The 57,671-nt window shown below is 68.2% G+C and carries 50 protein-coding genes and 2 tRNA genes (1 of these 52 only partly in view); 20 read left to right on the top strand and 32 right to left on the bottom strand.

Features of this window, described 5'->3' with window-relative positions; translation table 11 throughout:
* Nucleotides 1-58: the start of a hypothetical protein gene (locus U9978_RS07570; RefSeq protein ID WP_322760338.1), read on the bottom strand. Its footprint begins 968 nt before the window's first position; only the first 58 of its 1,026 coding nucleotides appear in the window; it begins with the start codon at nucleotides 56-58; its stop codon lies beyond the left edge, outside the window.
* A gap of 640 nt (nucleotides 59-698) precedes the next feature.
* On the opposite strand from U9978_RS07570, the gene U9978_RS07565 reads away from it, so the two are divergent.
* Complete coding sequence (locus U9978_RS07565; RefSeq protein WP_322760337.1) at nucleotides 699-1,181, top strand: phage holin family protein; 483 nt, start codon at nucleotides 699-701, stop codon at nucleotides 1,179-1,181.
* Nucleotides 1,182-1,339: 158 nt separating this feature from the next.
* Nucleotides 1,340-2,359, top strand: coding sequence for an alpha/beta hydrolase (locus tag U9978_RS07560; RefSeq protein ID WP_322760336.1), 1,020 nt, complete (start codon nucleotides 1,340-1,342; stop codon nucleotides 2,357-2,359).
* Here the strand turns inward: U9978_RS07560 and U9978_RS07555 are convergent.
* Genes U9978_RS07555 through nth form a run of 4 tightly spaced genes read right to left on the bottom strand, consistent with a single transcriptional unit; the run spans nucleotide 2,337 to nucleotide 5,623 of the window.
* Complete coding sequence (locus U9978_RS07555; RefSeq protein ID WP_322760335.1) at nucleotides 2,337-3,512, bottom strand: MarP family serine protease; 1,176 nt, start codon at nucleotides 3,510-3,512, stop codon at nucleotides 2,337-2,339. The two genes, U9978_RS07560 and U9978_RS07555, sit on opposite strands and share 23 nt — an antisense overlap.
* A 19-nt stretch (nucleotides 3,513-3,531) precedes the next feature.
* Entirely contained in the window at nucleotides 3,532-4,038 is a 507-nt protein-coding gene (locus U9978_RS07550; RefSeq protein ID WP_322760334.1) for a cupredoxin domain-containing protein, read from the bottom strand.
* A 53-nt stretch (nucleotides 4,039-4,091) separates the two neighbouring features.
* Entirely contained in the window at nucleotides 4,092-4,925 is an 834-nt protein-coding gene (locus U9978_RS07545; protein WP_322760333.1) for a CoA pyrophosphatase, read from the bottom strand.
* Nucleotides 4,922-5,623, bottom strand: coding sequence for an endonuclease III (gene nth / locus U9978_RS07540; RefSeq protein ID WP_322760370.1), 702 nt, complete (start codon nucleotides 5,621-5,623; stop codon nucleotides 4,922-4,924). Before nth ends, U9978_RS07545 begins: the two co-directional genes overlap by 4 nt.
* Before the next feature lie 154 nt (nucleotides 5,624-5,777).
* Here nth and U9978_RS07535 point away from each other — a divergent pair, with 154 nt between their 5' ends.
* Nucleotides 5,778-6,014, top strand: coding sequence for a hypothetical protein (locus U9978_RS07535; RefSeq protein ID WP_322760332.1), 237 nt, complete (start codon nucleotides 5,778-5,780; stop codon nucleotides 6,012-6,014).
* A gap of 220 nt (nucleotides 6,015-6,234) precedes the next feature.
* Nucleotides 6,235-6,924 (top strand): cyclic nucleotide-binding domain-containing protein, encoded by a 690-nt coding sequence (locus U9978_RS07530; protein WP_043607335.1) that lies wholly within the window; start codon nucleotides 6,235-6,237, stop codon nucleotides 6,922-6,924.
* Between the two features lie 427 nt (nucleotides 6,925-7,351).
* Here U9978_RS07530 and U9978_RS07525 read toward each other — a convergent pair whose 3' ends face one another.
* From U9978_RS07525 to U9978_RS07505, 5 genes are all read right to left on the bottom strand, one after another.
* A complete protein-coding gene (locus tag U9978_RS07525; protein ID WP_322760331.1) occupies nucleotides 7,352-11,173 on the bottom strand; it encodes a tetratricopeptide repeat protein in 3,822 nt (1,273 codons plus the stop codon).
* Between the two features lie 276 nt (nucleotides 11,174-11,449).
* Nucleotides 11,450-12,310: an MBL fold metallo-hydrolase gene (locus U9978_RS07520; RefSeq protein WP_416210883.1), complete on the bottom strand. Its 861-nt coding sequence runs from the start codon at nucleotides 12,308-12,310 to the stop codon at nucleotides 11,450-11,452.
* Between the two features lie 73 nt (nucleotides 12,311-12,383).
* A complete protein-coding gene (locus U9978_RS07515; protein WP_322760330.1) occupies nucleotides 12,384-13,307 on the bottom strand; it encodes an NUDIX hydrolase in 924 nt (307 codons plus the stop codon).
* A 3-nt stretch (nucleotides 13,308-13,310) separates the two neighbouring features.
* The gene (locus U9978_RS07510; protein ID WP_322760329.1) at nucleotides 13,311-13,817 is read right to left on the bottom strand and encodes a RidA family protein; all 507 of its coding nucleotides are present in this window, start codon (nucleotides 13,815-13,817) and stop codon (nucleotides 13,311-13,313) included.
* Complete coding sequence (locus U9978_RS07505; protein WP_322760328.1) at nucleotides 13,814-13,981, bottom strand: DUF4177 domain-containing protein; 168 nt, start codon at nucleotides 13,979-13,981, stop codon at nucleotides 13,814-13,816. Before U9978_RS07505 ends, U9978_RS07510 begins: the two co-directional genes overlap by 4 nt.
* A 53-nt stretch (nucleotides 13,982-14,034) precedes the next feature.
* Between U9978_RS07505 and U9978_RS07500 the strand changes: the two genes are divergently transcribed.
* Nucleotides 14,035-15,120 (top strand): ArsA-related P-loop ATPase, encoded by a 1,086-nt coding sequence (locus U9978_RS07500; protein WP_322760368.1) that lies wholly within the window; start codon nucleotides 14,035-14,037, stop codon nucleotides 15,118-15,120.
* Between the two features lie 14 nt (nucleotides 15,121-15,134).
* Nucleotides 15,135-16,367: an ArsA family ATPase gene (locus tag U9978_RS07495; protein ID WP_416210882.1), complete on the top strand. Its 1,233-nt coding sequence runs from the start codon at nucleotides 15,135-15,137 to the stop codon at nucleotides 16,365-16,367.
* 364 nt (nucleotides 16,368-16,731) lie between these two features.
* Here the strand turns inward: U9978_RS07495 and U9978_RS07490 are convergent, their stop codons facing one another.
* On the bottom strand, nucleotides 16,732-17,088 hold the full coding sequence (locus U9978_RS07490) for a WhiB family transcriptional regulator (protein ID WP_322760327.1): 357 nt from the start codon (nucleotides 17,086-17,088) through the stop codon (nucleotides 16,732-16,734).
* Between the two features lie 416 nt (nucleotides 17,089-17,504).
* On the opposite strand from U9978_RS07490, the gene U9978_RS07485 reads away from it, so the two are divergent.
* Nucleotides 17,505-19,955, top strand: coding sequence for a penicillin-binding protein (locus U9978_RS07485; protein ID WP_322760326.1), 2,451 nt, complete (start codon nucleotides 17,505-17,507; stop codon nucleotides 19,953-19,955).
* A gap of 17 nt (nucleotides 19,956-19,972) precedes the next feature.
* Here U9978_RS07485 and U9978_RS07480 read toward each other — a convergent pair whose 3' ends face one another.
* Entirely contained in the window at nucleotides 19,973-20,428 is a 456-nt protein-coding gene (locus U9978_RS07480; protein ID WP_322760325.1) for a GatB/YqeY domain-containing protein, read from the bottom strand.
* 128 nt (nucleotides 20,429-20,556) lie between these two features.
* Here U9978_RS07480 and U9978_RS07475 point away from each other — a divergent pair, with 128 nt between their 5' ends.
* Nucleotides 20,557-21,504, top strand: coding sequence for a metallophosphoesterase (locus tag U9978_RS07475; RefSeq protein WP_416210881.1), 948 nt, complete (start codon nucleotides 20,557-20,559; stop codon nucleotides 21,502-21,504).
* Nucleotides 21,505-21,711: 207 nt separating this feature from the next.
* Nucleotides 21,712-21,785, top strand: a tRNA-Pro gene (locus U9978_RS07470).
* Nucleotides 21,786-22,036: 251 nt separating this feature from the next.
* Here U9978_RS07470 and U9978_RS07465 read toward each other — a convergent pair.
* The 4 genes from U9978_RS07465 to U9978_RS07450 all read right to left on the bottom strand — a co-directional run bounded on the left by U9978_RS07465 (nucleotide 22,037) and on the right by U9978_RS07450 (nucleotide 26,809).
* Entirely contained in the window at nucleotides 22,037-22,993 is a 957-nt protein-coding gene (locus U9978_RS07465; RefSeq protein WP_322760323.1) for a TQO small subunit DoxD, read from the bottom strand.
* Nucleotides 22,994-23,108: 115 nt separating this feature from the next.
* Nucleotides 23,109-23,738: a potassium channel family protein gene (locus tag U9978_RS07460; RefSeq protein ID WP_322760322.1), complete on the bottom strand. Its 630-nt coding sequence runs from the start codon at nucleotides 23,736-23,738 to the stop codon at nucleotides 23,109-23,111.
* A complete protein-coding gene (locus U9978_RS07455) occupies nucleotides 23,735-24,496 on the bottom strand; it encodes an HD domain-containing protein (protein WP_322760321.1) in 762 nt (253 codons plus the stop codon). Before U9978_RS07455 ends, U9978_RS07460 begins: the two co-directional genes overlap by 4 nt.
* 138 nt (nucleotides 24,497-24,634) lie before the next feature.
* Entirely contained in the window at nucleotides 24,635-26,809 is a 2,175-nt protein-coding gene (locus tag U9978_RS07450; protein WP_322760320.1) for a serine/threonine-protein kinase, read from the bottom strand.
* A gap of 1,229 nt (nucleotides 26,810-28,038) precedes the next feature.
* On the opposite strand from U9978_RS07450, the gene U9978_RS07445 reads away from it, so the two are divergent.
* Nucleotides 28,039-29,595, top strand: coding sequence for a GGDEF domain-containing protein (locus U9978_RS07445; protein ID WP_322760319.1), 1,557 nt, complete (start codon nucleotides 28,039-28,041; stop codon nucleotides 29,593-29,595).
* Here the strand turns inward: U9978_RS07445 and U9978_RS07440 are convergent.
* From U9978_RS07440 to U9978_RS07405, 8 genes are all read right to left on the bottom strand, one after another.
* The gene (locus tag U9978_RS07440; RefSeq protein ID WP_322760318.1) at nucleotides 29,576-30,253 is read right to left on the bottom strand and encodes a DUF3618 domain-containing protein; all 678 of its coding nucleotides are present in this window, start codon (nucleotides 30,251-30,253) and stop codon (nucleotides 29,576-29,578) included. The two genes, U9978_RS07445 and U9978_RS07440, sit on opposite strands and share 20 nt — an antisense overlap.
* A gap of 270 nt (nucleotides 30,254-30,523) precedes the next feature.
* A complete protein-coding gene (locus U9978_RS07435) occupies nucleotides 30,524-30,793 on the bottom strand; it encodes a hypothetical protein (RefSeq protein ID WP_322760317.1) in 270 nt (89 codons plus the stop codon).
* A gap of 275 nt (nucleotides 30,794-31,068) precedes the next feature.
* Nucleotides 31,069-31,485, bottom strand: coding sequence for a TIGR00725 family protein (locus U9978_RS07430; protein WP_416210880.1), 417 nt, complete (start codon nucleotides 31,483-31,485; stop codon nucleotides 31,069-31,071).
* A 35-nt stretch (nucleotides 31,486-31,520) separates the two neighbouring features.
* Nucleotides 31,521-32,411: an A/G-specific adenine glycosylase gene (locus U9978_RS07425; RefSeq protein WP_322760315.1), complete on the bottom strand. Its 891-nt coding sequence runs from the start codon at nucleotides 32,409-32,411 to the stop codon at nucleotides 31,521-31,523.
* An 18-nt stretch (nucleotides 32,412-32,429) separates the two neighbouring features.
* Nucleotides 32,430-33,509 (bottom strand): DNA integrity scanning diadenylate cyclase DisA, encoded by a 1,080-nt coding sequence (gene disA, locus U9978_RS07420; protein WP_322760314.1) that lies wholly within the window; start codon nucleotides 33,507-33,509, stop codon nucleotides 32,430-32,432.
* A 108-nt stretch (nucleotides 33,510-33,617) separates the two neighbouring features.
* On the bottom strand, nucleotides 33,618-35,066 hold the full coding sequence (gene radA / locus U9978_RS07415) for a DNA repair protein RadA (protein WP_322760313.1): 1,449 nt from the start codon (nucleotides 35,064-35,066) through the stop codon (nucleotides 33,618-33,620).
* A gap of 104 nt (nucleotides 35,067-35,170) precedes the next feature.
* Nucleotides 35,171-35,791 carry a hypothetical protein gene (locus U9978_RS07410; RefSeq protein ID WP_322760312.1) on the bottom strand — a complete coding sequence of 207 codons (621 nt, stop codon included), beginning with the start codon at nucleotides 35,789-35,791 and terminating at the stop codon, nucleotides 35,171-35,173.
* A gap of 252 nt (nucleotides 35,792-36,043) precedes the next feature.
* Complete coding sequence (locus tag U9978_RS07405) at nucleotides 36,044-36,874, bottom strand: hypothetical protein (RefSeq protein WP_322760311.1); 831 nt, start codon at nucleotides 36,872-36,874, stop codon at nucleotides 36,044-36,046.
* A gap of 360 nt (nucleotides 36,875-37,234) precedes the next feature.
* On the opposite strand from U9978_RS07405, the gene U9978_RS07400 reads away from it, so the two are divergent.
* From U9978_RS07400 to cysS, 5 genes are all read left to right on the top strand, one after another.
* A complete protein-coding gene (locus U9978_RS07400) occupies nucleotides 37,235-37,717 on the top strand; it encodes a CarD family transcriptional regulator (protein ID WP_131749102.1) in 483 nt (160 codons plus the stop codon).
* A gap of 57 nt (nucleotides 37,718-37,774) precedes the next feature.
* Nucleotides 37,775-38,461 carry a 2-C-methyl-D-erythritol 4-phosphate cytidylyltransferase gene (gene ispD, locus U9978_RS07395; RefSeq protein WP_322760310.1) on the top strand — a complete coding sequence of 229 codons (687 nt, stop codon included), beginning with the start codon at nucleotides 37,775-37,777 and terminating at the stop codon, nucleotides 38,459-38,461.
* A gap of 132 nt (nucleotides 38,462-38,593) precedes the next feature.
* On the top strand, nucleotides 38,594-39,094 hold the full coding sequence (gene ispF, locus U9978_RS07390) for a 2-C-methyl-D-erythritol 2,4-cyclodiphosphate synthase (protein WP_416210879.1): 501 nt from the start codon (nucleotides 38,594-38,596) through the stop codon (nucleotides 39,092-39,094).
* 200 nt (nucleotides 39,095-39,294) lie between these two features.
* A complete protein-coding gene (locus U9978_RS07385) occupies nucleotides 39,295-39,690 on the top strand; it encodes a PPOX class F420-dependent oxidoreductase (protein ID WP_322760309.1) in 396 nt (131 codons plus the stop codon).
* A gap of 145 nt (nucleotides 39,691-39,835) precedes the next feature.
* Entirely contained in the window at nucleotides 39,836-41,377 is a 1,542-nt protein-coding gene (gene cysS, locus U9978_RS07380) for a cysteine--tRNA ligase (protein WP_322760308.1), read from the top strand.
* Between the two features lie 113 nt (nucleotides 41,378-41,490).
* Here cysS and U9978_RS07375 read toward each other — a convergent pair whose 3' ends face one another.
* Genes U9978_RS07375 through U9978_RS07345 form a run of 7 tightly spaced genes read right to left on the bottom strand, consistent with a single transcriptional unit; the run spans nucleotide 41,491 to nucleotide 51,835 of the window.
* A complete protein-coding gene (locus U9978_RS07375; protein ID WP_322760307.1) occupies nucleotides 41,491-43,035 on the bottom strand; it encodes an FHA domain-containing protein in 1,545 nt (514 codons plus the stop codon).
* Between the two features lie 4 nt (nucleotides 43,036-43,039).
* Nucleotides 43,040-44,320: a vWA domain-containing protein gene (locus tag U9978_RS07370; protein ID WP_322760306.1), complete on the bottom strand. Its 1,281-nt coding sequence runs from the start codon at nucleotides 44,318-44,320 to the stop codon at nucleotides 43,040-43,042.
* Nucleotides 44,317-45,705, bottom strand: a complete 1,389-nt coding sequence (locus U9978_RS07365) for a protein phosphatase 2C domain-containing protein (RefSeq protein WP_322760305.1) — start codon at nucleotides 45,703-45,705, stop codon at nucleotides 44,317-44,319. The genes U9978_RS07370 and U9978_RS07365 overlap by 4 nt, the downstream gene beginning before the upstream one ends.
* Before the next feature lie 13 nt (nucleotides 45,706-45,718).
* Complete coding sequence (locus U9978_RS07360; protein WP_322760304.1) at nucleotides 45,719-48,043, bottom strand: serine/threonine-protein kinase; 2,325 nt, start codon at nucleotides 48,041-48,043, stop codon at nucleotides 45,719-45,721.
* Nucleotides 48,040-49,323 (bottom strand): hypothetical protein, encoded by a 1,284-nt coding sequence (locus tag U9978_RS07355; protein WP_322760303.1) that lies wholly within the window; start codon nucleotides 49,321-49,323, stop codon nucleotides 48,040-48,042. The genes U9978_RS07360 and U9978_RS07355 overlap by 4 nt, the downstream gene beginning before the upstream one ends.
* Nucleotides 49,324-49,328: 5 nt before the next feature.
* A complete protein-coding gene (locus U9978_RS07350) occupies nucleotides 49,329-50,336 on the bottom strand; it encodes a glutamate ABC transporter substrate-binding protein (protein WP_322760302.1) in 1,008 nt (335 codons plus the stop codon).
* Nucleotides 50,333-51,835: a hypothetical protein gene (locus tag U9978_RS07345; protein WP_322760301.1), complete on the bottom strand. Its 1,503-nt coding sequence runs from the start codon at nucleotides 51,833-51,835 to the stop codon at nucleotides 50,333-50,335. The genes U9978_RS07350 and U9978_RS07345 overlap by 4 nt, the downstream gene beginning before the upstream one ends.
* A gap of 260 nt (nucleotides 51,836-52,095) precedes the next feature.
* Here U9978_RS07345 and rlmB point away from each other — a divergent pair, with 260 nt between their 5' ends.
* Nucleotides 52,096-53,418: a 23S rRNA (guanosine(2251)-2'-O)-methyltransferase RlmB gene (gene rlmB, locus U9978_RS07340; RefSeq protein ID WP_322760300.1), complete on the top strand. Its 1,323-nt coding sequence runs from the start codon at nucleotides 52,096-52,098 to the stop codon at nucleotides 53,416-53,418.
* Nucleotides 53,419-53,438: 20 nt separating this feature from the next.
* On the opposite strand, the gene U9978_RS07335 is transcribed toward rlmB, so the two are convergent.
* Nucleotides 53,439-53,960 (bottom strand): MarR family winged helix-turn-helix transcriptional regulator, encoded by a 522-nt coding sequence (locus U9978_RS07335; protein WP_322760299.1) that lies wholly within the window; start codon nucleotides 53,958-53,960, stop codon nucleotides 53,439-53,441.
* Between the two features lie 526 nt (nucleotides 53,961-54,486).
* Between U9978_RS07335 and U9978_RS07330 the strand changes: the two genes are divergently transcribed.
* From U9978_RS07330 to U9978_RS07315, 4 genes are all read left to right on the top strand, one after another.
* Nucleotides 54,487-55,245: a FadR/GntR family transcriptional regulator gene (locus tag U9978_RS07330; RefSeq protein ID WP_322760298.1), complete on the top strand. Its 759-nt coding sequence runs from the start codon at nucleotides 54,487-54,489 to the stop codon at nucleotides 55,243-55,245.
* 197 nt (nucleotides 55,246-55,442) lie between these two features.
* A tRNA-Thr gene (locus tag U9978_RS07325) sits at nucleotides 55,443-55,515 on the top strand.
* A gap of 272 nt (nucleotides 55,516-55,787) precedes the next feature.
* Nucleotides 55,788-56,099: a hypothetical protein gene (locus U9978_RS07320; protein WP_322760297.1), complete on the top strand. Its 312-nt coding sequence runs from the start codon at nucleotides 55,788-55,790 to the stop codon at nucleotides 56,097-56,099.
* 15 nt (nucleotides 56,100-56,114) lie between these two features.
* Entirely contained in the window at nucleotides 56,115-57,599 is a 1,485-nt protein-coding gene (locus tag U9978_RS07315) for a S8 family serine peptidase (protein WP_322760296.1), read from the top strand.
* The last annotated feature ends 72 nt before the right edge of the window (nucleotides 57,600-57,671 follow it).

Genomic DNA, 57,671 nt, shown 5'->3' with positions numbered 1-57,671 from the left:
CGCCTGCCCGCCCCATGGATGCCGCCCCATGGATGAGCAGCTGTGCAACGGCAGGCACGATGGGTCTCCGGTTACGCGGGAAGGCCCATGATTGCACGATCTGTGGTCGATCAGGTATGCATGGTAATTCTGGTCGCCTCGCGGGACACTCGGGGCAGGACATCTGCGCGGGACATCCGGTGAGCGTTGCGTAAGTGGACGAACGCGATCTCGCCATGGTCCACATGTCACACTGAGGGCGTCCGAAAGTCCGGAAGAAAATGCCCGGACCGGCCAGGTATGCGCATCACAGCGCGTCTGGGCGGCGGACCAGCTCTGGACGCGGGACACTTCGCACGAGGGGTCCGCGGCGGGTGATACGGGATTGTCGTACCCCACCTGATCAAAGGATGATATGATCATGGTTTTCGTGCCGCCGGCGGCCCGGAGACTGGATGAACGCGGGGGAGTTGTGGGCCGCCAAGGCGGTCCTCAAACGCGTGCACAACAACCATGGACGAGCGTTGCGGATGTGTTGACTGTCGCCGATCGGGCACCATCTGGTGACCTGGACGGTATCGGGCGCTGCCTTGTGCCGCGACCTGTACGACCGGCAGTCACCGCTGCGACGGACAACCCGTGCCCAGTGGGCCGAGGCACGCGGTCAGAAATCGTATCGCGCGCCCGAGGCTCCAGGGCCGCCAGAAGGAGGACCAACCGTGTCGACTCCAACGCAGAACCGACCAGCGGCCCGGGAAGCGACCCTCGGTGAGCTCGTCGCGCTCGCGGCGCGAGACCTGTCGCTACTCGTCCGGCAGGAGGTCGATCTCGCGAAGGCGGAGCTTTCGAAGCAGGCGACGTCTGCCGCGCTCGGCGTAGGCTTTCTGGTGGTTGCCGCCGGTCTCGGGTTCGGTGCTCTGATCGCAGTCACGATCGGGCTCGGCGAGCTGTTCACCTGGGCCGGAGTGGAGCGGTTCTGGGCGTACTTCCTAACCGCACTGCTTTATCTGGTCGTCGCCGGGGTGTTGGGCCTGTTCGGGGCAACGCGCTTGAAGAAGATTTCGCCGCCTGAGCGCACCTTGCAGACGGTCAAGGAGGACATCGCGTGGCTGAAGCACCCGACGGCACTCGCGGACACCGGGGCGAACCACTCCAACGGGCACATGTCGGGTAACTCGCGGAGCTCGGTGCCCATCCACTGAGTGCCCATCCACTGAGGGTCCATGGACCCTCCACCGATGGAACATCGAGGGTCGCAGAGATCTCATAAGGATCACACAGAAATCTCACAGCGATCAAAATTTCATGGTAATAACATGGAAAGCGTGCGGAAGGAACATATAAGTAATTCTGAGATGCGATGGAGGCCCTCGTTCCAGACGTCAGCGCCGTTCTTGTAGACGGTCCGTGGCAGCACCGTGACGTATCCGCGAACGGCACCCGCCTGCATGTGGCCGAAATCGGCGACGGCCCGCTGGTGCTGTTGCTGCACGGTTTCCCGCAGTTCTGGTGGGCCTGGCGCCATCAGCTGACCGGTATCGCCGCGGCCGGATACCGGGTGGTGGCTGCGGACCTGCGTGGCTACGGCGCCAGTGACAAACCGCCGCGTGGGTATGACGCATTCACCCTGTCCGGCGATGTCGCCGGTCTGGTCCGGGCGCTCGGCGAGCGGGATGCGGTGATTGTCGGGCACGACTGGGGCGGCGTGGCGGGGTGGACGACGGCCGCCCTTTTCCCGCGGCTCGTGCGCGGACTCGTGGTGCTCGCGATGCCCCACCCGCTGCGGGTCCGGCATGAGATGCTGGCCCGTCCACGCGGCCAGGGCCTCTCGGGCCGCCATCTGATCACTTTCCAGCTGCCGTGGCGTCCAGAGCGGCAGCTGGTCGCCGACGACGCGGCTTATGTGGGGCATCTGTTGCGGTTGTGGGGCGGTCCGGGCTATCCGGAGGCGGAGGTGGAGCGCCGTTATCGTGAAGCGATCCGCATCCCCGGGGTTGCGCACAGTTCCATGGAGTACCATCGGTGGGTTTTCCGGTCGCTGTTCCGGCCGGACGGGGCCCGTTTCGCGGCTGCGTTGCGCCGGGAGTCGGTGACCGCGCCGACGTTGCAGCTACACGGCCGCCTCGACCGGTACATGTTGGCGCCGACCGCGCAGGGTTCCGGGCGTTACGTCAGTGGTCCCTACACCTGGAAGCTGCTGGACGGGGTGGGGCACTTCTTGCCGGAGGAGGCGCCGGACACCATCACCGATGAGATCGTCACCTGGCTTGCATTTCAGGAGACTGGTATTCAAAAAATACCACAGCGTAACATTCTGGACCAATCAGTCAGTCGTAGCCCTACCAGTGGTAGCCCTGCTAGTCGCAGCCCCGGGTGCTGACGGCGGCGGTGGCGACGCGGCCGGCTTTCGCCGAGCCGTCCACCTCGGCGCTGGTCAGCGCATACCCGGTCTCCGAGTCGTTCGTCGCGGCGGCGAACACGACTCCGAAGACGGTTCCCGTCTCGGACAGCAGCGGCCCGCCCGAGTTTCCCGGCAGCACTTGGCCGCGGACGGCGTAGATGTCACGCACCACCGTGCCCTGGGAGTAGATGTTGGGTGCTCTGGCGGTCTGCCGGTTGCGGATACGTGCCGCCGCCGTCGTGTAGGGACCGTCCTGCGGGTACCCTGCGACGACCGCGTCGTCCCCCGCGCGACCCTCCGGGTCAGCCTGGAAGGCCAGCGGCGTCCGGTGCAACCCCGGCACGTACAGAACCGCGATGTCAGTGTCCGGATTGAACAACACCACCCTGGCCGCCATCATGGTGTTGCCCACTTCGACCTGTGGCCGCGGCACTCCGGCGACGACATGGGCGTTCGTCATCACCCGCTCCGGGGCGTAGACGAAGCCGGAGCCCTCAACCTGTTTGGAACATGAGGGCGCGACACCCCGGACCTTCAGAATGCTGGCAGCCGCCGTCTGTACGCCGGTGGTGGTGGCAGCCTGTGCGTCCGGCGGATCGACCGGGATGATCCGTCCGCCGCCGAGGTTGGCGAAGACTTCCGGGAAGCCCTTCTGGTCGGCAAGCTGGCGGAGATCGGCGAAGGCATGCCGGACAGCGTCCGGCATGGCCCCGTCGACGGTCCTGAGCACAGCTGATCGGCGGACGAGTTCGGCGAGGGTGCTGAACGGGGACCGGTCGATGGCTGTCGCCAGGAGCCATGCCACCAGCAACACCGAGATCCCCGAAAGCAACGCGCCGGCGACCGCGTCGACGGTCTGGCCGGGGCGCCATGTGAGGCGGTTGCGCAGCGCCGCACCGATGGCGGTGGCGGCGATCTGCCCGATCAGGGCGAGTACGAGGACGACCAGGATGCCGACGACGGCACCGTTCGTCTCGGCTCCGATCAGCCGCGCGAACGGCGCGGCGATGTTCGCGCCCAGCACGCCGCCACCGAGGAAACCGACGAAGGACAGCGCCCCGACGACGAAGCCCTGCCGGAAGCCGGACACGCCGAAGACGATCACCGCGGCGAGCAGGATGATGTCGAGCATTCTGGCGGCCCGCTATCCGTTAGCTGATTGTTAGAGTGCCACGCATGCTCGGGTGGATCGTGCAGACGAACGGGTACTGCCCGGGTTGATCTATCGTAAATGTCACCGATCGTGGTGTATCTGTCGAGGCGTAGTTGGTCCGGGCTGCCGGAATCGTCGGGATCACGAAGTTGTGCGGGGGAGAGCCGCGCTCGACGGTCAGGTTCACCGTGATTTTTCCGGGTTTCGCAATCAGTGTCGAGGGCGAGAACTCAAGCGATGCCGTGCCCACGATGTCGAAGATCTGGACACCATTTTCGATCTTCGGTGTGGCACTCGCGGCGGCCGTGGCCGAACCTGCCGAACCGGCCGGCTGATCGCTTCCGCAGCCGCTGAGGCTGAGGCTGAGGAGCAGCGTCGCAAGGACGATGCTGATCGCAGCGCGACCAACGCTCGTTCCCGTACGGATGCAGGCGGGACGCCTGCCGGGCCGGTCGGGCCGGGGCTGTGGGCGCTGGGAACTGCGTGGGCCCGTTGTTGCGCTCATGCGTGCCTCCGGTCATTCATCGAGCGGGCTGACCGTATCGCCCGGGTGTGCACTCATTCGGAGCCACCCGTCGGTTCCGGTGTCCGACCGGCGTCGGCGGGCACTCCGGCGGGCACTGACGTGGCAGGTGCGGGGGCCTCCACATGCTCAGCCGGGAGCCATGAGCGCTCCCAGCCGCCCATCCGCAACAACGCGTCGAGCAGTCCGCCGGTGAAGCCCCAGATGAACATGTCGTGGGCGCGGAAGGCCGGGCCCAGATAGCCGGTGCTGGCGTGGTGGACCAGCACCCGGTTCGCCGGATCCGCGAGCGTCGCGACGGGTACCCGCGCGACCGACGACGTCTCGTTCGGGTCCAACGGCGCTACCGGGCACGGCGTGTGCCACCACGCCAGCACCGGCGTGACGAGGAAGTGGCTGGGCGGCAGGTAGAGAGCGGGGCCGGTGGCCAGCACCCGGACACACCCTGGGTCCAGCCCGACCTCCTCCTGCGCCTCCCGCAGCGCGGTGGCGGCCGGGGAGGCGTCGGCGGGGTCGGTGGCGCCGCCGGGGAACGCCGGCTGGCCGCCGTGGCTGCGCAGGTCGGGCGCCCGCTGGATGAGCAGGATGTCCGTTCCGTCCGGGCTGTCTCCGAGCACCATGAGGACGGCCGCGGGCCGGGCGTCGCCCGCAGCCGGTGCAGGGGTGCGCGAGAGATCCTCGGGGCGGGCCGCATGTAGGGCTTCGGCCAGGTCGGTGAGCCATCCGGGCTGGTCAGGCGCGGCCGGGGCGGCCGGGACAGCGGGCCGACCGAGCTCGGCGGAGCCCTCCGGCGCGGCACACCCAGGGGCCGACCGTGCGGCCGGAACACCCCGAGGATCCGGCGCCGGTCGGGGAGTTCCGGTGCTCAACTGACCGCTTCGACGTCCCCGCGGACCAGCCGCGCGGCATCATCCGGGGTGGTCGGGCCGAGGCCGAACGAGGGGCACAGACGGGCGAGACCGCACGCTCCACATGCCGGGCGGCGGGAGTGGCAGATCCGTCGACCATGAAAGATCATACGATCGGAGGCGATCGTGTAGTCGCGCCGTTCGAGGAGTTCGGCGAGGTCGCTCTCGACCTTGACCGGGTCGGTGTTGTCGGTGAGCCCGAACCTGCGGGACAGGCGCCCCACGTGGGTGTCCACCGTGATCCCGGGTATGTCGAAGGCATGTCCGAGTACCACGTTGGCGGTCTTGCGGCCGACGCCGGGCAGGGTCACGAGGTCGTCGAGGCGGCCGGGCACGGTGCCGGCGAAACGGTCGACCAGAGCGGCGCCGATGCCGATGATCGAATGTGTCTTCGCTCGGAAGAAGCCGGTCGGCCGCAGCATGGCTTCCAGTTCCGTGCGGTCCGCGCCGGCGTAGTCGCCGGCCGTGCGGTACCGCGCGAACACCGTCGGCGTCACCTCGTTGACCTTCTTGTCCGTGCACTGCGCGGACAAGACCGTGGCGACGAGGAGCTCGAGCGGGTTACCGAAGTTCAGCGCGATCCGGGCATCCGGGTGGAGCTCACCGAGAATCCGGACGATCTTACGGGCTCGGCGTGTCCGCGCCAGCGGGCTCTCCATGGCGGTGTCGACGACGGCGGGCACGCTCCCAGGGTAGCGGGCGAGCCGATCACGCCAGCCGTCGGTCGGCGCGGCGGGTGTGTTCAATGTCGCAGGACACATCCAGACCCCACGTGTTGGTTACGCACAGTCGTCCGTCACCATGGTGCCCGCCATGTTTCTGATTGCTGCGGTCTCCTTCCCCCTCGTGCTGCTCGCCCTGCTGCTTGCCATGGAGCGGGTCGAGCGCCCCCTGCGTGCCGCCGATTCGGGGCAGGGTCTGGAGGGCTTCCTTGACAACGCCCGGCCGGACGAGGTGAACACCTTCGTCTCTCAGGGTCTTCCGGTTGCGCTGGAGCGCTACCGGCGACGTTTGCGGCGATCACCGCCGGGTAAACATCGAGCGGTGTGAAGGTGGCCCTCATTTGGACTTTCGTTGATTTTTCTCGTTTTTTGACTACATAGCGTTATGTCTCCTCTCGGTGTGTGCCTGTGTCGGCTCGTGATCCTGGGTGCGGGCGGGCTGGTCAGGCCTGAAATACCCCGATTGGGCGGACCTGTTCGAGACCCGACAGCCTGTTACGGCTTTCAGGTCGTGCCCTTTGGCTCCACTCCTGGCATGCTCGGACGCCGTGGACGATCTGCTTGCCCGTGTTCCCATGTTTGCCGGCCTGTCCGAACAGGATCGACAGGCCCTTAATGATCATCTCGAACGTCAGAATGTTACCCGAGGCGACGTACTGTTTCGTGAAGGTGAAACCGGAGACCGCGTCTTCGTCATCCTTGCGGGAAAGGTCAAGATCGGACGCGCCGCGTCCGACGGCCGCGAGAACCTCCTCATGGTGATGGGTCCCGGGGACCTCTTCGGTGAACTATCGTTGTTCGATCCGGGGCCTCGTACGGCCAGCGCGACCGCGGTGACCGACGCATCGTTGGTCTCTTTGGAGCACACCGCGCTGCGGCCGTGGTTGGCTACCCGCCCCGAGGCGGCGTCGCTGCTGCTTCGGGTACTGGCACAACGCCTGCGGCGAACCAACGACTCCATGGCCGACATGGTGTTCACCGACGTGCCTGGACGAGTGGCCAAGGCCCTTCTTGACCTGGCTGAACGGTTCGGCGAACCGGCTCAGCCCGGCAACGAGGCAGCCGGGGTCCGAGTCGAGCACGGCCTCACCCAGGAGGAGCTCGCCCAACTGGTCGGGGCGTCCCGCGAAACGGTCAACAAGGCACTGGCGGATTTCGCCACCCGCGGTTGGCTGCGGTTGGACTCCCGTGCCGTGGTTCTGCTTGACCGGGAGCGGCTCGCCCGGCGCGCTCGCTAGATCCGGCCTGAAGGGGGCACAGGCCGGCCCGCATCCCACACCAGCGGGTCCAGGCAGCGCACCTGCGCGCTGCCTGGACCCGCCTTGACACCTGAGCTGTTTTTACACCTGAGCTGTCGTGAGACCCGAGCTGTCGTGTGACTGCACTGCTTCGAGATCGGTCCGATCCGACACTGTGCGTCTGATTGGACGCTTAGTGGTCGGCGCAGCCACCCCGGCCCCACTCCTTGATCTGCATTCCCTTCGGTGCGACGAGTGGAAGGATGACGTCAGGAGGCGCCGGTTTTCGGGCGGAAAATGTACGTCAACCATCCACTCGTGCCGGGCCGGCTACCCACCAAGGCGTCGCTGTCACAGCGGCTACACATCCGTGCTGCCGCCGCCGGCCCCCACTCGCCGACCTGCACATCCGCTGTTGCCGGTAGCGCTATGCCTGTCCGCTCGGTTCCGCGGCCAGTCTGGCGATGGTCGGTGGCGACGTCGGGGGTATGGCCAGTGGTGCCGTCGGCGGCCCGGTCGGTTGTCCGGCTGCATGCCCGGCTGTTTGCCCCGCCGACGCCATGGTCAGGCCCGTGGCGCAGTTGTTCCCCGTCACGTCCGGGCCGGTCGCAACGGTCGGAACAGTCGGAACCGTGGCGAGCAGCCGGCGGGTCTGTGGGACCTCACTCACAGCGCCTGTCGCGGTCGCCGCGTCCAACGCCTTCTCGTAGGCCGCCCGAGCCTCAGCAGGTTTCCCGCTGGCGACCAGCGCGGTGCCCAGCGCCCGCCAGGCCAGCACCTGGGCGCGGACGTCCTCCGCCTCCACCTCGACCGCTCGCCGAGCGATGGCCAGCGCCTCGGCCGGCCTGCCGGCGTCGAGCAGGGTGCCGGCGAGGTGAGCGTAGGCCTGCCGGCGTGGGAACAGCAGGGTCGCCGGTTCCCCGGCGGCCAGTGCCTCCTCCAGCAGGCTGATCGACTCCTGTAGTCGCCCGCGGGCCCGGGCGACCTGGGCGATCAGTACCTTCGCCCCCAGCTGCGCGTGGGGTTGCAGCTCAAGACCGTCGAGGGTTTCCAGGGCGAGGGACGCGGCCTGCTCGGCCGAGTCGATGAGCCCGGCGTCGAGCCGGGTCAGCCCCAGCAGGACCAGAGCCAGCGCACCCACGACCGCGTGGCGGCCCATGTTCGCGGCGGCATGAGCGTCTTCCAGATGGGCCGCGCCGCGCTCCGGGTCGCCCGCGCCGCGGGCGGCGAGCCCCTTGGCCACCAGGGTGAGTGCGGCTCCCCAGGTGTCACCGGTGGCGTGGAACAACTCCGCCGCGCGCTCGGCCCCAGCTTCGGCCTCGGCGATGTCCCCGAGTTCGGCGGCGGCGACCGCGTCGATGGTCAGACATACGGCCAGGCCCCATCGTTCGCCCAGCGCCTCGGCCATCTCGATCAGCTCACGCGAGATCTGGCGGGCCCGGCTGAGTTGACCTGACAACAGCCAGACCAGCGCTTCGGTACCGGCGCACCAACCCAGGCCGCCGGTGTCGTCCAGCCGCCTGAAGACCTCGGAGGCGTCCCGCAGGTGTTGCTCGGCATTCGGGTAGTCCCCGCGGGTGGTCGCGCTCCAGGCGAGGTGTTGGAGGGCCCAGCCGACCCCGCGTGGGTCGCCGACCCGGCGGGCCAGGGTCAGCGCATCGGTGAACCGCTTCTCGGCGTGGCGCACCCGGCCGGCGGCGTACTCCACCAGGCCGAGCTGCCGCAGGGTCGCCGCCACCAGCCGGTCGCTGCCGGCGAGCTGGGCCTGTTCCAATGCGGTGACCAGCGCGGTGGCGGCCTGATCGTCCCGACCCTGTTTGTGTCGGAGATCGCCCAGGACGCGGTACGCGGCCGCCCGAAGCTCCGGTGTGGTGACCCGGAGCGCGGGCCGAAGGGTGCGTTCAGCCTCGTCCAGCCGGCGCAGCGATGCCAGTGCCTCGGCGTGCAGCACGACTGCCCCGAGGTCGTCGATCTCGCTGATGACACCACGGCCGAGCCTGCGTGCGCTCGTGATCAGATCGCTGGCGCCGCGATGGTCGTCGCGGGCCAACGCCGAGCGGGCGACCCGGACCAGGGCATGGAACCCTGGTTCGCGAGCCGACCACGCGGGGTCCGTGGGGGCAAGAGCCATCGATGCGGCCAGGTCGTGGGCGCGTTCGGCGTGGTGTCCAACGAAGGCCGCGACTTCGGCCTCGGAGCCGTTGAGGAACTCCACCCCCCATTGTGCGGCCGCCGCGTGCCGGCGGGCCCGTTCGACCTTGGGCAGGCCGGCGTAGGCCACGTCGCGGGCCATCGGATGGACGAACGTCCACAACGGCTCCCCGGGATGCGCAGGCCGCAGGAGCTGGCGTTCGGTGAGGGTTGCCAGGGCCCGGTGGACCTGGTCGCTGCGGCGGTCCTCCAGTGCGGGCAACGCATCAGCCGGGAACCGGCTGCCGAGCACCGACGCGGACCGTAGGACGGCCTTCGCGATCGGGTCCAGGTCGTCGATGCGGGCGGCCAGAACCGACTGCACCCCGGCCGGCAACGTGGTCTCCGGCAGGGATCCCTCAAGTACCCACGCGGACGGCTCGATGCCCGCTGCTTGGCGCCGGCGCGTCCGTTGCACGGTTGATCCCGACGCGCTGAGTTCCTCGGGGCGGACCGACACCGGGTCCGCGCCCTGCGGACCTCGGTGCAGCACACCTCGGTCCACCAGCAGGTTGAGCAGCTCGGTGAGGAAGAACGGGTTTCCGTGCACCCGCCCGAGCAGCGCGGCGCGGGCGTCCGTGCTGAGTTCTGCGCCGCCGAGGTAGTCGCGCAGCAGTCTCGCCGCGGCGGCCTCCGGCAGCGGCGCCAGGGCGAGCAGCTCCGGGTTGGGCAGCCCGGTCAGGGGCGGGGCCTCACGGTCGAGCAGGACGAGCAGGATCGGTCCGCGCAACCGGCTGGCGAAACGCCGTAATCCCTGCCACAGCGCGGTTGTCGCCCACTCCAGATCATCTAGAATGATCATCAGTGGGCCGTCGTCGGACAGCCCCCCGAGCAGGACGGCGACGTCGTCGACGATCGCGTCGACAGCTCGGACGGCGGGATTGTCAGGACGGCTGTCGCGGCCCGCCGGATCACCCGGCGGGGTGTCCGGCGTGACGGTCGAGCGGCCCTCGGGCGGGACGCCCAGCAGGGCGAGCAGTTTGTCCGCGATACCGCCGGGGATGCGGGTGCGCGCGGCCGGGTGCTCCAGGCGGCTGACGGTACGCCGGACCCGTTCGGCGACCCGGTCCGGACTGTCGCCCTCGCCGACCCCGGATGCCGTCCGCACGATGTCCATCAGCGGTGCGAGGTCACGCCCGTCGCCGTGCCGGACGGTGCGCCCCCACAGCACCCTTGCGTCGGGCTGAGCGCCCACCCGGCGGGCGACCTCCGCCGCGATGCGGGTCTTGCCGATCCCGGCCTCACCGGTGACGATCACCGTCCGCGGCTGGCCGTGGGTGACGACGTCCCGGAAGGCGGACACGAGCACCGTGAGTTCCTGGTCGCGGCCGGTGAACGGGGCATCGTCACCGTGACCGGGCCGGGCGACGTTCGACGGCCGCAGACTGACCAGCTCATAGGCCGGGACGGGTTCGCGCTTGCCCTTGAGCTTCAGCGCCGGCAGCCCCCGCCAGGTCGCCACCGAGGTGGTGGCGACCACGGTGTGGTGCCCGGCGTACACGGCGCCGACCGCCGCCGCGTCGGACAGTCGTGCGGCGGTGTTGACAGTGTCGCCGATCACCGTGTAACTCAGGGACGCCTGGATGCCGGCCAGTACCTCGCCGGTGTTGATCCCGACCCGCAGGCCGAGATGGCGCCCACCACCGGCTTCGTCGGTGACCAGCCGGCGGACGGTCTCCTGCATGGCGGCGGCCGCACGGACGGCCCGCTCCGGGTCGTCCTCGTGCGCGGTCGGCGCGCCGAACACGGCCATGATGCCGTCGCCGGTGAGATTGTCGACCCGTCCGCCGACCTCGGCGACATCGCGGGCGAGCGCGGCCAGCACCCGATCGGTGACCTCACCGACCCGTTCGGGGTCGAGATCCTCGGCCCACGCGGTGAAGTCCGAGAGGTCACCGAACAGGACGGTGACCACCCGGCGCTCGGCACCCTCGTCCGCACCCAGGCCGTTCTCGGTCTGGAGGGGCAACCCGCAGTGGAAGCAGAAGCGTCCGCCGGGGACGGTGGGTGTGCCGCAGCGCGGGCAGCGCAAGGTTCCGGCGATGGGCGATGTGATCATCGGCGTGCCCTGCGGCCGGGGCATGGCACCAGCATCGAGCCGGCTTGCCCGGTATGTGGGGGTTGCCGGTATCGCGTCCAGAGTCGAGACATTCTGGCGCGGTCGGACAAATGCGGAGCGTTACGCACGGGTAGTCGCCTCCCGGCCGCGAGCATAAGCCAACCGGACAAGATCCTCTGTTCCTGCTGATCTTAACTGCTTTCGGATGGCCGGGGAGCTACCTGGGATGTCCGGAAGAAGTCGTGTCCTGCTTCGTACAGTGATAATTCGGCTACCTCAACAGGACGGTCGGGACGGCGGGCGTAGGTACTCGACCTGGGCGCGGACCGAGAGCTCAGCCGCCGGCCACAGCGCGGGGTCCACGTCGGCGTAGACCCGACGGACGATCTCCGGGGCCGTTGCGTCGCCTGCCTCGAGCGCCGCGCGGACCGCCTGCAGGCGGGCCTCCCGGTGCCTGAGGTACGCCTCGGCCACGCGCCCAGCCGATGCCAGCTCGGGTCCGTGACCAGGAAGGATCATGGCGTCGCCCAGTTCGCGCAGGCGCCGGAGGCTCGCCAGGTAGTCGCCCAGCCGGCCGTCGGGATGTGCCACCACGGTGGTGCCCCGCCCGAGGATCGTATCGCCGGTGAGAACCGAGACTCCGTCGTCGGTCGCGTCGGTTTCCCGGCAGCCGGTGTCGCGATCCCCGTCCCCGTCGGTGTCGTCGGGGCCGGTCCGGTGGTCGCCGGTGAGGACGAACGACAGCGAATCACTGGTGTGCCCCGGCGTCGCCAGCACGCGGATCTCCACGCCGGCAGCCACGATCACGTCACCTGCGGCCAGCCCCTCGTCGCCGAGTCGGTGCGTGACGTCCAGGGCGCGGACCGGAGCGTTCGTCAGGGCGTGCAGCGGCGCCGCTCCCGCGCTGTGGTCACTGTGGCCATGGGTGAGAAGGATCATTTCAACAGGTCCCGCCGCGACGATCGCGTCGAGATGGCGCGGTTGCGGCGGGCCGGGGTCGACGATCACGGCACCGGTGGCTCCGCGGGCACGCAGAATCCAGGTGTTTGTGCCGTCCAGCGTCATCGGGCCCGGGTTGGGTGCGAGCAGCACCGCCGCGAGCGCAGTCACCTGCCGGGGCATGACCTGCCGCGGCATCGCCGGTCGGGGCATTCCCGGTCGGGATATCGCAGGTCCAGACGGCACCGCGGCCACCACCCGTCCGCGATCGTCAGCCGATCGAGTCATGGTCGGCGATCGAGTCATCGTCGCCGTCGTGCTGGAAGACGAGGCGGGCCCCACCATCGTGAAGTGAGATCCTCGGCATGATCGGTTGGATGGCCCGGGTCCCGGCAGCCGTCAGGACCGCCTCGACGCTGTCGTAACCGACCAGCTCGCCGAGGGTGTACGCAGTTGGTGGCATGAGGTTCAGCCGGTCCGCGCTGAATTCCTCGAGCGCGGCCGCCGGCGACGTCCACAGCAACCGGTCGGACTCGCCCGGGATCCGGCGGGTCCGCTGTGTGGTCGGCATCGCCGCGACGAAGAACCAGGTGTCGTACCGGCGGGTTTCGACCTCGGGCGTGATCCAGCGAGCCCACGGGCGGATCAGATCGACTCGCACGCCGAGACCGCGGCGGGCCAGCACGGCTGCGAGGTTGGTCGCCCGGGTCTCCAGAGCAACGCGGTCAGCCTCCCAGCTCGGGTCGCTGACGTCGGCGGACGTGCCGCCGTCCGGTCCGGCGAGCAGGACACCGCTCTCCTCGAACGTCTCGCGTACCGCCGCACACACCAGTGCCCGCGCCAGCGTCGGTTCGGCCCCGGGCGGCAACGTCGCCTCCGCAGGGCCGAATCGGTCCAGCTCGGCGTCGCCGTCCGCCTGGTCCACCGTCCCACCTGGAAAGACGTACATTCCGGCGGCAAAGGCCATCGTGGACACCCTGCGGAGCAGGCAGATCTCGACCCCGCAGGCGCCCGTCCCGCCGCCGGCGGGACGTAGGAGGACTACCGTGGCGGCGGCACGGGCAGGTGCCGGCGTGTCGATACCGGGACGGTAGGACCGCGCCGCGTCGATGATGCCGGCCGGTAGCCGCTGGGGTAGCCGCTGAGACAGACGTCGGAGCTGGTCCTCGGTCACCCCGTTCGTCGGATCCGCCATTCGTCAGATGTTAGAACAGATGCTGGCGACCAGCTCGATCTCGACCGGAGCGCCCAGCGGCAGGACGGCCACGCCCACGGCGGAGCGAGCATGTCGCCCGGCGTCGCCGAACAGCGCCGCGAGCAGCTCGCTCGCGCCGTTGACGACCGCCGGCTGGCCGGTGAAGGCGCGCACGCTGGCGACGAACCCGACGACTTTGACGATCCCGCTGAGGGCATCGAGGCCGCCGGCAACCGCGGCGGTGGCTGCAAGGGCGTTCAGCGCGCAGACGCGGGCCAACTCGGCGGCGCGCTCGGGGGTGACCAGGCCGCCGTCCACGACTGCGCCGACCGGACCGTGGTCGGTGAGCGTGCCCTCCACCAGCGGCAGTTGCCCGGCCGTCCACACCAGATCGCCGTGGCGACGTGCCGGCAGGTAGGCGCCCGCCGGCACGGGTACCGCTGGCAGCGCCAGGCCGAGCGCGGCCAGACGCTGCGACGGGGTGGCCGCTCCGTCGTCCGCGGGCGTCATCTCGCCGAGGCGTTGGTCGGGCGCTTGAAGTACGCGACCAGGCTCTCAGGGTTGGGACCGGGAACTATCTGGACGAGCTCCCAGCCGTCGGCGCCCCAGGTGTCGAGGATCTGCTTGGTCGCATGGATCAACAGCGGCGCTGTCGCGTACTCCCAGGTCGTCATGACACGAGACCCTAATGGTCATCGTCGGGGGATGGCGGGACGCATCGGTGGACATGACGTCCGAGCGCCGCGCATCCGCCGGGAAGGGGTCGGCCAGGCCGGGTACGGTCGTCGGTGTGACGCCGCAGGACACTGTGCCGCCGGACACTGCCCAAGGGCCGTGGTCGTGCCGCCTCCATGTGGTTACCGGCAAGGGCGGCACCGGCAAGACGACCGCTGCCGCCGCGCTCGCGGTTGCGCTCGCCACCGGCGGTCGGCGGGTGTTGCTCACCGAGGTCGAGGGGCGTCAGCAGATCGCGCAGCTGTTCGACACCCCGCCACTGCCCTACGCTGAGCGTAAGGTGGCAAGCGCTCCCGGTGGCGGTGAGGTCTTCGCGCTCGCCATCGACGCGGAAGAGGCGTTGCTGGAATACCTGGAGATGTTCTACAACCTGCGCCGCGCAGGCAAGGCACTCGGCAAGATCGGCGCCATCGACTTCGCCACCACGATCGCGCCCGGGGTCCGCGATGTGCTGCTCACCGGCAAGGTGAAGGAGGCGGTGAACCGTCCGGACGCGACCCGTTCCGGGGGCAAGGCATATGACGCCGTCGTCCTTGACGCGCCGCCGACCGGTCGGATCGCCCGGTTCCTCAACGTGAGCGCCGAGGTCGCCGGACTGGCCAAAGTGGGTCCGATCCGTACTCAGGCCGACAGCGTGATGGCGGCGATGCGGTCGGCTACCACAACTGTGCACTTCGTCACCCTGCTCGAGGAGATGCCGATCCAGGAGACGGTGGACGGGGTCGCCGAGTTGAAAGCCGCGGGCCTCGCGGTCGGTGGCGTCATCGTGAACATGATCCGGAAGCCGTTGCTGGCGGCCGAGGACATCGAGCGGGCCGGCGCCGATGAACTGGATCTCGAGGAACTGGCGGCGGGCGTGAAGGAGGCCGGCATCCAGCCGAGCGCCGAGCTGGTCGGCGCCCTCGCGACCCAGGCGGCCCAGCACGCGCGCCGGGTACTGCTGGAGACAGCCGAGCGGGCTGAAGTCGAGGCGCTGGGCCGTCCCGTCTACGAACTGCCCCTGGTTGCCGATGGAGTGGATGTTGGTGTGATCTACCAGTTTGCGGAGCTGCTGCGCACACAGCGGATGGTCGGCTAGCGCGGATGGATGCGATGAGCGGGACCCCGGGGCGACCCTCACAGCGGCAGTTGCCCGCGCAGCCGTCGGCGGTACCGCCGTTGTCGGTACCGCCGTTGTCGGTACCGCCGTTGGACGTCGACGCGATGCTCGCCGGTGAGAAGATTATTGTCTGCTGCGGATCGGGTGGCGTCGGGAAGACCACCATCGCCGCGGCGCTGGCATTGCGGGCGGCGGAACAGGGTCGCCAGGTGGTTGTCCTGACGATCGATCCGGCCCGTCGGTTGGCACAGTCCATGGGCTTGACGGAGCTGGACAATATTCCTCGGGAGGTCGCCGGGGTCGACCGATCGGCCGGTGGCCGCCTCGACGCGATGATGCTCGACATGAAAAGGACGTTCGATGAGATCGTCCTGGCCCACGCAACTCCGGAGCGAGCCCGGCAGCTGCTCGATAATCCCTTTTATCAGTCGTTGTCGTCGTCGTTCGCCGGCACCCAGGAATACATGGCGATGGAGAAGCTCGGCCAGTTGGACGCGACGGGAGACTGGGATCTCATCGTCGTCGACACTCCGCCGACCCGGTCGGCTCTGGACTTCCTCGACGCGCCCACCCGGCTGGGAGCATTTCTCGACGGTCGACTGCTCCGCCTGTTGCTCGCCCCGGCGAAGGCCGGTGGGAAGATGTACCTGAAAGTCGTCGGGGTCGGGCTCGGCGTGTTCAGCAAGATTCTGACCAGGATCGTCGGTGCGCAGCTCCTGGCGGACGTCAGCCAATTCGTGGCGGCCATGGAAACCATGTTCGGCGGTTTTCGCCAGCGCGCCGAGCAGACATACCAGTTGTTGGGTGCGCCCGGCACCTCATTTGTCGTGGTCGCCGCACCCGAGGCGGCCGCGCTACGGGAGGCGTCCTATTTCGTCGATCGGCTGGATTCGGACGGCATGCCGCTGGCGGGGCTCGTCATCAATCGGGTCCACCCGGTGCGCTGCGCGGCCCGCGGGCTGACGGTGGAACGCAGCCTCGCCGCGGTGGAAACACTTGTCGAGCACGCCGAGCATCCGCTGGCAGCGGCGGTGCTGCGGGTCCACGCGGAAAGAGTGCGACTGTCCACTCGCGAGAATCGGTTGCGCGAGCGTTTCACCAGCGCGCATCCTGACACGCCGTTGGTCGAGGTCGACGCGCTCGCCGGAGATGTTCACGATCTTGCCGGACTCCGCGACGTCGGTGCCGCGCTCGTCCGCGAGTACGTTCTCCACCATGCCGGCTGAGGTGACCAAGGACCGGCGATAGCGGACGCGGCGTCGCGGGACCGGGGCACGTACCTCGCCACCTGGCAGGTCGGGCCTTCCAGGACGCCGTCGTCGAGAACGTGTTTCTTCGGAGGCATCGCCGTCCCGCGCACCTCACCGGGGTGTGATAATGAGGTGCGGAGGACGAATCGGAGGCTGGGGGCTAAGAGCGCCCGGCAATAGGGGTGTGGATGAAGGAGCGACGCTGGGGTGCGTGCATCGCGAGGCGGAGGAAGAAGGCACCCTGGTGTCGGGTGTCGACCGACGACAACGTGGCGAGGTGCGTGCCCCAGCCCCGCGACGCCGCGTCCCCTATTGCCGGTCGCTCTAAGTGCGGACGGTCCTAGCCCGCGGAGGCGGCCCCATGGTGGGCGCGCGCGTCCGCAAGCAGCTTCCGCCAGGACGTGACATCGGGCCGTCGCCGCAGCAGTGCCCGGCGTTCCCGTTCGGTCATTCCGCCCCAGACTCCGAATTCGACCCGGTTGTCAAGGGCGTCGGCGAGGCATTCGGTCCGAACGACGCATCCAAAGCAGCGGGTTTTCACCCGATTCTGTGCGGCGCCCTGGACGAAGAGATCGTCCGGGTCCAGGTCGCGGCAGGCCGCGTTCGCCGTCCAGTCGCCGTCGACGGTCGAGCCGATCAACTGGGTCGAACTGGCACGTCGTGCGGCACTGGTGCGGGTAGCCAGGCTGCTGGTCATGCCACCTGCCTTTCTTCTCGAGTCCGGGTCAGGGGGCCCGTGCGGGTGGTGACGTGGCTTCGCCCGAAACCGTACGGAGCGCCCTTGCCACGGCACAGACCCCACACGGGTGGTTGTCCAAATGACCCGTCCGGGCCATTGATCCGGGTCGTGAATGTGGTGCGTTCTGTCACTGGTTCGTGTCGTCCGCGTGACAGTCACGTGTCTGGCGGCCGGGGTCATAGGCTTGTGTCGATTGCGCGGCCGAGTGGTCGCGAGGGGGGCCCGTTTGGAGGTTCCCGGACGTGACAGCGACGACGGAGTCACACCGTCGGTATCCGGAGCCCCCGGGCGGTTCCGGCCGTTCCGGCACCGCCAGGCATGGCGCATCCGCGGGCGGCCGGCTGCCGGCGAGGCCCCGGACCCTTCGGTCACGGGTGCGGACAGCTGTCGGCCGGGCCGTACGATTCGTGATCATCACCGGGCTGGCCGGCGTCCTGCTCGCCTTCGTGGCGGTGCCGTTCGTGGCTCTGCTGGGTCTCACGACCAAGGGTGGGGCCGACTCGTTCCTGGAGTTGCCGGCGAACCTCACCGTTCCGCCCTTGCCGCAGGCATCTCGCATGCTGGATGCTCAGGGAAATGTGATCGGTTACCTGCGGGGTGAGCAGGACCGGGAGATCGTGGCGCTTGACCGGGTGCCGATGGTGATGCGTCAGGCGATCATCGACATCGAAGACTCCCGTTTCTACGAACACACCGGCCTTGATTATAAAGGATTGATCCGGGCCTATGTCACCAACCAGGAATCCGGTTCGGTTGCGCAGGGTGGTTCTACTCTTACTCAGCAGTACGTGAAGAACGTCCTGCTCCAGGCTGCGACCACCAAGGAAACGAAAGAGGCCGCGACCGAACAAACGGTCAAGCGAAAGCTTCGCGAAGCGCGTTACGCGTTGTATCTCGAGGATCACCTGAACAAGGACCAGATTCTCGAACGGTATCTGAATATAGCGTACTTCGGGGATGGTGCCTACGGGGTGCAGACCGCGGCGAAACATTACTTCAACGTGGACGTGGGTCAGCTCACCCTCCCACAGGCGGCAGTACTGGCCGGCCTGGTGAAGAATCCAACGGCCTACAATCCGGTGCTGCATCCGCAGGCCGCGACCGTCCGCCGTGACATCGTCCTGGACCGTATGCACGAACTCGGCCACCTCAGTGACGGCCAACTGGGTGAGACCAGGGCAATGCCCTTGAAACTGAACCGCCCGCCACAGGCGGTAGACCCCTGCCAGCTGTCGGCGGTTCCGTTCTTCTGTGCCTATGTCCGCCGCACGCTGCTCGCCGACGAACGGTTCGGCGCGACCCGGGCGGACCGTGAGCGGCTGCTGTTCGAAGGCGGTCTGACGATCCGCACCACGCTCAATCCGATTGCCCAGACCGCCGCGCAGAACGCCGCGTCCGGAGTTCTGCCGCCGGGCAACCGGGTCGCCGCGGGTGTGGCGATGATCCAGCCTGGTACCGGAAAGGTGTTGGCGCTGGCCGTCAACCGCGTCTACGGACCGTCTTCGGACGGTCTGGCACCGAATCGGACCACCGATTTCACTCACACAAAACAGATCATTCCGCTCGAGGAGACCTCGTTCTCACCGGGGTCGACCTTCAAGGTCTTCACCCTGGCGGCGGCCCTTGAGAAGGGGATGCCGCCGGGGACGACCTACTACTCGCCGGTGTGTTATCACTCGAATATCTTCAACAATCCTCGGGCAGAGGGGAGCACGCGGCCGAGAGCCGCGGACTGCTTCGGCAACGCCGACCCCAACGAGGCTGGTTTGTACTCGATGACGACGGCGACCTGGCACTCGGTGAACACCTACTACATCCAGCTCGCGGAGAAGGTCGGCATCCAGAACATCGCCGAAATGGCGCGCAGGCTCGGTGTTACGTCGTGCCGAGTGCAGGATCACACGTCAGCTCTCAAGCAGACCTGCCCGTCCGGCGGTATCGGATCGCTCGACGGTTCGGCCGTCCTCGGTACCAACGAGATTTCCACGATGGACCTGGCGACCGCCTACGCCACGCTGGCAGCTCACGGCGTCCGATGCGATCCACAACTCTTTGAATCGATCACTCAGCGGGTCGGCGGTACGGACCGGCCGGTCGCCTACACGACACCCAAGGCGTGCCGCCAGGTGCTCGCGCCGGACGTCGCGGACAAGGTCACCTCGGTGCTGGAGGGGGTCATCCTGCACGGGACCGGGGCGAAGAACGCGCAGATCGGCAGACCGGCGGCAGGCAAGACCGGGACCGCGGAGGGCTTCAGCACCGCGTCGTTCGCCGGCTACATCCCGCAGCTCTCCATCGCGGTGACCCTCGCGGACCCACGGTCGCCCACGACCTACCCGCTGCTCAACGTCCAGGGCCTCAAGCAGGTCTACGGCGGTGACCTGCCCACCGTGGTGTGGGCGAGAACCATGCGCGGCACGATCGACGGGCTCAACCTGCCGGTCGCGGCCATGCCCGCTCCCGACGACAGCGAACCCAATCCACCCAAGGAGATGCTGCCCGATGTCGTCGGTCAGAACGTGTCTCTGGCGCGGGCACTGTTGACCGCGCAGGGTTTCCGGGTGTCGGTCCAGGAGGTCGGCAACCCGGCCCCGGCGGGTACGGTCCTGGCGATGAATCCATCGGGCGGCCAGGACGTCGAGGCTGGCTCCAACGTGGTGCTGATGGTCTCGCAGGGTCTTGGCCCGCAGCTTCGATGGGACGGCAGAACCTCCACCCTGGAGCCGAATACGGCGACGGTGCCCACTCCACAGTCCGCGACGGTGACCCCGAGCCCGACACGCAGGCGGGGGAGGAGCCTTCTGGACGTGTTGAGCGGGGGTTGAGGTACGACCCGAATGTGTCAGGAGGTCAGCCGGGCGCGGACCAGAGCGGACACACGGGATCCGTCCGCTCGCCCGGCCACCTCGGACTGGACAGCCTTCATGGCGGCGCCCATCGCCTGCTGACCGGAGAGGTCCTTCGCTGCGATCACTCTTTCGATGATCAGCGTGAGCTCGTCATCGCTCAACTGTCGGGGAAGGTAGGCGGCGAGGATCTCGCCCTCGTTCCGCTCCTGCTCGGCCTGGGCCGCACGCCCGGCGGCGGCGAACGCATCCGCGGCTTCCCGCCGCTTGCGGACTTCGCGGGTGAGCACCTTCGCAACGTCGGCGTCGGACAGCTCCCGTGCGCTGGTACCGGCTACCTCCTCGTCCTTCACGGCAGCCAGGGCCATCCGTAGCGTGGAGGTACGCAGCGCGTCCCGGGCCTTCATCGACGTGGTGAGATCCGCCCGCAGGCGATCCTTGAGTTCGCTCACGCAACCTGACCCTAGTGGTCGCCGGAGTCCCCGGTATCCACGATCACCAGGCTGCCTGTGGTCGTCTGCCCGCGTGGCGCGGCGCGGAGAACGCCTGCAATGGGCGGAACCTGGGCCACACTGGTCCAATGACGAGTGTGCGACGATTCTCTTCAGGGACGCTGCGCAGGGCCGCCGGGCGTGCGGCCACCGGGCTTGGTGCGGCAGGTGTGGTGAGTCTTGCCTACGCCGCCGGCTACGAGCGGACTGCCTACACGCTGCGCCGTCTGGTGGTGCCGGCGCTGGCCGAAGGGGCCAGTTCGCTGCGCATTTTGCACATCTCCGACCTGCATATCACCCCCAATCAGCGAGGAAAGCTTGCGTGGATCTCGGACCTGGCCCGACTGATGCCCGATCTTGTGGCCTTGACCGGTGACGTGCTCTCGCATCCGGATTCAGATGAGCCGACCCTGGCGGCGCTGTCTTCGATGTTCGGCTTTCCCGGCGTGTTCGTACCGGGGAACAACGACTATTTCGTGCCGACGTTGAAGAGTCCGCATCACTACTTTTCGTCGAAGGACGACGCCATGCCGAAGGGGCCCCCGCTGAACTGGGCGGCGTTCGCCAAGACCCTTGCGGCCGACAGCGGATGGATCGACCTGACCAACTACCGGACGGTGATGCACGTCGCCGGACGGCGGATCGACGTTCGTGGCGTCGATGACGCCAGGTTGGGCAGGGACGATGTCCCCTCGGTGCTCGGTCCCCGGGACGACGCAGACGCCGACGTCGACCTGAAGCTGGGGCTGTCACACACTCCGGAGCCGCGGGTCCTGGACGCCTACACCGCCGACGGGGTGGCGCTGACCCTCTCCGGGCACACCCACGGCGGCCAGATTCGGGTGCCTTTCGCCGGGGCGCTGGTCACCAACTGCGGGATCGACCGTGCCCGCGTACGCGGACTCTCCCGGTACGAAACGGGCGGGCGGACGTCGTGGCTGCACGTGTCCGCTGGCCTGGGGACCTCGCCGTTCGCGCCGATTCGCTTCGCCTGCCGACCCGAGGCTACGCTGATCAGCCTCACCGCCGCGGCCTGAGCGCCGGAATGGACCGGACGTCGGCGAGGTCGGAGGTCTGCATCGCCTGTGGACGCGATCTCACCGGCGTCCTGGAGCGCTGACCGGTGGCCGCTGACCGGTGGCCGCTGACCGGTGGCCGCTGACCGGTGGCCGCTGACCGGTGGCCGCTGACCGGTGGCCGCTGCCAGGGTCCGTCGGTGGATCAGGTAGACTTCGTAATGGTCGCGGGGTGTGGCGCAGCTTGGTAGCGCGCTTCGTTCGGGACGAAGAGGTCGTGGGTTCGAATCCCGCCACCCCGACCCAGGTCAGGGGCATGATCCGGACTTTGGGATCGTGCCCCTGACGCATATACAGCAGCGAAGTACAGCAGGGCCTGAGCCTCCTTTCTTGATCGATGATCATAGTGGCGGGCGCTCCTCGTGGCGGCGCTCCTAACGATGTGAATCTGGTGCTGTTCCAGCAGCATGAAATTCACATCCTTCGGCCGGTGGCCCTTCGGCCGGTGCCCCGTGAACAGGTCGACCAGAGGTGGCGTGATGATCTTTTGGGATCATCCGACGACGACATCGTCGCCGTCGAGGCGTAACGGCAGGCGGGTGAGCGGGAACGGTGCCGGGCCACCGAGGACCGCCCCGCTCGATGCCGAGTAGAACGCGCCGTGGCAGGGGCAGGTGAATTGCTGGTCAGAGATTTGGAAGCTCACGGCACATCCGGCATGGGTGCACACGGCCGAAAACGCGGCGAATCCACCTGCCGGTAGATGGACGAGCCAGGCCGGCTCCCCGGAACGGGGGTTGGTGAAGCTCTTCGCCGATCCCTGATAGATCTCGTCCGTCCGCGCCACGGTTGTGCCGTCGACGTTGTCATCGGGTGCCGCCGCTGCCGGTGGGCGGGAAACCGCATGCCCACCGATCGCCCGTCCTAGCCAGGCGGTCAGGCCAGCGGTGCTCAGAGCGCCCAACGTTGCGAGGCCGGTCACCGCACCCTGACGCAGCAGCGCACGGCGCCGAGCGTCGTGGTCGCGCATCCGGGTGAGCCAGGCGTCCACCGACAACACCCCGGCGCTGCCCACCGCGGTGAACGGCAACCACATGACGGCGAAGACGATGTCGGAACCGTAGTAGTACGGCCGCGTATGCCAGCTGACGGTGAGCAGGAATATCAGGGAGAAGGCGGCGCCCGCGACGGCGGCGAGCCGGGCACACAGGCCGAGGAGGGTCCCGATGCCGACGGCGACCTCGCCTATTGCGATCAGGACTCCGACGATGTCCGGATACGGCTGGACCAGGCCGAGAAGTGCTCCGATCGGACTGGAATGGACGAAGGACCCGATCTGTCGATGGACCGACATCGGCGATGCCGGGTCGAGGTAGGCGGGGTCGGCGAGCTTCTGCAGCCCTGCGAAGGTGAACGTGACGCCGAGAAACACCCGCAGCGGCAGCAGCAGCCAGCCCGGCTCGGTGAGCCGGGTCCGCCGGTTGCCGCCCGCGTTCGTGGCGTTGTCCATGCTCTTCACGGTCGGTGCAGGCTACCGGTGGTGCCCACCCGCAGGGCTGAAGGGTAGGCGATCATGGTTCGCCTCGCGATGCACGCACCCCAGCCCCGCTCCTTGATCCACACCCCTATTGCCGGGCGCTCTTAATGTCGGATGGATCGGTATCGACCGATTCGCTGTCGGGTTCCGTCGTCGTCATGGATCGGCGCTGCAGCCCGGCTGTGATCGCACTGACGAAGATCCGTGCGACTACGCCGATGGTGACGAGATCGCCTAGCATCTGAATCATTGTGATGATTCGGGCCGTCTCGGTCCGGGGCGCGATGTCGCCGAATCCGACCGTGGTGAACACGGTGATCGTGAAATACAGTGCGTCCGTACGGGTCAACGGCTCCGTGAAGGCGGCGACCTGTTCCCGGGCGAGCAGGAAGTACGTGGTCGCGAAGAGCAGTAGAAACAGCGGTAGGGACGCGGCGACGGACTCCACGGCACGCAGTCTCGGGTAGGGGGAGTGGGCGATCTGCCAGACCTGAATGCTGACCACGGTGGTGAAAACGAGCAGACCCACAGCCAGCCGGATGCCGGTGCTGGTGCTGAGCGGGCGGTCCAGCGGCAGCAGGTAGTAGAGCACGACCAGCGCTGTCGTGGTCAGTAACGCACGCACGATGGAGTGCAGGATGACCCGACGGCGTCGCGTCGACCGCCGGGCCTCGTGCCGTGCGTTCGTGCCTGTGCCCCGTGGCTCCGGCGGGGTCACAGGTTTGCACGGCCGGTGGTGCCACGGCCGGTCATGTTATCGCCGGTGGCGCCATGGATCGTGGTCCCATGGATCATCGCCACCGAACCGGCACACGCCAGGTCCCGCGCCGACTCGGGAACGTACATTTGCGGTCCGCAGCCTCGTTGGCGCAGCGCGACGCGTGCCGTCGCGGCGAGGAGCCGTGGCTCTCGCCGGCGCCGCGCGGCGAACAGGTCCGGACGCTCATCGGCGTGCCGTTCGCGGATATCGGCGAAGCGCTGTGCCACAGAAATGATCTCACCGGTTGGTCCCGCTGTCATGTCCGCGTAGGCGAGCGCGTCCGTGACAGGTCCGTCCTCCCGCGGGAACTCATCGAGTGCGTCGACCAGCCCGCGTGGTTGCGCGAGCAGCCGTGCCTCGGAGTGATGCGCGACCAGGGCGGCAAGGCGCACCGGTGCGCCGGCCCGGATGAGGTGGAGCGCGCCGTCAAGGGGATGAAAGCCGGAATCGATCAGCAGTGGGGAGTAGCCGATGTCGTGCAGCCATGCCGCGGCGACGAGCAGGCCCCGGTCGGACGATGCGACGGTGGACGCGATCTTGCCCGCCTGGGCTGCCACCGCGCCAGTGTGTGCCCAGCGGGCCGGCAGCGGTGCCAGGAGCAGGTACGCGATCGAACGGGCGGTGGCGATCGTCGCGTCGAACTGGTGCGGTGGCGACGAGATGGCGCTGCCGTGCCGGTGGCCGTTGCCGGTGGGATCGGTGCTGGAGTCGGTCACAGGGTCCTCCGTCTCCGGGGATCACGGCGGCGCCGAAGAGCGCCCGGCAATAGGAAAATCGATCAAGGAGCGGGGCTGGATTCTGGGCGGCGGCCGCTGCCGAGCCTGGGAGCGGTATGCCCGTCCAGGCTCGTCTCATCACCCGACAGCCCGGCTCATTCTGGCCGCGTCGGTCCCGCCGGCCATGAGAACGGACCGCATATCGACCGTCGACGTGTGGACGGTCGGCTTGTGGCCGTCGGTCTTCCAGTCGGCGCCGTGCGGCATCTTGATCCCCAGCATGTGCGGCAGCCACTCGGTGCCACGGCCGGTAGGCGGCTGACCGCGAGGTGGGCAGCGCGTGACACCGTTCCTGACAGCCTGGATTCCTGCGATCACACCTTTTTCGATCTTGACGCCGTGGTGGGTTCTGGTCCGCGGTGGGGCCGGCTGTAAGGGCGCGATACGCCGTGGCTGTGCCCGGGCCCGTGCCCGTGGCTCGGCGGATCGCGTGACGTTCGAGCCGGTCGCCGAGGATGGCACCGACTGCGTGGATACCGGTTGCATCGTTGTCGCCGCAGGTTTTGACGTCGCGGTGGACGGAGATCTGGGTGCTGAAGTCGTTGGTGCGCTGGACGTGGTGGTGGGTGGCGGCTGTGCCGGAGTAGTGGCCACCGGCGGCGGTGCGCTCGTCTGGGTCGCCTCGGGTGGTGTCGGGGTCGGCGACGGTCTGGGCGGTGACTGCGCCGGGTTTGTGGTGGCTGGGGCTGGTGCGGGCGCCTGCGTGGGTTCCGGCTGGATCGACGTGACCGCCTGCCGCGGCGACGTCCTATCGATGTTCGCCGCGTTCGCCGCGTTGGGCGCAGGCGCTACCGGCTCGGCGGCCGGTGGTGATGGGACGCTCGCCGGTTGCATCGATACCAAGCCCTCGCCGGCTACCGACGGCGCGTCCACCGGTGGTCTGGCGGGGTCCGTCGGCCGGTTGGACGTCCACAACCCCGCAACGGTTGGGGGGATCATGCCGCCGCTCGGGACGGGCTTGCCCGCGGGCGCCGGGATGGCTCCACTGGCGCCTGCGCTGGTATCGGGAGCAACTCGCAGTGCGACGGCGACCATCAGCCCGGCGCTGATACCCAGCGCGATTCCTGCCGCAACGGTGACCAGTGCCAGTTGCCAACGGCGCGTGGTGGTACCGCCACGACCGGCCGCGGCGGTACCGGCGCCGGCTGGACTGTGCGTGGCGGCCTGTCGGCCCGCTCGGGCTACCCGGTCGGCTGCGGCAAGGTTCTCCGTGGGATCGGCGTGGGGCACGGTCTGCATCGCCGGCACGGTCTGCATCACCGGCACGGTCGGTGTCACCGACACAGTCGGTGTGGCAGGTACAGCCGGTGTTGTCGGAAGAGCGGATACCGCCGGAACCACTGGTACGGGAATCGCCACCGGTAGCGGCGTCGGCGTCGACGGTGGTGGCGGCGGTGGTGTGATCAGGACGTGTCGGGTGACCTGGTCTGCGAGATCGACGCTGTCCACATAATTGCGGACGACCCCGGTGACCAGTTCGACGGCGGTGGGTCGCCGGCCCGGATCTCTGCTGAGTGCACGCCGTGTCAACGGTGTCAGTCCATCGGGAATACCGCTGAGGTCGGGTTCTTCCCGCAGCATGCGAAGCGCGGATGCGGTGGGTGTGTCCGCCGCGAAGGGGTGGCGCCCGGTCGCGGCGAACACGACGCACATACCCCAGGAAAAGATGTCGGCGGCGGGTCCTGCCCGTTCGCCGCGCAACTGTTCCGGTGCCATCCAGGCGACGGTCCCGATGACGTGACCGGTCTGGGTGTGCTCGGTTGTGTCGACGACATGGGCGATCCCGAAGTCGATGACCTTCGGGCCATCCCAGGCCAGCAGGATGTTCGACGGTTTCAGGTCACGATGCACAAGCCCGGCCGCATGGACGGCGACGAGAGCGTCGGCCAGGCCGGTGGCGAGGTTGACCAGTGTGGAGCCACCGAGCCGGCCGCGTTCGGCCACGGCCATGGCAAGGCTCACACCGTCGACGTACTCGGTCGCCATCCACGGGCGTTCCGCGTCGACGTCGGCGTCGCGCACCTCGGCCACATAGTTGCCGCGGACCCGGCGCGCCGCCGCGACCTCGCGGCGAAACCGTTTCCGGAAGTCCGCGTCACCGAGCAGCTCCGGGCGGATGACCTTCACTGCCAGTGGATGGCCATCCTCGTCAAAGCCGAGATAGACGGTGCCCATCCCGCCGGCGCCCAGTCGTCCCTGGAGCCGGTACCTCCCGACTTTTCGGGGATCAGCGTCGGTCAGCGGCGCCAGCACGCCCGCTCCTCTCCTACGACCCGCACCCCACTCTGGGATCACGCTACCGAGCGCTGCGGGGTTTGCGACTGTCGGCACATCAACTTTCTCGAGTAAGCAACAATCTGATCACAGAACCAAAACGTACGATCGATCACACCCGCATACCGCCGGATGGTCGAGGTGTATAGGTAAAAGGTTGTCCTGGTGTCGGTCGATCGTGATCAAATCGATCGTCAGGTGGCACCAAGTGCCCGGCGGTGGGGCTGTGGCCGCCCCCGCGGAGGACTTTTCGAACTTTGTAGATCAAAAAGACCGTTTTCGGGATCGGAACCCTGGAAGATAGCCCGCGCTCGGGCCCGCTGCCGAGCGGCTTCGCGACCTGTCAGTTGTCGGTGGTGTTTTTGATCACTTTGTCGCGGGTGGTGGCTCCGGTGTGTCACGCGGGCTGCATCCGAGCTGCTGTCGGTGTCCATCACGAGGTCGACAACCGTCCTTTTCCGCCGGATGCCGAGTTCCCAGGCGATGTTCGTCCAGTCGTGACGGTTGCGGGGCCAGGGCGGTCGCCGGTGCCACCCTCCTGTCCATGGCGGGCCGAGAGCGGCGCGCAGAGCCCTGATCTCATGGTCGCGCTCGGCGACCATGGCGCGGATACGCCCCCATATGTCGATTGCGGAAACCATCACCCCATACTGTTTCACTGGGACCGAAGATGGATGTACAACTCGATACAAGGGATGTCGGTCACGTACCGCTTTGCTGGTACTGGCCGTTGTCCCTGGTCGGCGGGGAGCCTGCCGACCAGGGACAGGCTGTCGGTCGGCAAAGGGGGTGCTGGACACATGAGGAAGAGCCGATTTCCGTTACGCATCGTGGTGAGGACGCGATGGCCCGGCTCGGAGGTGCCCATAAAAGATCATCAAATGACGGTGTTGATCGTCACAGGATGTTCACAGGAAACCAGGATATATTCGGGAGAATCAGCCGTCCAGTGATAAACGAGTTTTTTCGCCATTACGACAGGGCCTGGGCGCCGAGTCGTCGGAATGATTCTTCCGCGCTTCGGGACGGGCCCGAGACGCCCGACTCGCCGCGAAGGTCACTGCCCAGATGACACGAACTCCGACACCTCGCCGAACCGTGCGGATCGACTGGTCCCCGGTGCTACCCGACTTCCTGAAGGCTGCGCAAACATGGATTTTTCCGCGCCTGCCGAGGCATCGAGAGACTGGCCGTACCGGGACCATTTGATGAGGTCTGGAAAAGGACGTGGACGGCTGGCCGTAAGCCGATCATGGCTGCTTTTTCTGGTGCTCGGGCTTTGTCTGCTCGTCGGTTACTATCTGGTGCCACCACACGGTGCGGGACGTGCGGTGCGGGTTGCGAGCTCCTGCCTGGTCAGTGCCTGCGCGGCGGTGGCGGTGTTCGTCGGCGTCGGCTGGTTCCGGCCCACACCGCGGCTGCCCTGGCTGCTGTTGGCCGCCAGTCAGCTTATGTACCTGTTCGCTGGAATAACCCTTTTTCCGCCGCACCAGGTTGTCGGACTCGACCTGGGAGACGTCGTGACCGTCATGGACTTCCCAGTCCTTTCCACCGTGTTCGGGGTGGCCCGCTACCCGCTTGTGCTGGCCGGTCTCGTCCTTTTCATCCGCTATCGTACTCCCGGGCGTGATCTGCCCTGCCTGCTTGACGCCGGTACGCTGGCGGTTGCCGCGGTCATGCTGTCGTGGCTGTATCTCATCGGGCCGTATGTCCGCGGTGGATCCGGCCGGCTGATCGAGGCTACGACCCTGGTCGGATATCCGGTGATGGATATCGTCCTGCTCGCGGTCGGGCTGAAGCTGTTCATCGGGCCGGGTCGCCGGCCGCTGGCCGGCTTCCTACTCATGGGCAACCTTGGTCTGATCACCGTTGCGGACACCTGCTACGGAGTGCAGCAGCTCGGTGGTACCTACCGGGCGGGCAACCTCCTGGATGGGATGTGGCTTGCCGCTGACGTCGCCCTGGGTGCGGCGGCACTTCATCCGACGATGGTCCGGTTGGCCGTACCGACGCCCGCCGCGGACCAGGCCCTCGGGGGTGTTCGGTTGGCCACACTGCTGACGGCTGCGCTGGCTGCGCCGATCACGATGATGATCGAATATTCTCGTGGGATCACGCATGACATTCCGGTCATGGCCACGGCGTGCGCACTGATGTTCCTGCTGACGATCGCTCGAATGGCGGTGCTTGTCTCTGACCAGCGCAGGCTGGCGATGGTCGACCCGCTGACCGGCCTGTACACCCGCCGTTTCCTGGCGGCGGCGATGCCCGTGGAGTTCGCCCGGGTGCGTCGTGGCGGCGGATCCCTGGGTCTGGTCATCATCGATGTTGATCATTTCAAGTCCATCAATGATGATCATGGTCATCCCGCGGGCGATCGGGTCCTGGCCGAGATCGGCGCCCGGCTGCGCGGAGCGACCCGCCCGGGCGACGTACTCGCCCGTTACGGTGGCGAGGAGTTCGCGCTGTTGGCTGCCAACGTCGACCTGAGCGAGCTGGGTGCGCTCGCCGAACGACTGCGTGCCCGGGTGGCGGGAAGCCCGATCGCCGTGGACGCCGACACCCTGATCCTCGCCACCGTGTCGGTGGGAGCCTGTGCTTTCCCGACCCATGTCTCGAATCAGGCCGAGCTGGTCGCCATGGCGGATCGGGCGCTGTACGCCGCAAAGGCACGTGGGCGGGACCGGGTGGTGATCGCCGAGATCCCGCGTACCGGTACGGCACCTTCTGACGGAGCCCGTGAGGTTACCGGCCTGACCCGGTAGCTTCATGATCTGTTATCAGCGTCCGCTGTGACGCTGATGTCTGGGTGCCTTGCCACCGGGCGCGATCGCTGAGGGCCGTCACCAGGGTGTGTCTGATGGATCTTCTGCGGACGACGGCGACCAGCGCGGCTGTCACCGCGATGCCCGTCACGCCGACTACCACTGCCCGGGTCGCGCGGGGGTTGTCGACGGCCCGTTGGCGCACGGTCGCCACGGTCCGCGCCGTGTGCTCCGAGGATTCCCGCACCTTGTCGGCGGTCGCCGTCACGTGCGGATTGTGGCTGACCTTTGTCGCCGTCTGGCTGGCGGCGGCCCTGGCATGCTGGGCGGTTCCAGCGACCTGAGGATTCTGCCCGACCCGGTGTACGGTCCGGCCCGCGGTGTCCTTCGCCCGGTGGGCGGTTACCGATGCCTTGTGGGCGGTGGCCGATGCCTTGGGGCCAAGGTCCTCGGTCGCCCCGGCTAGTCGTACCCGGGCGCCTGCCGCGCCGGTGGCCACCCGTTCCCAGGTATGGGCGGCGACGGTCCTGGCATCCTCGGCGGTGCGTCCCGCGACCTTTGCGGGGCGCACCTTCTCCGACAGGGCGGCGAGCTCGTTGGCGAGCCGTGTTCTGGTCGTCTCAATCTCAGTCTTGATCGAATCCGGATTCTCGGCCACGAGCGTCCTCCCGCATCCTCGGGCATAAGAGCGACCTGTCCGACAGATCGTCGATCGCATCGACACCCATCGGAGCGGCCTTGGCCTGTGATATTCCTGATCGTCGGATTCCCCGGGAACGGCATGGCTAACCGGCAGTTCGCATAGAGTGACTGAAAGTTCGTATATGGTGACCATTGGTAGGGGTGTGGCATTGCGGGGCCGGGGTACCCGCCTCTACCGGGGCACTCGCCTCTACCGGGGCACCGCCCTCGACAGCTGGGGTCGGCGTCAGGTCTGGCATGGCGCGTTGTCGTCGTCACCCGGCACCTCGCGAAAGACCAGCGAGAGGTCGACGTCGCCGTGGAAGTTGATCAGCGTAGCCCGCGGTGGCACCAGGATCATGGCGGAGGTCAGATCAGCCGCGGTGGCGCCGGCCGCAAGGACGAGTTCGTGCTCGACCAGTAGACCATGTCGGACGGTCACCACCTCGGCGAGTGGGGTCGGTGCCGCGCCGGGTACGCCTCGGGGTTCGGGTACAAGGTCGCCGTCGGTGTCCATTTTCGGGCCTCCTCGATGTGAACTTAGCAACTCGGATCGATGCGTTTGCAGCCGACTACGTGGTCCTTCCAGCGGGCCGTTCACGTGCGTTCCACATTGTCGCTTTGGCGCCTTTTCCTGCCAGTCGGACGGTCGGACAGTCGGGTTGCCGGATGCGTGACGTCATCGATATTGCTTTATAGCAAATATACGCAGATCGGTGTGATCCAGGGGCGTGTGGGGACACTTTTGGCACCCTGCGATATATGGCTGTGAGGGGTTCTTTCAGGTTTTTGTCAGCAGGCTGGCGAGTCTATGATCGCGCGCACCGCCGCGATCGCCTCTTCGACCGTGTCGACCTGACGAACCGGGCTTGAGCGGGCATGTTCGGTGTCCCCGGGATGTTCGGTGTCCCCGGCAGCGCTCCGGTGGCTGTGGCCGGTCCCACCTGCGTCAGCGGCTGGCGCCCAACTGTTCAGCCCGATGACGGGTACCCCGGTGCGTAGGGCGAGCGCGATCTCCGACAGCGTTCCCCAGCCGCGTCCGACCACCACCACTGCTGCCGAGCGGATGACCAGCGCGTTACGGGCCTCGCCGAAACCCGTTGGGATGATCATCTTAACCCACGCGTTCGCCGCACCCGGGTCCGTCCCGGGTAGCAGCCCGACGGTAAGACCTCCGGCCCGTGCGGCTCCCTGGCTCGCGGCGGCCATCACCCCGCTGAGGCCGCCGGTGACGACGACGATCCTCAGATCGCGCGATGCCCGGGCAGCGCGTAGACACCCGGCGCGACCAGCGTGGCGAGACCGTCGGCCAGCAGGCCTTCCAGCGCCCGCCTGCGCTGCACCGGCTCGTCCCATACCGCGTCGAGGAGTTCGTGGTGTACCGGTCCGGGTGCCTCCCGCAGGACCGCGAGCAGGCGTCCGCGTACCTGGCGGTCGGTCCCGGCATAGCCCTGCGGGCGCCGGGCCGGGCCGTCGGCGGGCGGACGGCCCGCTCGGTGCCATGCGCATTCCTCCGCCACCGGGCAGGCATCGCAGTGGGGCGTCCGTGCGACACAGACCAGCGCCCCGAGTTCCATGAATGCCGCGCTGACCCGGGCCGCGGTCTGCGGGTCCATGGGCAGCAGTGACTCGACCTGCTCCAGATCCCGTCGCGATGTCGCCGTCCGCTGGTCGTCGCGGCCACAGACCGCACGGTTGACGAACCGCCGGACATTTACGTCGATCACCGCGTGGCGCTGCCGGAAGGCGAACGCGGCGACCGCGCGGGCCGTATAGCTGCCGACTCCCGGTAGCCGCAGCAGTTCGTCCACATCCCCGGGGATTGCTCCGCCGTGGCGTTCCATGATGGCGACGGCGCTCTGGTGCAGCCGCAGGGCCCGCCTCGGGTAGCCCAGGCGCCCCCACATCCGCACGGCCTCGCCGGCCGGCTCGGCGGCGAGCATGGCCGGGGTGGGCCAGCGGTCGGTCCATGCGTGCCACACGGGCAGAACCCGGTTGACCGGCGTTTGCTGAAGCATGATCTCGCTGACGAGCACCGCCCACGGGCTCACCCGCGGGTCTCGCCACGGGAGATCCCGGGCGCAGACCCCGTACCAGTCGAGGACGGCGTTCGCGAGTGCGGTCGGTTCACCCATGTAGTTCACCCATGCGGTTTACACATAGCGTTCGAGGATGCTGGACTCGGCGAGCCGGGACAGCCCCTCGCGCACTGCCCTGGCGCGTGCGGCGCCGATACCCTCCACGGTCTGCAGGTCGTCCACGCCGGCTGCCAGCAGTTTCTGCAAGGTGCCGAAGTGGTCGACGAGTCGGTCCACGACCATCCGGGGCAGGCGAGGCACCTTGGCCAGCATCCGGTAACCACGGGGGCTGACCTGGCTGTCGAGCACATCCGCGCCCCCGGGGAAGCCGAGTGCGCGGGCGAGCACGGTCAGATCCAGCAGGTCGGTCGGTGACATCCCGGAGAGCCGGGCGAGGATCTCGGCGGCGGTGGCCGCCTTACCTCCTGAGGGCAGATAGTCGCGGACGGTGAGTTCCCGTTCGGTCTCGACTCCCGCCATCAGTTCCTCGAGCTGGAGAGACAACAACCGGCCATCGGTGCCGAGTTCGACCACGTAGCCTTCGATCTCGTCCGCGATCCGCCGAACCATCTCCAGCCGTTGGCTCACCAAAATTGCGTCACGGACAGTGACAAGATCTTCGATCTCGAGTGCGGACAGTGTGCCGGCGACCTCGTCCAGGCGCATCTTGTAACGTTCCAGCGTCGCCAGCGCCTGGTTGGCCCGGGACAGGATGGCAGCCGAGTCATCGAGAACGTAGCGCAGACCTGCCACGTACAGCGCGATGATCCGCATCGACTGGCTGACCGAGATCACTGGGTATCCGCTCTGCTTGGCCACCCGTTCGGCCGTGCGGTGCCGGGTACCGGACTCGTCGGTGAAGATGGTCGGGTCGGGCACCAGATGGACGGCGGCCCGGACGATTCGCTGCAGGTCGGATGACAGGACGATCGCGCCGTCCATCTTCGCGAGCTCCCGCAGCCGGGTGGCGGAGAACTCGACGTCCAGTTCGAAGCCACCGGTGCAGATGCCTTCGACCGCCTTGTCGTGGCCGAGGACGATCAGGCCGCCGGTATGGCCGCGCAGGATGCGCTCAAGGCCATCCCGGAACGGGGTTCCTGGAGCGACAGCGGCCAGTGTCGCCCGGAAGATGTCATCCCCGGGTGGTCCTGCCATCTGACTCCCTCTGTATCTCGGCGTTCCGCCGTCGTGATGGTATCGGGTGGGCTGCTTTGCCATGCTGCCCCCGTGATGTTGTAGCCATACTTTTACCTGCTGTAATTATCACTCATTACCGCCGTACATATGCCGTATTGCACTGTTCAGGTCGCACACTTCGATCGTTGTCATGCCCTCGGGCGCCGGACCCGCCTCGGGGGGCACGAGCGCCCAGCGGAAACCCAGCCTGGACGCGGCCGTCAGACGCCTGCGGACCGCACCCACCGACCGGACCTCGCCGGCCAGACCTACCTCGCCGACGGCGACGAGGTTCGCCGGAATGGGACGGTCCTCAACGCTGCTGATCGTGGCCAGCGCGACGGCGAGATCGGCGGCCGGCTCGGCGAGCCGGACCCCACCGACGGTAGCCGCGTACACGTCCGATCTGCCGAGTTGTAGCCGACCGCGGCGCTCGACGACGGCAAGAATCATCGCGACCCGGGCTGAGTCGAGCCCGGAGACGGCTCGTCGCGGCACGGTCGCCGTGGACGTTGCCACCAGCGCCTGCACCTCGGCGACCAGCGGTCGGCGGCCCTCGACCGTGACCGTCACACAGGTGCCCGCGACGCCGTCCGTCGGCCCACCATCGTGCCAGCGGGACAGGAACAGTCCACTGGGATCCGCGATCCCACGGATGCCGCCGTCGCCCATTTCGAAGCAGCCGACCTCGTCGGACGGGCCGAAACGGTTCTTGCTCGCCCGAACCAGGCGCAGCGACGAATGCCGCTCACCTTCGAAGTGCAGAACGACATCGACAAGGTGTTCCAGCAGCCGCGGTCCGGCGACCGTGCCGTCCTTGGTCACGTGACCGACGATTACACAGGCCATGTTCAGCGCTTTTGCCGCGCGGATCAGTGCCGCGGTGACCTCGCGGACCTGGGTGACCCCGCCGGCCGCTCCGTCTGCGGTGGCGGTGGTGATTGTCTGTACCGAGTCAACCACCAACAGTTCCGGACGGACCTCGTCAACATGGGTGAGTAGAGCCTCCAGATCGGTCTCCGCCGCGACCCACAGATCGGCGTGGACCGCTCCCGTCCTTCCGGCTCGAAGCCTGACCTGAGCGGTCGACTCCTCGCCGGTGACCACGAGCGCTCGGGCACCCGACGCGGCACTACGCGCGGCGACCTCAAGCAGCAACGTGGACTTGCCGACGCCCGGCTCGCCGGCCAACAGGACGACCGCCCCGGGAACGAGCCCGCCACCGAGCACCCGATCGAGTTCGGTGACCCCGGTAGGGCGGCTGCGGGCCGTCGTGATGTCGACCGCCGACATCGGGCACGCGGGGGCCGTGACCGCCGCGGTCGCCCGGGCGAGGCTCCGTGCACCCGCCCGGTGGGTCGAGCGGACGGCGGGCACCTGGGCCTCGATCGTCCCCCAGGTATTGCAGCGCGGGCAGCGTCCTGCCCACTTGACCGACTCGGCGCCACACCCACTGCACCGGAAACCAACCGATGCCGCTCGGGAACCGGACAGGCCCGGGGCGTTCGGACGGGGAGCGGGAGGCCGCGATGACATGGCCCGCACCGTATCGGGACGGTCCGACAACAGCCATGGGGCAGCGGCTGACCTGTCTTGTCAGTCACCCGACGATGTCGGACGGCTGACGATGTCGACCGACGTCAGCCGGCGGAGCGCGATCCACCGGCGGCCGGACTGCTGGTCGCAGCCGGACTGCTGGTCGGGGTGGCACGGCTGGTCGCAGCCGCGTTCACCGGTTGTGCAGGTGGCGTCGAGACCGATGCCGCGGGGTTCGCGGACGCTCCCGGAGCCGGTGGCTCCACGGGGACGGCGAGGGTGACGCTGCCAGCCTTGGCAAAGGTGAACGTGACCGGGATCGCCTGCCCGATGGCGAGGTCACGGTTCAGCCCGGTCAGCGCGGGAGCATTGCCGTCGGCAATGTAGATGTTGCCGCCGCCTGGTTCGAGGACTGCGCGTTTCGGGGTCTGGCCGCCGTCTGCAGCCGGCGACGTGACTCCGATGATCTCGTCGGACTGGGTTCCGCCGTTGAAGAACGCGGATATGATCTGCGCCTTCCCGCCCGAGGTCGCCGGCCCGGCCACGTAGACGTTACGCAGCGAGATGGTGCCGACGGCGCCGGCGGCGGAGTTCGTCGTCGTGCGCGCTTGCGCCGTCACCGCATCAGTACCTGCAGCACACGATGACAGTGTGATCGTGGCAATCAGGGATGCGCTGGCGAACAGCGAGGCGGTCGCGGTACGCACACCCGGACGGTGGCTCACGGCTCGGCTGCTCCTCGGTGCGGAACCGACGGTCGTCGCGTCGGTACTGGTTGACCCGCCGCCGGGCTGGCGGACGGCGCGCGGCCGACCCCATCCGAGGACTCGCGTGCCCGACAGGTTTGACCGCGGGGCACAGCCTAGTAGGCCGCAGGCCGCCGGGCGCGGGAGTAACCATGTCCATCCGGCGATGCCACAGGTATCAACGATCAGGTATCAACGATCAGGTATCGACGGCCAGGTACCGATGACCGGTCAGCGGACCGGAAGGGCGCTGAGCCAGCCCTCCAGCCGGTCGCCGGGAGCGAAGCCGCGAGGTGGCTGCACGAGCCGGCCGTCCGCGGCGATGAGCAGCAGCGTCGGCCGCTGGGGATCCGCGCCGACCAGGCGGGCGAGGGATCCGTCGGGATCGCCGTAGCCGACGGCGAGGCCGCCCGCAGCCTCCGGCGAGCGGGTGAGCTCCTTCAGCGATGGATTGTCAGCTCCCGGGGCGACCAGATAGGTGGGTATCGGGATGCCCTCGTGGGTCTGGCCCACGATGTCGTGGACCGATCTCGCGCAGTCGCAGGAGCCCGGCAGCAGCACGATCAGCGCTGGTCGAAGGTCGGTTGTGACGCGCGACCCGCGCGCGGCGCTGAGCGGGAGCTCGGGCAGCAGGCCGCCGACGGTGCCCGGCCGCGCGGTCGTGGCCGCGAGCGGAAGCGGGCCGGTGGATGTGACCGGACGCGGGTGCGCCATGATCAGCGGCACCATGGCGCCGAGTGCGCTGATGATTATCAGGAGCACGGCGATGATGACGCCGGGTACGGGGCGCGACCGGGTCGACGGCAGGTCGGCCGGTCCGGCCGGCAGCCGACGCAGACCCGGAACAATTTTGCTGAGGAGCTCCCGGCGCTGGCGCAACCGCAGCTCAGCGTGGTAAAGGGCGACATCCTCGGCCAGCTCACTGATGTCGTCGGGGATCTTGATGTCGACCGGCGGAATGTCGTCGCGATGTCCGTTGCGGGGGTGGGCACGATGGTCGTCGCGGCCGGGCCGGTTGCCGTCGTCGTCCCCGGATGCGGGCGGCGGCGGTGTGAGGTGCACCCCTCCATCGTGACCGATGGACGGCCCATCTGCCGGGTGGTATAGGAAGCTAGGCGAAGTCATGGCTGGGACGTGGTGAAACGGTGGTATCCGGACGCCACGACAACACGACGGCGCCAGAGGTCCATGTCGATCATCGGTGCCATGGGGGTAGCGAGGGGCACAGTAAGGACACCCGGGCAGGCTGCTCGTGTCGGCGGCCTTTGCCTGTTTCGCCTGGTCCGGAGCGTCGCCGACCCACCGGCGACACGTCACCGAGCCGTGTTGGCGGGCCGATCGCGGCCTGCCTTACAAGCATGCGTCTGACCTGGGTCGATGCATGCGTGTTACTCTGGTGAAGGCGGAAGGGGCACTTGACACATGGCGTTCCAAGTCGGCGAGACCGTTGTTTACCCACATCACGGTGCTGCTCTCATCGACGCGATTGAAACACGCGTCATCAAGGGCGAGGAAAAGCTCTATCTCGTACTCAAGGTCGCTCAGGGTGACCTGACTGTGCGCGTCCCAGCGGACAACGTCGCGATGGTCGGCGTCCGTGATGTGGTCGGTCAGGATGGTCTCGAGCGCGTATTCGAGGTTCTACGGGCTCCGCACACCGAGGAGCCGACCAACTGGTCACGGCGGTACAAGGCGAATCTTGAGAAGCTCGCCTCCGGCGATGTGAACAAGGTCGCCGAGGTGGTTCGCGACCTCTGGCGTCGTGATCGCGAAAGGGGGCTGTCCGCGGGTGAGAAGCGCATGCTGAGCAAGGCGCGGCAGATCCTGGTCAGTGAGCTCGCACTCGCGGAAGGCACAAATGAGGACAAGGCCGAAGCCATGCTCGATGAAGTCCTGGCGGGTTAGGCAGCGGCAGGTAGTGCGGATATCCAGACGTGCCCGGTCCTTTTGAGACCTATGCATATGTCTGACCGTGTAGCCGCGGTCGTTCCGGCAGCCGGCCGCGGCGAACGTCTTGGTGGGTCCGTACCCAAGGCACTTCGTGCGCTGGCCGGACGTTCACTCGTCCAGCATGCCGTCGATTTGCTGATGTCTGCGACTTTGGTGGACCAGGTGGTCGTCGCCGCTCCGGCCACGGAGCTGGAAACATTTGCGGGATTGCTCGGGCCCGACGTACGCGTGATAGCCGGCGGCGCGGAGCGCATCGATTCTGTTCGGGCGGCAATCGCCGTCCTTGATGAGACGGTGGGGGTTGTTCTGGTCCACGACGCGGCCCGTCCGTTGACACCCCCCGCGCTTGTCGATTCGGTCGCCGCCGCGGTACTGGGCGGGGCACCGGCGGTGATCCCGGTGCTCACGATCAATGACACGATCAAGCAGGTTGATGACCTGGGCCGGGTTGTGCGGACGGTTTCCCGTGATGTTCTGCGTGCCGTGCAGACCCCGCAGGGCTTCCGTAGGGACGTGCTCGACGAGGCATACCGGCTCGGCGCGATGTCCGCTGACGGTGTGCCGATTACCGACGACGCGGGGTTGGTCGAGGCACTCGGCGTCCCCGTGATGACTGTTCCCGGTGCGCAGGAGGCGTTCAAGGTGACTCGACCGGTCGATCTTCTCCTTGCTGAAGCGTTGCTCGCGCGTCGCGACTAGAGGCGCCTGAAAATTTTGGTTCGATCAGCGAGCGGCGTCCAGCGCCCGGCTGCTCTGCCTGCCTGCCTGACTGACTGACTGACCACAATGCGGTGCCGCGGAGAGCGCGCCGTATCACCATGTCAACGTGAAATGTGCGAGGTGAGGAAGCTGTCGCTGGCCGGACTTCCCCGCGTGGGTGTCGGTGTGGACGTCCACCCGTTCGCAGCCGGCCGTCCATGCTGGGTGGCAGGTATTTTCTGGCCCGACGAAACCGGCCTCGCCGGGCATTCGGACGGTGATGTCGCGGCGCACGCGTCCTGTGACGCGTTGCTGACCGCATCGGGGTTGGGCGATCTCGGCTCGATCTTCGGTACCGGTCGGCCGGAATGGGCCGGGGCGTCGGGCGTTGCCCTGCTCACCGAGACGGCGAGGCTCCTGGGCGAGGCGGGCTGGGCGATCGGGAATGTTGTCGTGCAGATCGTGGGTAACCGGCCGCGGATGGCGCCGCGGCGCGCCGAGGCACAGGAAGCCCTGAGTGTCGCGGTCGGTGCGCCGGTGAGCGTGTCCGCCACCACCACCGACGGCCTTGGGCTGACCGGGCGGGGAGAAGGCCTCGCTGCGATCGCCACCGCGCTGGTCGCCCAGCGCTGAGCGGTGGCCGTGTCCGGACTCCCCTCGGCCGTGGGGCAGCTCGGCGACGGTAACGCCGACGACCCCATAGGTCCGGTCCGGCCGTCCGATGGGAGGTCTCATCCGTGCGGCTCGCAGCCTTGCCTGCTTGGCATGATGGCGGGCGGCCGTCACCGCGGATGAGAGGGTGACAAAACGACAGGACCCGGCGGAGGAGTCTGATGTCGGTGTATCTACCCGAAAAGGTCAAGCATCTCGCAGACGCCGCGACCTACGTGACGCTCGCAACGATCCGTCCGGACGGATCCCCGCGAATGACGGTGTTGTGGATCGCGCGTGATGGCGATGACCTGTTGTTGTCAACCGTGCGGGGTCGAGCCAAGGAACGTGATATCGCCCGAGATCCACGGGTGGGAATCATGTTTCTCGATCAACAGGATCCCTACGGTTATGTCGAGATCCGTGGCCGGGCGACCCTGACCGAGGCGGGGGGCCGCGAGTTGATCGACGCTCTCGCGGTGCAGTACACCGGTGACGAGACCTACCAGTGGGACGGGCCGGATGCGGTGCGGGTGGTTATCCGCGTGACCCCCGAGCGGGTGTTCACCACCGCCTAGCGTGGTGCTGGCCGTGGTTGCACCGGCGGAGTCTGATTCGCCCGGATATTCCCCGTCCGGGGTTGTGGGTTGTTCGTGGAGCCGAGCCGAGTTCTTGACACGGGGTGTGGGCGTGCGAGCGGGGTCCGCACCGTACGCTTGATAGATGGGACTCCACCTCTACGACACGCGCACCCGGCGCACGCGGCCCTTCGAGCCGCTGCGCCCCGGTCATGTGGGCGTGTACGTCTGTGGGCCCACCGTCCAGTCCGCACCTCATGTCGGGCACGTTCGTACCGCGGTCGCGTTCGACGTCCTGCGCCGCTGGCTCACTGCGTCCGGGCTTGATGTGACCTTTGTCCAGAACGTCACCGACATCGACGACAAGATCATAATCAACGCGAACCGGGCCGGCGAGAGTGTGTGGGAGCTGGCCACCCGCCAGACGCGGGCCTTCGATGAGGCATACCGTGCTCTCGGCGTGCTGCCGGCCACCATCCAGCCACGGGCGACCGGTCACATCCCGGAGATGATCACGCTCATCGCCAGGTTGGTGGACGTCGGCTACGCCTACGCCAGTGGCGGGTCCGTGTGGTTCCGGACTGGCAGTTTCGCGGGTTATGGCGAGTTGTCAAACCAGCGTCCGGATGCCATGCAGGCGTCGGCGGAGGGTGAACCGGGAAAGGCCGACCCCCGTGACTTCGCGTTGTGGAAGGGCACGAAGCCTGGTGAGCCGTTCTGGGAGTCGCCCTGGGGACGCGGCCGGCCAGGCTGGCACATCGAGTGCTCCGCCATGGCGGGCAAGTATCTCGGCGAGATCTTCGACATCCACGGTGGCGGCCTTGATCTCGTCTTCCCGCACCACGAGAACGAACGTGCCCAGTCGGTCTGCGCCATGGACCCAGCCGGGACGGACCCAGCCGGGCTGTCCGGTGCGGGCGGTGCGGCTGAGATGGCCCGCTACTGGATGCATGTCGGTCTGCTGACCACCGGCGGCACCAAGATGTCGAAGTCGCTGGGCAACTCGTTTCTGGTCGCCGATGCACTCGATGAGGTCAGACCGCAGGTACTGCGCTACCACCTCCTTGGCGCGCACTATCGCTCGTCGCTGGAATACGGCCCGGACGGGCTGGTCGAGTCGGCCGCGGCCCACGACCGGATCGAGACGTTCGTTCGCAATGCCCTGGACATCCTGGGCGGGCCGGACGAGGCTGCGGCGCTCGCGGCTGAAACAGCCGGAACGGCCGGAATGGTTGGTCTTCGGGAGGTGTCCGGCGCTGACGCGGTCACCGGGGCCGGCCCGATGGATGTGCTCACGATCGCAAGCCCGGCTCAGGCATGGCGTGTCTTTGCAGCCGCCCTTGACGACGACATCGCGGTCTCCCGCGCGCTGGCGGCCCTGTTCGGTGCTGTCGGGCGCGGGAACCAGGTGCTTTCCAAGACGCGCAGCCGGGATCTCGCAGGCTGGGTGGATGTCGCTCGCAGAATGCTCGCGGTCCTCGGGCTTGATCCGATCGGGCAGTGGCCCACGGCCGGTTCCGAGCTGCGACCAGCGCTGAACGGGGTGATGGAGATCGTCCTCGATCTGCGGTCGGCCGCACGTGCCCGGCGGGACTACGCCGAGGCGGATGGGATCCGCTCTCGGCTCGCCGCCGGCGGCATCCTGGTAGAGGACACCCCGGAGGGACAACGCTGGCATCTGGCGTGAGCCAGTGGCTCGGCATCCGGGGTGAGCCAGTGGCTCGGTGATCTGCCGGCCGGCGGTGCGCAGGAACGACGATCGCGCCGCCGGCGGCTCTGCGATTCGGCGTTCGAACGTCGTTATCTGGAGATCATGCGGATCGTGATCCGTGTCCAGGCGCCGAGGTACACCCGGTCGCCGTTGTGTAGTGGTACCGGCTGGCCCGGCGGGATCGGATTCGGTTCATCGTTGAGCCGGGTACCGTTCGTCGATCCCGGATCGAGCACGGCGTAACCGCCGTCCGCCATCAGCTCCAGCATGGCGTGGGCGCGGGAGATACCCGGATCCTCCGGCGTGCCGGACAGGTCGATCTCCGGATGGATGCCGCGGGACTCGCTGCGTCGCCCGATCAGCAGTCGGGGGCCGTTGAGGGCGAAGACTCGTCGCGGGTAGACCGTCGGGAACGGGACGCGGTGGTCATCGCCGCTGTCGTAGTATTCGCGTTCGGCCTCGACGACCACGTCCCAGGCGGTCTGCACCGCACCCCGGTCCGGTGCGGCGGGGCGTTCCCGCAGGATGAGATCGAAGCCGCACACCTCGCAGAATCGCGCGCCCGGCTCGTTTGGACGCTGGCAGTTCGGGCAGGCGGCGCCATAACCGCCGCCGGAGTCCAACGGCACCCGCGCGGGCTGGTTGGGACGGGCCCGGTGGTAGTCGGGTGGTGCTGTCATCGGGCCCCGTGGAGCAGCAGTCGCGCGGTCCAGGCCGAATGGATCATTCCCGTCACCGCCGCCACCATCCGGGCCGGTGTGACCGGGTGCGTACGGGTCTGCGCGATCCCTGTCGTATCCCCACGGCTCGCCTCTACGCGGTTCGTCACGTGGGTCGCGATGTGGTTCGTCACGTGGGTCGCGATAGGGGGCCACCGGGTAGCCGTTCGCGTCGTACCCGCTGGGGGGGTAGTGGCCTGGAGGGTAGGCATCCCGGCCGTACCCGTTCGGTGCATGGCCGTCCGGTGCATGGCCGTCCGGTGCATGGCCGTCCGGTGCGTAGCCGTTCGGTGGGTAGCCCTCCGGTGCGTAACCGTCCTGAGGGTAGCCATCCGCAGCGTAGTCGTTCGGACGGTACCCCTCCTGGGCGTAACCGTCCCGATGGCGGTTGTCCGGGGGGTACCCGTTGGGGGGGTAGCCGTTGGGGTCGTACCGGCCCGGCGCGTAGCCGTCCGGTGCATAGGCCTCGGGCGCGTAGCCGTCCGGCGCGTATGCCTCGGGTGCGTATGCCTCGGGTGCGTAGGCCTCGGGTGCATAGCCTTCCGGCGGGTAGCTGCCCGGAGGGTACCCATCCCGGGCGTATGGCTCGGCTCCCGGCGGCGCGCCATGGCCTGGCAGCGGTCGGGACGCACCGCCCCGCTTGGCGTCCGGCGGACGGCGGATTCCCAGCGGGTCGACGGGGTCGACGCCGGATCGGCCTGTTCCGGACGGTCCTGCCCCGGACTGTTCCGCCGGCCGCCGACCGTATGAGTCCGCGGCGGACTGTGCCGGTTGCCGTGGTCGCTGGCGACCCGACCCGGTTCCGTCCTCCGGTGGGAGGACGTAGGGCTCCTGGTTGGCTACAATCCGCATACCGCACTGATCGCAGTAGTCGGGGGCCAGCGACAGGTGCCCATCTGGGCAGCGTGCACTCACCTGATCACCTGTTTACCCTGACGGTCTTGGTCGACTGGGTGTCAAGGACCATTTCGTCAATGGCGTCGACGTTCCGTTTCAGTCGAACCGTACCTGTGCTTGGGTCCTCGATGTCGACCACGTTCTGAAGTAGGTGGTATGTGGCTTCGTTGCCGGACTGATGGGCAAGCTGTGCGCTTAGGCTAAGTTTGATGGTAGCGGTTGCATCGTCGCCCTCGCGCAGGGCCTCGAGTCCTTCTTGGATGAGGCAGGCAAGCTCGGCCTGGCCGGTGTAGTGGGCGACCGCCGGGGCGATCCGGGTAGAAAGATCGATATCGTTCGTCCAGATCGCGCGTACGAGCGCCCGGGAGAGCACCTGATCGGAGACGACCACGTTGACCCGGGCCGCGAGCATCTCCACGCCGTCGTCCTGCGCCGGGACGGTTACGCACAGGTGGTAGTCGCGGGACTCGCTGCCCCAGGCGCCGGTCGGGTAGTCCGTGGTCAGTGCGTTCACCGGCACCGCCGTGGCGGTGAGCTCCTCGATCTGGGGCGCGACCTGCCGCAGGAAACGGACGGATGCGCCCCGCGGCGTCCACACCCGCAGGCAGACCCGGTCGACCGCGCGGTCGGTCGCAGTATCGATCATGGCTTGGAAGTCGGCGGCGAGATCCCGAGGATGGCGGATGGCGTCGACCGTGCCCAGCAGCGTCGTGGCGATCCGACGCAGTTCGTCGACCCGCCAGTCGGCTCCGATGCCGCGGCAGTCGCACTGGAAATGTCCCACGCAGGCTGCCAGCGCCGCGTCGAATTCGGTCGAGCGCTCGCCGTTGCATCCATCGGTCAACAGGATCGCGTGGTGGATGGCGTTCGGTCGGGTGGCCATCAGTTCCCGGGTGCGTGACAGCCAACGCCCGATCGCCGTGCCCCCGTCCGCATCGAGCCGGCCGACCGCGGCTTTCGCGGCTTCCCGGGTCCTGGCATCGGCCTGCACAAGCTCGGGTCGCGTCGGGTAGACGGCCTCAGCGATCCCCGACCCGCGCACGATCGCAAACCATACGCCGTCGCGTAGGCCGTCGATCGCCGCCTTTGCGGCCCGGCGTGCTTCGACAAGCTTCATCGGGGGCGCGGCCATCGATCCCGAACAGTCCAGCATGATGACCTCGGCCAGTTCCGTGGACGTGCCCAGACCTGGCGGATCAACGGCGCCGGCCGAGGCCCTGACGGTGATCACCGCGTGCACGTCGGTGCCACCACTGCCGAGGTAGGCGTTCTGGAAGACCTCCAGCGCGAACGGCACCGTCATCGTGGCTCCCTGTCACCGGAGTGCCCATCGGAACGCGCCGCGCCGATGCGTGCGGTCACCACCGTGATGTTGTCGTGGCCGCCGTGGTCGATCGCATGCCTGGTCAGGTGGCGACCAACCATGATTGCCGGAGCGTCCGGCGGGAGCTCGCCGACCACCGCGGCCAGGTCCTCGGCCCGGGACAGGTAGTTCCACATGCCGTCGGTACAGACGAGCACGGTGGCGGGCAACACCAGCGGAAACACCCGGATGTGCGCGGTCACATCCCTGGCGTCGGCGCCGAGCCAGCGGGTGAGCGTATGGGCCCGGCGGTCGGTCTCGACCGCGGCGGCTGGAATCAAGCCCGCGCGTGCAGCCTCGGCCGCCCATGTGTCGTCCTCGCTCAGCCGTTCGACGCGGCCTGGACCGAGCAGATACACCCGGCTGTCCCCGATCCAGCCCACGGTGACGCTGCCGCCTCCGTTGCCGCTACGGGTGATGACGGCCGCGGCAAACGTGCACGACGGCGAGATGCGTCCATCGACGACCGGCGCCTGGACCACCGCGGCCTGCGCTGCCGCGACCGCGGCGTGGATCGCGTTCTCGGCATCGCGCCGCGAGAAATCATCCGGCGGGACATCGTTGTGGGAAAAATCATCTTTCGCGAAGTCGCCCTCGGAAAAGCCATCCGCCACCGCCTTGGGCGGCGTCGGCGGAATGTCGGACGCCGGCCACTGGAGGTCGTCGGAGCCGTAACCGCCGTAGGGGTCACGGTAGCCGGGCCGGTCGTCGTCCTCGCCGATGTCGCCGTAGCCGAAGCGGTCCGTGCCGGCCGTCCCCGCCGGGCGCTGGCGATCGCGGTCGTCATCGGGCGGCCTGAGATAGCCCGGGACGTGCTCATCGGAGTCCGGGAAGCCGTCCGATCCCTGGGTGCCCGTCATGGTCGGCTGACCGGCCTGGAGTGGCTGACCGCGCGCGGCGTACGAGCTGCGGACGGCCTCGGCAAGGACCGCGGCGGCAGCAGCAGCCGCAGCCTGCGCCGCTGGGCCGGACCCGGGCGTGCTCGACACACCGTCGCAGACCACCCCGATCAGGGTGGAGCCGACCATGGCGACACCCATGGCGTCCTCGTTGGTGGTGTGCCGGATGCCCCGGTCACAGACACCGGCAACCGGGCCGAGGTCGATCTCGCGGTGGTCTGCGTCGCCTGTCTCCAGCGGCGTCTGGGCTCGCAGCGGAGTTCCACATGCTTCGCAGAAGCGATCATCCGAGTATGCCGGACTCGTGCACACCGGGCAATGCCCCCCGTTCTGGTCGATCCCGTCCCATCCCTTCTCCGGAGCGCGGCCCGCATGACCCGCCCGGTCTCCATGGCCGTTGCGGTGGGTAGCGCCGCGTTCGGTCACGTACATAACATGATCACATCAACGTCCGTGGCCGGACGCGGTTCGCCGCGTCGATCATGTCGATGCGCCGTGATCGGGTCACGGTGAGCCGGGCCAGATCGCGATACACCTGTTCCATGCCGAACCGTACGTCTCGGACGTGCAGCGATCTTCCCACGACGACGACGTCGTCGCCAGGCTGTAGTGTGCCTGCCGTCAGCCCCGCGAGCGCCCTGTCCAGGATCGCCAGCGCGAGTTCCGCCCGCGCCGACGGGTCGACGTGCAGGGCATCGAGGAGCCCGGACGCCCGCGCGAGGTCGGCCCGTCCGGGCTGGGCACCAGGACCCACCATCGTCTGGATGATGCGGACCTGGGCGGGCAGGTATGCCGCCGATGTCCGCGGCACCCGCGCCCAGGCCTCGATCGCACCGGGCAGGTCCCCGGCACGAGCCCGGACCCGGGCGAGACCGAACGCGGCGGAGGTGAACGACGGGTCGGTCCGCGAGACGACATCGAACATGCGCGCGGACCTCGTCGGGTCGATCGTCTCGGTCGCGAGGGCAAGCACGAGCTTGGGGGCCAGTTCGCCGGGTACGGCCCCGTAGACCCGATCGAAGCAGTCGCGGGCCGCGTCGCTCCGGCCGGCGGCGAGGGCGAGCAGCCCTCGGTACCAGTCGGTGCGCCACTGGTACGGGTCCTCCTGCGCAACGGCCGTGAGCAGCGCCTCCGCACGATCACCCCGGCCGGTCTCCAGCCAGGCGCGGGCCAGCCGTAGCCGGGTCTGCGTCGTCGGCGGGCCCATCGCCGACAGCAGGCCGGTCAGTGCTTCCGGCGCCATGTCGGGTAGCGCGGCCATGGTGGCGCCGGCCGGATCATCCGGGTCGGGGCCGCAGATGGGTAGGACCAGCCACGGCGGTCCGGCGACGCCGCCGTCCGGGTTCTCCCCGGTCAGATGTGCGTCCGGGGAGAATAGCCGGCTCGGAGCGGGATTGGCCCGCCCGTCGTCGACGGCGACTATCTCCCGCAGGATCTTGAGTAGTTCGTCGAACATCTCGTCCGCCCCTGCGAACCGGGCATTCGGGTCGGTCGCGGTCGCCCGCAGGAGGAACCGGTACAGCGAGTCGTGCCGGGCGAGTACCTCGTGCTCGTGCTGCGGGGGCATCGTGATGGCATAGGTGGTGGTGTTGCCCCGGAAGTTCAGGATCAGGGCCGCCAGGGACCGTCCGATCGTGAACAGATCGGACGCGACCGACGGCCCCAGGTCGGCGACTTCGGGCGCCTGGTAGCCAAGGGTCACATACGACGGGCCGGAGTCATCGATGCGCCGCACCGCGCCGAGGTCGATGAGCTTCAGCGAGTCGCCGGACAGCATCACATTGTCGGGTTTGAAGTCGCAGTAGAGCAGGCGCTGGCGGTGCAGGTAGCTGAACGCCGGCAGGATCGCGAGGATGTAGGCGATGGCCTGGGTCACCGGCAGCGGGTCGGGCTGCCCGCCGGCGGCGTCCCGGCGCTGTTTGAGGAGTTTCAGCAGGGACATCCCGCCGATGTACTCCATGACGATGTAGCCGGTGCCCTGCCATTCGGTGAAGCTGAAGATCTTCACGATGTTCGGATGGTCGACCGCGGCCAGGTACTGCCGTTCGGCGATGGCCGCGGCCATCGCCTGCGGATCGTGGGTGTTGAGCAGGCCCTTGAGTACTACCCAGAAGTTCTCCGCGACCTTCCGGTCACGAGCCAGGTACACCCAGCCCTGCCCGCCGAACGCCAGGCATCCGACGATCTCGTACTGGCCGACGAGGTCATGTGGTTTGAGCTTGGGGACGAAGGAGAACGGTTGCCCGCATGTCGGGCAGAAGCCCTCAAGCCGGCCGGGGATGTCACCACGGGTCTGTCCGACCGGTTCGCCGCAGCCGGCGCAGCGTCGGCTGCCCTCCGGGACCTCGGGATCGGCGAGCACCATCGTCGGCGGGTCCGCAATCGGGACGTCGGCAACGGTGACGAGGCCCGCGCCGAGCTGACCGCGTGACGGCGTCGGCGTGGACGGCCGGGAGCGCCGCTGGCGGGCCGGTCCGGAGGATGGGGCGCCGCTGGCCCCCGACTGTTCCGCCGATGGGATGCCTGCCGTCGGCGGGCCTTGTACCGGCGGGCTGGGTTCGGGAACGCGGAGTACCGGCGGGCCTTGTACCGGCGGGCCTTGTACCGGCGGGTTCGGACGGTCGGGCGCCGGCGGGAATCCGCAGACGTCGCAGTAACCGTCCTCGATGGCGCCGTCGCAGGGCGGTCGCTTGCAGGGAGCGCCGTCGCCGGTTGGCGCGCCGCTGGTGCCAGCCGGCCCGCCGTGGGCCTGGGATGTGCTCATGTCCGATCGGTCTCCCGTCCCCGATCGGGACGGGCACCGACCGGGTCCGCTGCTGGTTCGTGGTCCCCGTCAGCCCCGTCCTCGCCCGCCGCGGCGCGCCGGACCACGGCCGCGCCGAATGCCCGCACCAGCGCGGTGGCCCGGTCGAGATCGGTCGGTGCCGTGTACAGCACCGAGCGGGCATGGCGGTATGCCCGGGCAAGGTCGGGGTCTTCCACGACGCCCAGGCCGGCCGCCTTGGCGTGCCATCCGCCGAGCAACCCACGCAGGTCGTCGCGGGTCTGCAGGGGCGCGGCGCTGCGGTCGGCGAACCGGCGGGCCGAGATCAGCGTGGCGTCGGCAAGCTCCCGCCAGCGATCGAGCCCCCGGCTCGCTTCCTTCCAGCGGCCCGCTGCGGCTGCGGCCGTCAACCGGTCGAGCCAGGTACGCAGGCCGTAGCGCTCGTCATCGAGGACACCGGCGGGCATGCGCGGCGGCTGCGCCGCAGGTAGCAGGATCCGGCTGCGGGCACGGTCGGCGTCCGTGGCCGCCCGGTCGATGAGGGCGGTGATGCGTTCGAGCAGCGCTACGGCTTCCCGCATGGCCTCGGGCAGGGTGTCATGCCGCCGGGCCAGCTCGCCGAGGCTGGCCTGCACGGCGCCGACGGCGGCCGCAAGCCGGGTCACCATGGTGTCCGGGACGGACAGCGGATCGGCGGCGGTCAGGTCCGAAAGTTCGGCCAGCAGGCGGCGGGCGATGGTGCGGCCGGCATCGTCACCCAGTCGTAGGCGGGCGGCCAGCTCGTCGGCGGTGGCGAGTTCCCGTTCTGTCGCGCTGAGGATCGCCAGTAGCCTGCTCCACGCGGCGAGGATCTCGTCGATGTCGGCCCGCACCGACGCAAGCGCCGCATCGGCACGATCCGCCAGATCCGTCGGGCGGATGTCGACCATCGGTGGCGGGCTCCCGGCGGGTGCTCCCGGGACCATGGGGACACCGGTCGGGCCGTGCAGCAACGCGTCCAGCTCGGCCGTTACGCGGGCGTCCACCCGGGCCTTGTCCCCACGCACGGCGCGTGCCGCCGTCAGCAACTCGGTGAGGGTCCGGTAGCAGTGCCAGGCGTCCGCGAGTGCGGCCAGCGCGGTGGCGGCCCGCTCACGCGTGGCGCCGGTGAGGTGTTCCGGGTCGATCAGGGCACGTCCGGGAGCGCTCTCCAATCCCATCAGGATGGCAGCCTGGGCGGCGACCGCCGCTGACAGCCGGGCCAGCGTGGCATCGATCTGTTCCAGGGTCGGCGCAACCATGGTGATCAACCCTGGTATTCCGGAACCGGTGGTGCGGGCACCGGTTCCGTGCCGGGCCCGGTGAGCCAGTGTCGGTAGATCTCCGCCCACCGGCCGTTCTTCTCGATCGTTTCCAGGACGCCGTTGAGGAACCGGGTGAAGTCCGGGTGATCCTTGTTGACGGCCATGCCGTGCGGCTCGTTGGTGAACCGTGGGCCGACGATCATCGTGTAGGGGTCCTGGTCGACTATTCCGGTCAGGATCCCGTCGTCGGTCGATATCCCGTCGACCGTGCCCTGCTGGAGCGCGACCAGGCAGTCCGCGACGTTTGTGACGGGGTAGGGGATCGGCGCCGGGGATACGGTGGCAATGGCCTGGATGGAGGTCGTCCGGGCAGCCGCACACACCTTCTTGCCGGCCAGATCCTCGATTCTCCTGAAGCCCGAATCCCGCCGGACGAGCACCCGCTGCCCGGAATCGTAGTAGACAGCAGAGAAGTCGACATCCCGTCGCCGGTCACAGGTGATGGTCATGGTGGCGATCGCGATGTCGATCAGGCCACGCTGGACGGCGGGGATGCGTTCGGCATTTGTGATCGCCCGAAATCGGATCTTCAGGTTGCCGGGTCCGAAGATGGCGGTGGCCATCTCCTTCGCCATGTCGACGTCGAATCCCTCGAGCTGGTTCGTCTGGGGGTTGACGATCCCGAACGGCGGAACATCTGGAATGACGCCCACGACCAGATAGCCACGATCCTGGATCGTCCTCATGAAGGAACCCGCCGGCATGTCTCCCGGGGCGGGCATCGGGTCGGGTGGGACGAGGCTCGCCCGGGGGTTCCCGCAGTCCTGCCCGGGCGCCGTGGCTGTACCGGCCAGCAAGGCCGCCGCGGTGGCCGGTGGCAGTGGTTCAGCTTCGGTGGGTAGTCGGCTGTGGGTCGTGCCGCACGCCACCGTGGCTGCGAGGATGGCGGCGCCGACCACTGTGACCACGGTGGCCCTGGTGATCCGCCGGCCGGCGGGACGGATGGTCATCGGTACTCGTCGATGCGCCGCTGCATGCCGGCCAGGCTGAGGGCGGCGGCGGCGACCATGGTCACAACCGCTACCGCGAGCAGGACGGACAGCGGCTCGCCCGCGTCGGACACCCGCCGGGAGAACCGTGACTGGCTGGCCGTGACGGCTGCGTCGATCTTCTGATCGAAGGTGTCGAACGCTGCGGTGCCCGCGCCAAGGGAGATCTTTCCCGCCGCGGTGAAGTCACCGGTGTCGGCGAGCAGCGCAGTGATCTGCTGATGTGCGACAAGCCATACCCGCAGATCGGCGTCGAGGCCCGTGCGGGTAGCCGTGTCCGGCCCGTCGACGCGCAGTGCGGTGCTCAGCGATCCGGTGGCGATGGGTCCGCCGTTCACCGCGACGCCGAGCCGGGTGACCGCGACCGTGAAGTCGGTGTCGAAATGTGTGCCGTCACCACGGGCGATGAGCGACTGGTTTTCGTCCACGCGGGCTCGCAGGGCCAGTACCTTGGACTGGGCCAGCAGGGTCATGGGCACGAATCCGGAATCACGGGCGTCGCCGAGCCGCTGTTGTTGGACGGATAACGCCGCGGCCGTCCAACAGAGGCTGAACAGCACGGCGACGGTTGCCGTCACAAGGGGAATGTTGAGAACACGGCTGGTTCTCCGGTACAGCATTATCTGAGTGCTGACAAGACCTCCGGCGGCGATGATGAATACCGCCGCAAGCACGATCTCGCGCGGTCCGCTCGTCGCATCGGCGTAGGCATTGTCGAGGCGGTCGGCATTCAATGTGATGAGGCGATCGGTTGCCGGCAGTAATGTTTCCTGGAGGAGTTGGGACCCTTGGCGCAGGTAGGCGGCGCCGACCACGTTGCCGACCCGATTGTTGGCACGGGCCCGTTCGATGAGCCCGGTGTACACCGGAATCTTCTCGGCCAGGACGGCTAATGGTTCGGCGGCCGCGGCCTGGGTGTTGAGACGGGTCAGGCTCGCCACGGCGTCCGTCGCGGTGGTGATGCTGGTGTGGTACGCCGCGAGTTGGTCAGCGGGTTCGGCGCCACCGGCGAGGAAAGATGCGGCGGCGGTGGCATCGGCCTCCGATAGCGCGGCGTGCGCCTGCTGTGCTGTGACGATCGAGGGACCCGCATCGTCACGGATGGTGTCGAGCGCCCTGATCCGACCAGCGATGGTCGAGACGGACACCAGCGCAAGCACGGCGAGTGCGCCGACGATGGCGATCGAGTACAGCCGAAGCCGGCCGGGCGTGGTAGCCGTCGCTGCCTGAGCCCGGTGCAACAGGCGGCCCGCCAGGCGCAGCATCCGACGAGGCCGGGACATCCCGGGCGCAGGTGCCGGGAGGGCAGCACGGGGCGCGGCTGGCCCGGTGGCGGCTGGCCCGGTGGCGGCAGCGCGGGGATGGTTTTTTGCAGGCAGCCGCAGGCCCTGGGCGGCGGTGATCGAATCGACGGCGGTGCGTGCTCCGGCGGATGCAGCCGGAGGTGTGTTCGCCGTCACGGTTTGACCATAGTGCGGTTGCCGTCGGCGGCGAGGTGTCAGCCTACCCAGGCTACTGTCAGCTTGCGGACAAGCGAGTGTGCGAGCCCCTGCCGATCGAGTTCCTGCCGATCGAATTCCTGGCGAGCGAGCGCCGGCCACGCGGACATTCGGGGGCACACGACCATCGGGGGCGGCGACCCGCCATCGACCGGGTGGACCGTATACCGTGTGACGATGCTTTCTGACGCCTCCGGGGCGCGCGCTGGTGGAGTTCGCTGATGGCCGGCCAGCAGCGGCGAGGCGGCGGTGGTGTGGCGCGTGGTGGCCAGGGCGGTCGCGCGGCCAAGGGAAGCTCGCATCGCAAGGGCGCTTCGGCAGGCAGCGGTGGCCAGGGTAGGAAGAGCCTGCAGGGACGCGGCGCCACTCCGCCGGCCGAGATGCGTCCAGGCCACCCGGCCCAGCGCCGGGCTGCTGTGATCGCGGCGGCCGAGACACGGCGTTCGGCCGGTTCCCGGAGTACGGACAACACCGGGCGGGGTGGCAGTGTCCCTGGCACCCGGGACCCTGGCACCCGGGACCCGGACGCCTGGAGTCCGGACACGCGAACCGGTGGTGAGCGCGCTGGTGGTGAGCGCGCCGGTGGCGAGCGGACCCGGGACGAAGGCGGGCGGCCAGCGCGTGGTCCGCGGCCGGCCTCCGGGGCCGGTCGGGGACGGGCCGAGAAACCCGGTGTCGAACGGGCGCCGCGGCGAGGTGGCAGTGCTGGCGGGCCTACCCGCAGCGGACCAGATCGGACCGGAGGGACTCGTTCCGGTCGACCCGGTCGTCCGGAGCGGGACGGTCGCGGTGACCCTGACGAGTTGGTAGTGGGCCGAAATGCGGTGGTGGAGGCGCTGCGAGCCGGTGTCCCCGCGTCTACATTGCTGATCGCCGCTGGCACCGAGTACGACGAACGCCTGGATGAGGCCCGCCGGCTCGCTCCCCGTGCCGGTGTGGCCGTCGCGGACGTCGCCCGCGCCGAACTGGACCGGCTGTGTGGCGCCGCGCCGCATCAGGGGCTGGCGCTGTCGGTGCCGCCGTTCCGGTATGCCCATCCTGATGATCTTCTGGCTCGCGCGCAGGCTGCGCCGCCAGGACTACTGGTGGCATTGGACGGGGTCACCGACCCGCGCAATCTCGGCGCGGTGATCAGATCGGCGGCGGCGTTCGGCGCGCACGGTGTGGTCGTCCCCGAGCGGCGGGCTGCCGGTGTGACGGCGGCGGCGTGGAAGACATCGGCGGGTGCCGCGGCCCGGTTGCCGGTGGCGCGGGCGACGAACCTGGTTCGGGCGTTGACGGCTTGGGCGGAGGCCGGCATCTTCGTCGTCGGGCTGGCCGCGGACGGCGAGATCAGCCTGGACGACCTGGAGATGATCTCCGACCCGCTGGTCCTGGTAGTCGGTTCAGAAGGACGCGGTCTGTCACGGCTGGTCGGGGAGCGTTGCGATCTGACGGTACGGATCCCGATGGTCGGTGCTGTCGAGTCGCTCAACGCCGGAGTCGCCACCGGTGTGGTGCTTGCGGAGATTGCCCGCCGTCGTCGGGTCGACGGGCAGCGGTAGTCGACCGGCAGCGGTAACCGCTACCGGACCTGCTCGGACAACCGTGGTGCGGCGATGGCCACGGATTGCCCGGTCTCGTCGTCGAGAATGGCGACGGACCGTTCGAGCAGGGATCGGAACTCCTCCAACTCGCCAGGGGAGAACACGTCGGCGAGGCGCTGCTCCACCGCCAGCGCCAGCGCGTCGGCCCGCCGCAGCAGTGCCAGACCGGTCGGCGTCAGCCGGCTTTGAAACACCTTCGCATGGACGTCCGACTGCTCACGTATGATCAGCCCCTTGGCCTCGAGCGTGAGTAGCAGGCTGGCCATCGACTGAGGTGTGACCATGCACCTGCGGGCGAGCTGGGCGCCGGAAAGACCCGGTGACCCGGCAAGGGTGAACAGGGCGGTGTACTGCGGGACGGAAAGCCCGACATCACGCAGTGCCCGGGTTTTCTCACGGATGAGCGCCTGTTCCGCCCGCTTGATCGAATGTCCGAGCCGGGCCACGGCGGAGGGAAGTGGTTCGTCCCACGCCATTTCGAGCTCCCCCTCCGTCTTCACCGCGTCTCCCGTATGCCGTCTGGCCGGTACGGAATGTTCTGGATGGTGACTCCGGGTAATTAACGTCCCAGTGTCACGAGAAGATTCCTGATCGCGTCGCCTCTGGTCGGCGGGCAACCCTTCGACTCTATTGCGACCGCGGATTCCCGGCTGGCCGTGTCGGGTTCATCCGTTTCCGTGGTTGATGCGTGGATCTCGTGATGGGTCACACCGGGTTCCCCTGGGGTCTCGGCGATGCGACAAGAGCCGTACACTCGCCTCCTTCGGCCGGTTGGTCGTTGTCGGGTCGGCGATCGGGTGCCGCATCGGTTTGGCAGGCTGATTGATATGGCGGCAGCTTCGGCCGTGTCGTCGGCCACTGTTAGAGCTGCTTTGCCGGCGGGCGTGAATGCCCAATCTACAACGAATATCGGTGTGGGTGGATTCACATGGCGTGGGCGCTCTCACAAGAAGCCCACGGTGACAAGTAGGTGCCCCCTGCCGCCCGTTAGCATGGCCTTTTACGCTTCAGCGAGGAGGCGGCCACATGGGTATGACCACACCCCGGGCTGGGTACGGGCCGAGCGTCAACAAGTTCTCCGAGATGGTAGCCGACGATCTGCGCGGAAGAGTCGCGCGCGGTGACATCCGGCCTGGCGACCATCTTCCACCGGAAACCGAACTGATGGACATTTACGGTGTCGCGAGGCCGACAATGCGCGAGGCGTTGCGCATCCTCGAGTCAGAGTCTCTGATCATCCTGCGCCGTGGGTCCCACCTCGGGCCGCTGGTCCAGGAGCCGGACACGCGGGTCCTCGCACGGCAGGCAGGCCTGCGACTACAGATGCAGGGAACGCCCGTCCGGGATCTGGCCGAGGCTCGGGTCGTCATGGATTCGGGGATTGTGGCGTTGGCGGCGAAACGCCGTACCGAGGCGGATCTCCGGGAGATGCGCGCGTGTCTCGTTGCAGCCGGTTCCGCGCGTAACGTGGTTGACTTCTCCCGGCGCGCGGCTGATTTTCGTGTGCTGGTGGTCCGGACCTCCCGTAATCGGACCCTGATACTGATGACAGAGCTTGTCTCGTCGCTGCTCCACCACCAGTACGATGCTGTTCTGCGCAATTTCCCGGAGCGCGAGGGGCGCCGCTTCATCGAGCAGTCCCTGGCCCGCTATATACGGCTGACTGACCTGATCGAAGATTGTGACGTGGTAGGCGCGGTCGAGTTCTGGGAGACGCAGGGCGCGATCGATGACGAATTCGGGATGATCAGCCTGGGCTCGGCTCCCATGATGATCTATTCCTGACCGGTGGCTCCTGACCGGTGGCTCCCAACCGGTGGCTCGGCCGCGGGGTTGCCTGCCGGGCGCAACGGTCGGTCGTGCGCAACCGTCCGTCGGGAGCGACAGTCGCCGTGGGCCGGCGCAGGAGGTGGGCGCCGGCCGTTCGTCCCACCGGGCGAGATCGGCCGTTGATGCTCTACGCTAGGGAGGTACCTGGACTGGCCGGCGTGGCGCAACTGGCAGCGCACTCGACTTGTAATCGAGCGGTTAGGGGTTCGAATCCCCTCGCCGGCTCTCATCCGACCTGAGCTGCTGCCGTTGGCGTGACCCCGCAGTGATCGTTATGTACCCGGTGGTGTACCCGAGTCGTTCATGGGCCGTCCTCGCCGTCAGGGAACAGATGATCAATTTGGCCAACCGCACTCCGCTGCACTGCCTCTCCGGTGGTGACGCCGGGGTGACGGGACTACGCAACGATCGTGACCGACATTCGACACAGCCGCCGCACGCGCGTGCGAGGCAAGATCTGCAGGTCACGGCCCGGTGGCGGCAACCGAGGGGGAGAAATGGGGAGGGCCGGGGAGGGAAGCGAGCCCGACTTCGTCGAGGCGTGGGTCGAGACGGCGGCAGCGCCACCACCCGACTCGGTTGTGGAGTGGTTCACCTCGCGCGGTATGTCTGTTGTGCCCGCCCGCGTCGGCGCCTTTGCGTCAGGTCCGCAGAATGCGTTCGAGGCAGCTTTTGGAAAACCGCTTGCCGGCCGGGCTGCGGCACTTTCCCTGCCCGTCCCGGCGGAACTGCAGGACGACGTCCGGTCCATCACCGTGGCGCCCATTCCCGGCCTGCACGGCGGTCCGGGTCCAGCTCATCCATCCTGATCAAAGGAGTATGGAATGGTATTCCCGGCAGAATTCGACTCGAATTCACCTGTCCCCGATCTCGTCCTCGGGTACGTGTCGGTGAGATCCCAAGGGGGCGTCTCCGTCACCGAGGCGACCGATTTCACGTCGGCGGAGCCGTTTTACGCCGCCAGCGGTGATTGGGAACGTGCACGCAGTGACGTCGAGGCTGCCGGCCTCATTGTCACCGCGGAAAGCCGGCTCGGGTTCAGCGTCGCCGGCCCGCCGGCCGCCTACGAAGAATTAACCAGCGGCGAGATAGTCACCCGGGAGGTGCTGCAGCGGCTGGCGATCGGCCGTACCGCCTACGTCACCCAGCTCGACATTGTGGGCACTGACCAGCCACGGTCCTTCGCTGTGGGCCGGGCGGGCAGCGACGCCATCGAGGCGATCGTGCTCGAGCGGCCGCGAATCCATCACAACCTTTTCCCGTCCCCCATCCCGCCCAGCATCGCCAAGTTCCACCTGACCTTGCCGGACGACGTCGCGGTGCTACTCGGCTGCGTTGCCGCACACCGTGCGGGCCACGTCGGAAGCGACGTGACAGTAGCCATGGTCGACACCGGGCAGTACTCCCACCCATATTTTCTGGTCCACAACTACCGCGTCGAACGGCCGGTCGCCGTGGTTCCTGGAACCAGCCCGAGTAAGGACCCTGTCGGCCACGGAACGGGTGAGTCGGCGAATATCTTCGCCGTCGCGCCCGGGGCGACGCTGCGGCCGTACCGTGTCACCAACAAGGCCGGTCAGCTCGTCGGCGCTATCACTGGATTCCTACGAGCCAAGGCAGGCCACCCGCAGATTATCACCAATTCGTGGGGCGGCGACCTTGATTACCCCACGCAGGACCCACTTCCCCCGTACTATCGGGCATGGGTGGCGGAAATCCGTGACGCGATCGAGACGGGAATCGTTGTGGTCTTTTCTGCCGGTAACGGTCAGTTCTCGGTGGAACCGCAGGTGCCGGGCGTCATTTCCGCTGGCGGGGTGTATGCTACCGCGGGCGTGGACCTCGTTGCCTCCGACTACGCGAGCGGGTACGCGAGCCCGTTCTTCCCGGGCATCGACGTGCCGACCGTCTCGGGGCTCGTCGGCACGATCCCCCGCGCCCAGTACCTCCTGCTGCCCATCCCGCCGGGTTGCGGAATCGACGTCGACGAGAGCAAACCTTTCGTGCATCCGACGTTCCCGGACTCCCCGGACGGCACCACCGCCGATGACGGCTGGGCGCTGTTTTCCGGCACCTCTGCGGCCGCGCCGCAACTGGCCGGCGCGGTAGCCGTGCTGCTTGGCGCCCTACCGGCCCTGACCACAGCACAGATCACCGAGGCGCTGAAAGCTTCTGCTGTCGACGTCACCGCAGGCCACAATCACCCCCGTTACAACGTCGCGGCCGGGCCTGGCCCAGACCTCGCGACGGGCGCGGGCCTGGTCAACGTATCCGCCGCCCTCGACTACGCCCAGGCCACATTTTCCTAGTAGTACTTCGTCACTAAGTGGTCGGCGCTGGAAGTTCGTCCAGGGTCTGCCGGCGCCAGGCGGCGCCTCGCT

Source organism: Protofrankia sp. Cr2, assembly GCF_963555885.1.
GTDB lineage: Bacteria > Actinomycetota > Actinomycetes > Frankiales > Frankiaceae > Protofrankia.
Note: the sequence above shows the minus strand (reverse complement) of the source record. Positions and strands in the feature narration are given on the sequence as shown.

Bases quoted from the DNA above. Each gene is read 5' to 3' on its own strand.
- nth (WP_322760370.1), bottom strand. From the start codon at position 5,623: ATGGAGAGCCCGCTGGCGCGGACACGCCGAGCCCGTAAGATCGTCCGG.
- U9978_RS07490 (WP_322760327.1), bottom strand. From the start codon at position 17,088: ATGACCAGCAGCCTGGCTACCCGCACCAGTGCCGCACGACGTGCCAGT.
- U9978_RS07330 (WP_322760298.1), top strand. From the start codon at position 54,487: ATGGGTATGACCACACCCCGGGCTGGGTACGGGCCGAGCGTCAACAAG.
- U9978_RS07525 (WP_322760331.1), bottom strand. From the start codon at position 11,173: ATGATCACATCGCCCATCGCCGGAACCTTGCGCTGCCCGCGCTGCGGC.
- disA (WP_322760314.1), bottom strand. From the start codon at position 33,509: ATGGCAGGACCACCCGGGGATGACATCTTCCGGGCGACACTGGCCGCT.
- U9978_RS07355 (WP_322760303.1), bottom strand. From the start codon at position 49,323: ATGGTTGCGCCGACCCTGGAACAGATCGATGCCACGCTGGCCCGGCTG.
- radA (WP_322760313.1), bottom strand. From the start codon at position 35,066: ATGTCATCGCGGCCTCCCGCTCCCCGTCCGAACGCCCCGGGCCTGTCC.
- U9978_RS07560 (WP_322760336.1), top strand. From the start codon at position 1,340: ATGGAGGCCCTCGTTCCAGACGTCAGCGCCGTTCTTGTAGACGGTCCG.
- U9978_RS07385 (WP_322760309.1), top strand. From the start codon at position 39,295: ATGTCGGTGTATCTACCCGAAAAGGTCAAGCATCTCGCAGACGCCGCG.
- U9978_RS07370 (WP_322760306.1), bottom strand. From the start codon at position 44,320: ATGACGGTGCCGTTCGCGCTGGAGGTCTTCCAGAACGCCTACCTCGGC.
- U9978_RS07320 (WP_322760297.1), top strand. From the start codon at position 55,788: ATGGGGAGGGCCGGGGAGGGAAGCGAGCCCGACTTCGTCGAGGCGTGG.
- U9978_RS07505 (WP_322760328.1), bottom strand. From the start codon at position 13,981: ATGACGACCTGGGAGTACGCGACAGCGCCGCTGTTGATCCATGCGACC.
- U9978_RS07445 (WP_322760319.1), top strand. From the start codon at position 28,039: ATGAGGTCTGGAAAAGGACGTGGACGGCTGGCCGTAAGCCGATCATGG.
- U9978_RS07425 (WP_322760315.1), bottom strand. From the start codon at position 32,411: ATGGGTGAACCGACCGCACTCGCGAACGCCGTCCTCGACTGGTACGGG.
- cysS (WP_322760308.1), top strand. From the start codon at position 39,836: ATGGGACTCCACCTCTACGACACGCGCACCCGGCGCACGCGGCCCTTC.
- U9978_RS07495 (WP_416210882.1), top strand. From the start codon at position 15,135: ATGAGCGGGACCCCGGGGCGACCCTCACAGCGGCAGTTGCCCGCGCAG.
- U9978_RS07400 (WP_131749102.1), top strand. From the start codon at position 37,235: ATGGCGTTCCAAGTCGGCGAGACCGTTGTTTACCCACATCACGGTGCT.
- U9978_RS07315 (WP_322760296.1), top strand. From the start codon at position 56,115: ATGGTATTCCCGGCAGAATTCGACTCGAATTCACCTGTCCCCGATCTC.
- U9978_RS07550 (WP_322760334.1), bottom strand. From the start codon at position 4,038: ATGAGCGCAACAACGGGCCCACGCAGTTCCCAGCGCCCACAGCCCCGG.
- ispD (WP_322760310.1), top strand. From the start codon at position 37,775: ATGTCTGACCGTGTAGCCGCGGTCGTTCCGGCAGCCGGCCGCGGCGAA.
- U9978_RS07360 (WP_322760304.1), bottom strand. From the start codon at position 48,043: ATGAGCACATCCCAGGCCCACGGCGGGCCGGCTGGCACCAGCGGCGCG.
- U9978_RS07555 (WP_322760335.1), bottom strand. From the start codon at position 3,512: ATGCTCGACATCATCCTGCTCGCCGCGGTGATCGTCTTCGGCGTGTCC.
- U9978_RS07535 (WP_322760332.1), top strand. From the start codon at position 5,778: ATGTTTCTGATTGCTGCGGTCTCCTTCCCCCTCGTGCTGCTCGCCCTG.
- ispF (WP_416210879.1), top strand. From the start codon at position 38,594: ATGTGCGAGGTGAGGAAGCTGTCGCTGGCCGGACTTCCCCGCGTGGGT.
- U9978_RS07430 (WP_416210880.1), bottom strand. From the start codon at position 31,485: ATGGCCGCCGCGAGCCAGGGAGCCGCACGGGCCGGAGGTCTTACCGTC.
- U9978_RS07520 (WP_416210883.1), bottom strand. From the start codon at position 12,310: ATGCCGCGGCAGGTCATGCCCCGGCAGGTGACTGCGCTCGCGGCGGTG.
- U9978_RS07350 (WP_322760302.1), bottom strand. From the start codon at position 50,336: ATGACCATCCGTCCCGCCGGCCGGCGGATCACCAGGGCCACCGTGGTC.
- U9978_RS07515 (WP_322760330.1), bottom strand. From the start codon at position 13,307: ATGGCGGATCCGACGAACGGGGTGACCGAGGACCAGCTCCGACGTCTG.
- U9978_RS07510 (WP_322760329.1), bottom strand. From the start codon at position 13,817: ATGACGCCCGCGGACGACGGAGCGGCCACCCCGTCGCAGCGTCTGGCC.
- U9978_RS07475 (WP_416210881.1), top strand. From the start codon at position 20,557: ATGACGAGTGTGCGACGATTCTCTTCAGGGACGCTGCGCAGGGCCGCC.
- U9978_RS07435 (WP_322760317.1), bottom strand. From the start codon at position 30,793: ATGGACACCGACGGCGACCTTGTACCCGAACCCCGAGGCGTACCCGGC.
- rlmB (WP_322760300.1), top strand. From the start codon at position 52,096: ATGGCCGGCCAGCAGCGGCGAGGCGGCGGTGGTGTGGCGCGTGGTGGC.
- U9978_RS07500 (WP_322760368.1), top strand. From the start codon at position 14,035: ATGACGTCCGAGCGCCGCGCATCCGCCGGGAAGGGGTCGGCCAGGCCG.
- U9978_RS07465 (WP_322760323.1), bottom strand. From the start codon at position 22,993: ATGGACAACGCCACGAACGCGGGCGGCAACCGGCGGACCCGGCTCACC.